This window comes from Paenibacillus baekrokdamisoli (assembly GCF_003945345.1).
GTDB classification, from domain to species: domain Bacteria; phylum Bacillota; class Bacilli; order Paenibacillales; family Paenibacillaceae; genus Paenibacillus_Z; species Paenibacillus_Z baekrokdamisoli.
Map to the genome: position 1 here is coordinate 6,656,714 of NZ_AP019308.1, position 57,671 is coordinate 6,714,384.

51 protein-coding genes and 2 pseudogenes (2 of these 53 running past the window's edge) are annotated in these 57,671 nt (G+C 46.6%); 42 read left to right on the forward strand and 11 right to left on the reverse strand.

The features are described from left to right. The 6 genes from EKN16_RS29325 to EKN16_RS29350 form a co-directional block, all read left to right on the forward strand. A protein-coding gene (locus tag EKN16_RS29325) for a response regulator (protein ID WP_125664857.1) crosses the window boundary here: on the forward strand, positions 1 to 685 show its end. The gene continues 953 nt to the left of window position 1, outside the view; the window shows 685 of its 1,638 coding nt (coding positions 954-1,638); the start codon falls outside the window, past its left edge; the stop codon is at positions 683 to 685. A gap of 94 nt (positions 686 to 779) precedes the next feature. Beyond that, positions 780 to 2,216 (forward strand): extracellular solute-binding protein, encoded by a 1,437-nt coding sequence (locus EKN16_RS29330; RefSeq protein ID WP_125664859.1) that lies wholly within the window; start codon positions 780 to 782, stop codon positions 2,214 to 2,216. A 244-nt stretch (positions 2,217 to 2,460) separates the two neighbouring features. Beyond that, the gene (locus tag EKN16_RS29335; RefSeq protein ID WP_232016072.1) at positions 2,461 to 3,225 is read left to right on the forward strand and encodes a carbohydrate ABC transporter permease; all 765 of its coding nucleotides are present in this window, start codon (positions 2,461 to 2,463) and stop codon (positions 3,223 to 3,225) included. A 23-nt stretch (positions 3,226 to 3,248) separates the two neighbouring features. Continuing rightward, a complete protein-coding gene (locus EKN16_RS29340) occupies positions 3,249 to 4,586 on the forward strand; it encodes a carbohydrate ABC transporter permease (RefSeq protein ID WP_125664863.1) in 1,338 nt (445 codons plus the stop codon). A gap of 19 nt (positions 4,587 to 4,605) precedes the next feature. Further along, positions 4,606 to 5,664, forward strand: coding sequence for a Gfo/Idh/MocA family protein (locus tag EKN16_RS29345; RefSeq protein WP_125664865.1), 1,059 nt, complete (start codon positions 4,606 to 4,608; stop codon positions 5,662 to 5,664). Positions 5,665 to 5,740: 76 nt separating this feature from the next. Next, positions 5,741 to 6,622: a sugar phosphate isomerase/epimerase family protein gene (locus tag EKN16_RS29350; RefSeq protein WP_125664867.1), complete on the forward strand. Its 882-nt coding sequence runs from the start codon at positions 5,741 to 5,743 to the stop codon at positions 6,620 to 6,622. A 112-nt stretch (positions 6,623 to 6,734) separates the two neighbouring features. Here the strand turns inward: EKN16_RS29350 and EKN16_RS29355 are convergent, their stop codons facing one another. Further along, the gene (locus EKN16_RS29355; protein WP_164523043.1) at positions 6,735 to 7,493 is read right to left on the reverse strand and encodes a stalk domain-containing protein; all 759 of its coding nucleotides are present in this window, start codon (positions 7,491 to 7,493) and stop codon (positions 6,735 to 6,737) included. A gap of 205 nt (positions 7,494 to 7,698) precedes the next feature. Here EKN16_RS29355 and EKN16_RS29360 point away from each other — a divergent pair, with 205 nt between their 5' ends. After that, positions 7,699 to 8,706 carry a sugar phosphate isomerase/epimerase family protein gene (locus tag EKN16_RS29360; RefSeq protein WP_232016073.1) on the forward strand — a complete coding sequence of 336 codons (1,008 nt, stop codon included), beginning with the start codon at positions 7,699 to 7,701 and terminating at the stop codon, positions 8,704 to 8,706. Positions 8,707 to 8,886: 180 nt separating this feature from the next. Here EKN16_RS29360 and EKN16_RS29365 read toward each other — a convergent pair whose 3' ends face one another. Beyond that, positions 8,887 to 9,066, reverse strand: a complete 180-nt coding sequence (locus EKN16_RS29365; RefSeq protein WP_232016074.1) for an NUDIX hydrolase — start codon at positions 9,064 to 9,066, stop codon at positions 8,887 to 8,889. Positions 9,067 to 9,380: 314 nt separating this feature from the next. Between EKN16_RS29365 and EKN16_RS32540 the strand changes: the two genes are divergently transcribed. The 3 genes from EKN16_RS32540 (at position 9,381) to EKN16_RS29375 (ending at position 10,996) form a co-directional block, all read left to right on the forward strand. Continuing rightward, positions 9,381 to 9,536: a hypothetical protein gene (locus EKN16_RS32540; RefSeq protein WP_164522603.1), complete on the forward strand. Its 156-nt coding sequence runs from the start codon at positions 9,381 to 9,383 to the stop codon at positions 9,534 to 9,536. A 143-nt stretch (positions 9,537 to 9,679) separates the two neighbouring features. Then, on the forward strand, positions 9,680 to 10,267 hold the full coding sequence (locus EKN16_RS29370; protein WP_125664871.1) for a TetR/AcrR family transcriptional regulator: 588 nt from the start codon (positions 9,680 to 9,682) through the stop codon (positions 10,265 to 10,267). Positions 10,268 to 10,354: 87 nt separating this feature from the next. After that, a complete protein-coding gene (locus EKN16_RS29375; protein WP_125664873.1) occupies positions 10,355 to 10,996 on the forward strand; it encodes a DUF2306 domain-containing protein in 642 nt (213 codons plus the stop codon). Between the two features lie 51 nt (positions 10,997 to 11,047). On the opposite strand, the gene EKN16_RS29380 is transcribed toward EKN16_RS29375, so the two are convergent. Next, entirely contained in the window at positions 11,048 to 11,359 is a 312-nt protein-coding gene (locus tag EKN16_RS29380; protein WP_125664875.1) for a hypothetical protein, read from the reverse strand. 247 nt (positions 11,360 to 11,606) lie between these two features. On the opposite strand from EKN16_RS29380, the gene EKN16_RS33595 reads away from it, so the two are divergent. Continuing rightward, on the forward strand, positions 11,607 to 11,732 hold the full coding sequence (locus EKN16_RS33595; protein ID WP_260182919.1) for a helix-turn-helix transcriptional regulator: 126 nt from the start codon (positions 11,607 to 11,609) through the stop codon (positions 11,730 to 11,732). 79 nt (positions 11,733 to 11,811) lie between these two features. Here the strand turns inward: EKN16_RS33595 and EKN16_RS29385 are convergent, their stop codons facing one another. Next, entirely contained in the window at positions 11,812 to 12,942 is a 1,131-nt protein-coding gene (locus EKN16_RS29385; protein ID WP_125664876.1) for a CobW family GTP-binding protein, read from the reverse strand. A 207-nt stretch (positions 12,943 to 13,149) separates the two neighbouring features. Here EKN16_RS29385 and EKN16_RS29390 point away from each other — a divergent pair, with 207 nt between their 5' ends. After that, positions 13,150 to 14,337, forward strand: a complete 1,188-nt coding sequence (locus EKN16_RS29390) for a CobW family GTP-binding protein (RefSeq protein ID WP_331852355.1) — start codon at positions 13,150 to 13,152, stop codon at positions 14,335 to 14,337. A gap of 180 nt (positions 14,338 to 14,517) precedes the next feature. Here the strand turns inward: EKN16_RS29390 and EKN16_RS29395 are convergent, their stop codons facing one another. Then, positions 14,518 to 14,943, reverse strand: a complete 426-nt coding sequence (locus EKN16_RS29395; RefSeq protein WP_125664878.1) for a VOC family protein — start codon at positions 14,941 to 14,943, stop codon at positions 14,518 to 14,520. A 179-nt stretch (positions 14,944 to 15,122) separates the two neighbouring features. On the opposite strand from EKN16_RS29395, the gene EKN16_RS29400 reads away from it, so the two are divergent. The 4 genes from EKN16_RS29400 to EKN16_RS29420 all read left to right on the forward strand — a co-directional run bounded on the left by EKN16_RS29400 (position 15,123) and on the right by EKN16_RS29420 (position 18,501). Then, positions 15,123 to 16,070, forward strand: a complete 948-nt coding sequence (locus tag EKN16_RS29400; protein ID WP_125664880.1) for a helix-turn-helix transcriptional regulator — start codon at positions 15,123 to 15,125, stop codon at positions 16,068 to 16,070. Between the two features lie 85 nt (positions 16,071 to 16,155). Further along, the gene (locus tag EKN16_RS29405; RefSeq protein WP_125664882.1) at positions 16,156 to 17,220 is read left to right on the forward strand and encodes a Gfo/Idh/MocA family protein; all 1,065 of its coding nucleotides are present in this window, start codon (positions 16,156 to 16,158) and stop codon (positions 17,218 to 17,220) included. A 525-nt stretch (positions 17,221 to 17,745) separates the two neighbouring features. Further along, positions 17,746 to 18,171, forward strand: a complete 426-nt coding sequence (locus tag EKN16_RS29415) for an SRPBCC family protein (RefSeq protein ID WP_125664884.1) — start codon at positions 17,746 to 17,748, stop codon at positions 18,169 to 18,171. After that, positions 18,172 to 18,501 carry an ArsR/SmtB family transcription factor gene (locus EKN16_RS29420; protein WP_125664886.1) on the forward strand — a complete coding sequence of 110 codons (330 nt, stop codon included), beginning with the start codon at positions 18,172 to 18,174 and terminating at the stop codon, positions 18,499 to 18,501. A gap of 149 nt (positions 18,502 to 18,650) precedes the next feature. Here the strand turns inward: EKN16_RS29420 and EKN16_RS29425 are convergent, their stop codons facing one another. The 3 genes from EKN16_RS29425 to EKN16_RS29435 form a co-directional block, all read right to left on the reverse strand. After that, on the reverse strand, positions 18,651 to 19,733 hold the full coding sequence (locus EKN16_RS29425) for an undecaprenyldiphospho-muramoylpentapeptide beta-N-acetylglucosaminyltransferase (RefSeq protein ID WP_125664888.1): 1,083 nt from the start codon (positions 19,731 to 19,733) through the stop codon (positions 18,651 to 18,653). 289 nt (positions 19,734 to 20,022) lie between these two features. Beyond that, entirely contained in the window at positions 20,023 to 20,703 is a 681-nt protein-coding gene (locus tag EKN16_RS29430) for a TIGR00266 family protein (protein WP_125664890.1), read from the reverse strand. 200 nt (positions 20,704 to 20,903) lie between these two features. Then, positions 20,904 to 22,421, reverse strand: coding sequence for an MDR family MFS transporter (locus tag EKN16_RS29435; protein ID WP_232016076.1), 1,518 nt, complete (start codon positions 22,419 to 22,421; stop codon positions 20,904 to 20,906). 349 nt (positions 22,422 to 22,770) lie between these two features. Here EKN16_RS29435 and EKN16_RS29440 point away from each other — a divergent pair, with 349 nt between their 5' ends. The 5 genes and pseudogenes from EKN16_RS29440 (at position 22,771) to EKN16_RS33315 (ending at position 26,854) form a co-directional block, all read left to right on the forward strand. Next, positions 22,771 to 24,051 carry an ABC transporter substrate-binding protein gene (locus tag EKN16_RS29440; RefSeq protein WP_125664892.1) on the forward strand — a complete coding sequence of 427 codons (1,281 nt, stop codon included), beginning with the start codon at positions 22,771 to 22,773 and terminating at the stop codon, positions 24,049 to 24,051. 4 nt (positions 24,052 to 24,055) lie between these two features. After that, positions 24,056 to 25,084: a FecCD family ABC transporter permease gene (locus tag EKN16_RS29445; RefSeq protein WP_125664894.1), complete on the forward strand. Its 1,029-nt coding sequence runs from the start codon at positions 24,056 to 24,058 to the stop codon at positions 25,082 to 25,084. Continuing rightward, entirely contained in the window at positions 25,081 to 25,890 is an 810-nt protein-coding gene (locus EKN16_RS29450; protein WP_125664896.1) for an ABC transporter ATP-binding protein, read from the forward strand. The genes EKN16_RS29445 and EKN16_RS29450 overlap by 4 nt, the downstream gene beginning before the upstream one ends. A gap of 82 nt (positions 25,891 to 25,972) precedes the next feature. Further along, positions 25,973 to 26,362, forward strand: a pseudogene (locus tag EKN16_RS33310) (ankyrin repeat domain-containing protein); the annotation flags it as partial. Between the two features lie 27 nt (positions 26,363 to 26,389). Further along, positions 26,390 to 26,854 carry an antibiotic biosynthesis monooxygenase gene (locus EKN16_RS33315; RefSeq protein WP_232016613.1) on the forward strand — a complete coding sequence of 155 codons (465 nt, stop codon included), beginning with the start codon at positions 26,390 to 26,392 and terminating at the stop codon, positions 26,852 to 26,854. Between the two features lie 191 nt (positions 26,855 to 27,045). Here EKN16_RS33315 and EKN16_RS29460 read toward each other — a convergent pair whose 3' ends face one another. Further along, positions 27,046 to 28,524 carry an esterase-like activity of phytase family protein gene (locus EKN16_RS29460; protein WP_125664898.1) on the reverse strand — a complete coding sequence of 493 codons (1,479 nt, stop codon included), beginning with the start codon at positions 28,522 to 28,524 and terminating at the stop codon, positions 27,046 to 27,048. A gap of 244 nt (positions 28,525 to 28,768) precedes the next feature. Here EKN16_RS29460 and EKN16_RS29465 point away from each other — a divergent pair, with 244 nt between their 5' ends. Further along, positions 28,769 to 30,106 (forward strand): LLM class flavin-dependent oxidoreductase, encoded by a 1,338-nt coding sequence (locus tag EKN16_RS29465; RefSeq protein ID WP_125664900.1) that lies wholly within the window; start codon positions 28,769 to 28,771, stop codon positions 30,104 to 30,106. A 303-nt stretch (positions 30,107 to 30,409) separates the two neighbouring features. On the opposite strand, the gene EKN16_RS29470 is transcribed toward EKN16_RS29465, so the two are convergent. Beyond that, positions 30,410 to 31,111, reverse strand: coding sequence for a response regulator transcription factor (locus EKN16_RS29470; RefSeq protein ID WP_125664902.1), 702 nt, complete (start codon positions 31,109 to 31,111; stop codon positions 30,410 to 30,412). A 476-nt stretch (positions 31,112 to 31,587) separates the two neighbouring features. Here EKN16_RS29470 and EKN16_RS29475 point away from each other — a divergent pair. The 6 genes and pseudogenes from EKN16_RS29475 to EKN16_RS29500 form a co-directional block, all read left to right on the forward strand. Then, a pseudogene (locus tag EKN16_RS29475) lies at positions 31,588 to 31,692 on the forward strand (two-component system response regulator); the annotation flags it as partial. A 180-nt stretch (positions 31,693 to 31,872) separates the two neighbouring features. Continuing rightward, positions 31,873 to 32,298 carry a chemotaxis protein CheW gene (locus EKN16_RS29480; protein WP_125664904.1) on the forward strand — a complete coding sequence of 142 codons (426 nt, stop codon included), beginning with the start codon at positions 31,873 to 31,875 and terminating at the stop codon, positions 32,296 to 32,298. Between the two features lies 1 nt (position 32,299). Continuing rightward, entirely contained in the window at positions 32,300 to 34,879 is a 2,580-nt protein-coding gene (locus EKN16_RS29485; RefSeq protein ID WP_125664906.1) for a chemotaxis protein CheW, read from the forward strand. An 8-nt stretch (positions 34,880 to 34,887) separates the two neighbouring features. Further along, positions 34,888 to 37,038 carry an EAL domain-containing protein gene (locus EKN16_RS29490; protein WP_164523045.1) on the forward strand — a complete coding sequence of 717 codons (2,151 nt, stop codon included), beginning with the start codon at positions 34,888 to 34,890 and terminating at the stop codon, positions 37,036 to 37,038. A gap of 43 nt (positions 37,039 to 37,081) precedes the next feature. After that, positions 37,082 to 38,689, forward strand: a complete 1,608-nt coding sequence (locus EKN16_RS29495) for a methyl-accepting chemotaxis protein (protein ID WP_232016078.1) — start codon at positions 37,082 to 37,084, stop codon at positions 38,687 to 38,689. Between the two features lie 431 nt (positions 38,690 to 39,120). Then, positions 39,121 to 42,084, forward strand: coding sequence for a response regulator (locus tag EKN16_RS29500; RefSeq protein WP_232016080.1), 2,964 nt, complete (start codon positions 39,121 to 39,123; stop codon positions 42,082 to 42,084). Between the two features lie 109 nt (positions 42,085 to 42,193). On the opposite strand, the gene EKN16_RS29505 is transcribed toward EKN16_RS29500, so the two are convergent. Then, positions 42,194 to 43,342, reverse strand: coding sequence for a Gfo/Idh/MocA family protein (locus tag EKN16_RS29505; RefSeq protein ID WP_164523046.1), 1,149 nt, complete (start codon positions 43,340 to 43,342; stop codon positions 42,194 to 42,196). 205 nt (positions 43,343 to 43,547) lie between these two features. On the opposite strand from EKN16_RS29505, the gene EKN16_RS29510 reads away from it, so the two are divergent. The 14 genes from EKN16_RS29510 to EKN16_RS29575 all read left to right on the forward strand — a co-directional run. Then, positions 43,548 to 44,567 (forward strand): zinc-dependent alcohol dehydrogenase, encoded by a 1,020-nt coding sequence (locus EKN16_RS29510; protein ID WP_125664914.1) that lies wholly within the window; start codon positions 43,548 to 43,550, stop codon positions 44,565 to 44,567. Positions 44,568 to 44,701: 134 nt separating this feature from the next. Continuing rightward, positions 44,702 to 45,373, forward strand: coding sequence for a GntR family transcriptional regulator (locus tag EKN16_RS29515; protein WP_232016082.1), 672 nt, complete (start codon positions 44,702 to 44,704; stop codon positions 45,371 to 45,373). An 11-nt stretch (positions 45,374 to 45,384) separates the two neighbouring features. Further along, entirely contained in the window at positions 45,385 to 46,551 is a 1,167-nt protein-coding gene (locus EKN16_RS29520) for a M20 family metallopeptidase (protein ID WP_125664918.1), read from the forward strand. Positions 46,552 to 46,568: 17 nt separating this feature from the next. Next, the gene (locus EKN16_RS29525) at positions 46,569 to 46,958 is read left to right on the forward strand and encodes a RidA family protein (RefSeq protein WP_125664920.1); all 390 of its coding nucleotides are present in this window, start codon (positions 46,569 to 46,571) and stop codon (positions 46,956 to 46,958) included. Next, the gene (locus EKN16_RS29530; RefSeq protein ID WP_164523048.1) at positions 46,955 to 47,698 is read left to right on the forward strand and encodes an MBL fold metallo-hydrolase; all 744 of its coding nucleotides are present in this window, start codon (positions 46,955 to 46,957) and stop codon (positions 47,696 to 47,698) included. Before EKN16_RS29525 ends, EKN16_RS29530 begins: the two co-directional genes overlap by 4 nt. Before the next feature lie 15 nt (positions 47,699 to 47,713). Then, complete coding sequence (locus EKN16_RS29535) at positions 47,714 to 48,727, forward strand: Gfo/Idh/MocA family protein (protein WP_125664924.1); 1,014 nt, start codon at positions 47,714 to 47,716, stop codon at positions 48,725 to 48,727. Between the two features lie 19 nt (positions 48,728 to 48,746). After that, positions 48,747 to 49,622 carry a fumarylacetoacetate hydrolase family protein gene (locus EKN16_RS29540; RefSeq protein ID WP_125664926.1) on the forward strand — a complete coding sequence of 292 codons (876 nt, stop codon included), beginning with the start codon at positions 48,747 to 48,749 and terminating at the stop codon, positions 49,620 to 49,622. Between the two features lie 13 nt (positions 49,623 to 49,635). Next, positions 49,636 to 52,293 carry a hypothetical protein gene (locus EKN16_RS29545; RefSeq protein ID WP_125664928.1) on the forward strand — a complete coding sequence of 886 codons (2,658 nt, stop codon included), beginning with the start codon at positions 49,636 to 49,638 and terminating at the stop codon, positions 52,291 to 52,293. 137 nt (positions 52,294 to 52,430) lie between these two features. After that, positions 52,431 to 52,823: a cytochrome P450 gene (locus tag EKN16_RS29550; RefSeq protein WP_125664929.1), complete on the forward strand. Its 393-nt coding sequence runs from the start codon at positions 52,431 to 52,433 to the stop codon at positions 52,821 to 52,823. Positions 52,824 to 52,938: 115 nt separating this feature from the next. Beyond that, on the forward strand, positions 52,939 to 53,973 hold the full coding sequence (locus EKN16_RS29555) for a LacI family DNA-binding transcriptional regulator (RefSeq protein ID WP_125664931.1): 1,035 nt from the start codon (positions 52,939 to 52,941) through the stop codon (positions 53,971 to 53,973). Between the two features lie 185 nt (positions 53,974 to 54,158). Continuing rightward, on the forward strand, positions 54,159 to 55,082 hold the full coding sequence (locus EKN16_RS29560) for a hypothetical protein (protein ID WP_125664933.1): 924 nt from the start codon (positions 54,159 to 54,161) through the stop codon (positions 55,080 to 55,082). Beyond that, the gene (locus EKN16_RS29565) at positions 55,072 to 55,251 is read left to right on the forward strand and encodes a hypothetical protein (RefSeq protein ID WP_125664935.1); all 180 of its coding nucleotides are present in this window, start codon (positions 55,072 to 55,074) and stop codon (positions 55,249 to 55,251) included. The genes EKN16_RS29560 and EKN16_RS29565 overlap by 11 nt, the downstream gene beginning before the upstream one ends. Further along, a complete protein-coding gene (locus EKN16_RS29570) occupies positions 55,248 to 57,476 on the forward strand; it encodes an alpha-amylase family glycosyl hydrolase (protein ID WP_125664937.1) in 2,229 nt (742 codons plus the stop codon). Before EKN16_RS29565 ends, EKN16_RS29570 begins: the two co-directional genes overlap by 4 nt. A gap of 71 nt (positions 57,477 to 57,547) precedes the next feature. Continuing rightward, positions 57,548 to 57,671 carry the start of a type 2 periplasmic-binding domain-containing protein gene (locus tag EKN16_RS29575; protein WP_125664939.1) on the forward strand. It continues 1,403 nt past the right edge of the window, so the window shows 124 of its 1,527 coding nt (coding positions 1-124); it begins with the start codon at positions 57,548 to 57,550; the stop codon falls past the right edge of the window.

Sequence of the window (57,671 nt, forward strand, 5' to 3'; positions counted from 1 at the left end):
AGAGCGAATCGGCGTAACGGCAATCATTACCGCGGATCAGGAAAGATTGATCTCCGCTTTTCTGCAAAGCAAAGACGAAGAGCAAATCTATCAATGGCTTGAGCAGCAGTATCAATACTTATGCAATTTGCCGCATGCGGGATATTTAGAATTTGAACAGCTCTCCCTGCAATTGTACGCATTGCTCAGGAAATGTTTAAGTGAATATATCGATCCGAGTGAAATCATTCTGAACGAAAAACAACATTTTCTGACCATGCTGTTGTCCTGTCGATCATGGCGAACTGGTGTGGATGCGCTCTTTCAAACGGCACGTACCGTCATGTTATCCATACCTGATGCAAAGGCGGCTACGAACGATGATGTGATTAATGAAGTGAAACATTACATCGATCATCATTATTATGAAAATATTACACTATCGTGGGTCGCGGACCATTATTTCATTCATCCTAACTATTTCTGCAAGCTATTTAAACTCCGATGTGGTGAAAATTTCAATAATTACATTACGAAAGTACGATTGAATCATGCGATCCGTCTGATGTCCAACGCCGATTTAAGACTGGCGCAAATTGCCGGCATTGTCGGTTATGACAGCCAGGCTTATTTTAGCAGCGTATTTCGAAAAATGTACGGTGTATCTCCCAAAAAATACCGCGAGGAAACAATCGGATCATGTTAATAAAACGAAAGTCGGTTGTTAAGATAACGTATTCTTTCTCCGGACAGAACCCTTTATGATCAACATGTAAACAAATACGAAGGAGGAAAAGGGGATGCACAAAAGATTGAGAACTAGTGGAAAATGGCTCAGCATCTTGATGGTCATTGCAATGCTGGTCATTACGGCAGCATGCGGTAAGGGGAATGATCCAAAAAGCAGTACGGAAGGCGAGTCGGGAACCCCGCAGAAAACAAACAATGCGGCAGGAAGTACGACGGAAGAGAACGTGGCCAACAATGAACCAGTAGAAATAACAGTTTGGGATAAAACGAAGCCGGACGATATATTAAAGCCGGTTTATGATGAAATCTTCGCTGAATTCGACGCGAAATATCCCAATATTAAAGTGAAACACGAGGTTCAGCCGACAGGGACGAACGACCGAGAAGTGTTCGTTACTTCGATGGCTGGTGGGAACGGACCGGATGCATACGCCGCAGCCTATTTCCCAATCATCGGCGACTGGGTCAAACAGGGCTTTGCCCTAGATCTGACATCGCAATGGCAGTCTTACGCCGATAAGGATCAGTATCTTCCTACGGCAATGGCAGCAGGTACGATTGACGGCAAAGTATACGGCATTCCGAACAATATGTATACGATGGGGCTCATGTACAACAAGAAATTGTTTAAAGCAGCGGGATTGGACCCTGATAAAGCACCTGCAAACTGGGATGAATTCGTCGATTACGCAAAAAAATTGACGGATCCAGGCAAAAACCAATACGGCTATGCATTACTTGGCATGGACTGGGCCGATTGGTGGTTCGAATATTATGTATGGCAAGCGGGTGGAGACCTGACAACTAAAAATGCAGACGGTACGGTAACATTGGACTTTAGTAAACAACCGACTGTAACCGCGCTGCAATTTTATAAAGATTTGAAGTGGAAATATAAAGCCGTACAGAAAAATATCGTTCAAGATATCGGGGATAACCAGAAAGACTTCTTCCTTGGACGCGTTGGAATGATTTTGTCTGCATCTGACTGGTTTATGGGTGCGGTACAAGGGGGAATGGACTTAAACGAGGTCGGTTTTTCACCGTTCCCAGTTGGTCCTTCAGGTAAAGCTCCTTCGCAAACCGGCGGATCATACTGGATTATTAATCCTACTGTGCCTAAGGAAAGACAGGATGCGGCTTTTACTTATGTAGCGTTCAGAAATTCTAAAGAGTCGACAGAAAAAATGTTGAAATTCCAATCTGACAATGGAGTATTGCCGAATTTGCTTTCCGTCCGCAAAGATGTGGATGCATCACAATTTTCGAAAAATGTCCCGGCTGATCTAGTGACCAGCGTTGTCAAAACAGCGGAAAACGTGCAGCTTGAATACTTCTTGAAAGAACGCCTTGGCAGCTATGTCGTGAAGGCGATACAAAAAGTATTGATTGATGAGAAAGCCGATCCGCTAACTGAATTGAAGGCGGCTGAGGTATTGGCACAAAGGGAAGTCGTCGATCCATACAACAAGGAAATTAAAAAATAAAGAGTAGTAGTCGAATAGGTTCCTCAGGATTTGCGACGGGCAGGCAACCCATGCTGTTTAAAGCAGTTCCTGAGGAATTTTAATAACGGAGGTCATCTATCTGGACATACCGATACAATCAAACGTACCGCTGCGGCCGACACCTCGTCGCCGAAAAATTCGCTGGATAGCTATTCTTTTTTTAACGCCTGCTGTTGTTTCGTTTCTGATATTTAAATACATTCCGCTGTTGCAAGCGGTGTACATGAGCTTTTTTGATTACAATCTGATGGATCCGCCCGGTCGTTTTGTTGGGCTCGGCAACTATTTATTATTGTATCAATCATCGGACTTCTGGACCGCGTTTGGAAATACCCTTATTTTCGGTGCGCTTTTTGTCGGATTAACGTTTTGGGTTCCGATCGTTCAAGCCCTTTTCCTGAATGAAATTCATCGAAGCAATGCAGTGTTCCGGTTTCTTTATTTGCTTCCTGCGGCCGTTCCGAGTGTGGCGGGTTTCGTGCTTTGGAAGTGGATGTACAACCCCGATTATGGACTGCTCAATGAGTGGCTGAACTGGATCGGTCTTGGTCCATATAACTGGTTAAGTGATCCGTCAATTGCCAAATTAGCAATTGTAATCCCGAGCATGCTGGGAGGCGGGATCAACGTGCTCATCTACTATTCTGCCATGCGGAGCATACCCGAAGAAGTTATTGAGGCAGCCAAAATTGATGGAGCGAATCCATGGCAGCGAATCCTCAAAATTATTTTCCCAGGGCTTCGATTTATTATCGGCATTCAGTTCATAGCGTTCTTAGCAGGGGTGTTCCTTACATTCGAACCGATGTACATTATGACGGGTGGCGGACCGGTGAACAGCACGCGTGTGCTTACGATGCTCGTTTATGAATATGCGTTCAAATCGTATCGATTTGGTTTGGCGGGTGCAATTTCGTTAATTATGTTTCTGCTCATTGCGGTGATCACGTTAGTTCAGCTTCGGTTATCGAAAGACCAGACCGAATAGAGGAGGAAAGGAGAAGCAGCAGCATGAAATCCAACCGAATTCGAGAAAAAGGCGCGGTCAGCTTAAAGGTAACAGCTTATATCATTACGATCGTATTTATAGCTGTAAGTTTGATTCCGCTAGCTTGGATGCTCAGTTCGTCTCTTAAAGATGGGAAGTCCATCTATTCACTTCCCCCGAAATGGATTCCTTCTATTCCACAAACCGTTTCCATTATGATCGACTACAGCGGTAATACTGCAGGCGATGATAAGTCGTTTTATGAGCTAGAAGCTGCCAAAGCGACTTGGTTTACATGGAGAAAGTTTCAAAATGAAGCGATCGGCGAAATGCACATTATCGGTACGAAGGATGGAAAGAAAATATTCGAGGCGACAACGCCTTCTTATCTGTTTACAGCCGGGAAGCCAAAGGTTGTACCTGCTCAGGTATTTACCGATGAGATGATGAAGTTGAAGCTTCAGACCATACGCGATAGCCGATATACCAAATACACCGAGTATGCAGGTGGTGTTTCCTTGGATAAGGCGGAAGAACAGATCGTACGGGAAGGTTCTGTATCCGAACTATCGACGGGAAATCAAATGACTCAAATTGCTGGATTCCTAAAGGAGTCCACATTTATGAAAGGTTCGCTCCAGGCGATCAAGCAAACGGACAACTGGGCGCGATTATTCGACAATTACAGAGTGATTTGGAAGACAAGGGGAGGCGACTCTGGAGTCGGTTTGCTTACTTATATCGGCAACAGCTTATTCGTTACAACCGCTACGATTTTGCTCCATATTATGATCGGCGGCATGGCCTCTTATGCTCTTTCCAGACTTGTTAGTAAGAAGTGGGGAATCGTTTTAACAATGTTTTTTGTTGCCACCATCATGATTCCCGAAATTGCTGTTTTGGTGCCGTTGTATTTGACGATTGTCAAGCTAGGGCTGGTGGATACGCTTTGGGGCATTATTTTACCGCATTCCGCATGGGGAATTATTATCTTTTTATTCAAAGGATTTTTCGATCAGCTGCCGGGGGAACTGCTGCAGGCTGCCCGTATTGATGGATCTTCGGAATATCGCATTTATTTTACGATGATTATTCCATTGTCATTGCCGATTTTCACCACCGTTAGCGTGATGTCGTTCATGGGTACATGGAATGAGTTTTTGTGGCCGCTTGTCGTGGCGCGCAAAGAAGAGGTTTGGACGCTTACAGTTGCACTAAACGATTTTACGAATAATCAGGCAATGGGTCCCCAGATCGTGATGTCGACATTGATGATCGCAACGATTCCGTTGCTTATCGTTTTCGCCAGCTGCCAGAAGCTTATCGAGCGTGGGGTAGCGTGGACAGGGGTTAAAGGCTAGATCGAAGGAGAGAGAACGAATGAAGAAGCTAAAGGTTGCGGTTATTGGAGCAGGGTCGATATCAGATGAACATTTAAAATCGTATCAAAATCATCCGGATGTTGAAATTTATGCGGTATGTGATCTAAACGAGGAACGCGCTAAACGCAAAGGTGCGCAATACGGAGCTTCTAAGATATATGTCAGTTATCAAGAGCTGCTGGCGGATAAGGAAATTGATGCAGTTAGTGTTTGTACATGGAATCTATCTCACGCTGAAATCAGCATAGCTGCGCTCGACGCTGGAAAGCATGTGCTTGTGGAAAAGCCTCTTTGCAAAACAGTTGAGCAAGCATTGCTTATGCAAGATGCAGTGAAGCGAAGCGGCAAATTGCTGCAGGTCGGTTTTGTCCGTCGGTATGATGCTAATGTGCAAATGCTGCGTTCCTTTAGTGAAAAGGGTGATTTTGGTGAGATCTATTATGCCAAGGCTTCCTCGATACGTCGATTAGGCAATCCAGGCGGATGGTTTGCGGATGTTGAACGCTCAGGTGGCGGACCTCTGATTGATATAGGTGTACACATGATTGACCTTTGTTGGTATATGATGGGCAGACCTAAGGTGAAATCGGTAAGCGGCAACACCTACCGCAAGCTTGGTAATCGTGCACATATTCAGAATCTTTCTTACTATAAGGCAGCAGATTGGGACCCCAACTTAAATACGGTTGAAGATCTGGCAAACGCATTGATTCGTTTTGAGAATGGTGCTTCCTTGTTTGTTGATGTTAGCTTCTCCCTACACATCAAAGAGGATGAAGGATCCGTGAAATTGTATGGGGATAAAGGCGGCTATGTCATTGATCCTTCGATTAGCATAACAACGGAAAACCATAACACGATTGTAAGTATAGTGCCTCAAGTCGATCATCAAGGCTTTCACGGCGATTCTGCCTTTCAGAATGAAATCAACCATTTTGTAAGCTGTGTCCAAACGGGACGACAGCCTTTAAGTCCAGTTGAAGATGGAGTGGAAATGATGAAAATCCTCTGTGGTATTTATGAGTCTGCTGCTATGGGTAAAGAGGTTTATTTATAAAAATTCGGCATTAGCGCATTAAGCTTGTCACGGGCATGAGAATATTGATACTTCCATTCAAAAGGAGGCATAGTTTATGATAATTGTTCCTAATAAGATTGGCGTGATTGTGGACAGCTTTCGAGTGGGTGTGCGAGAAGGCTTAGTAAAGGCAAAAGAAGTGGGTGCCGATGGGGTACAGATTTATGCGGGTTCAGGTGCATTTGGACCGGATAATCTTTCTCAAGCAGCTCGCAAAGAATGGAAATCATATATTGCATCTCTTGGGTTAGAGATTTCCGCATTAGTCGGCGATTTAGGTGGTCACGGCTTTCAGGATAAGCGAGCTAATGTAGAGAAAATCGCGAAGTCGAAGCAAATTTTAGATTTAGCCGTAGAGCTTGGTGTAAATGTAGTCACAACGCATATCGGTGTAGTGCCTGAGGATAAGAACGGTGAGATTTATGAAGCTATGCATACAGCTTGCGATGAGCTGAGTACTTATGCCAAAAGCATGAATGCCTATTTCGCCATTGAAACAGGACCAGAGACTGCTATTACCTTAAAAGGCTTCCTCGATGGACTCAGCTCAAAAGGCGTTTCTGTTAATTTCGATCCCGCCAACATGGTCATGGTTACGGGTGACGACCCTGCCCAAGGTGTGCATGCACTACGTGACTACATCGTTCATACACATGCTAAGGATGGGGTACGACTTCGTGAAGTTGATCCGCGTCAGGTATATGGTTCACTTGGCTACAAGCCCCTCGATCATGAGACAATGGCGGAGGCTGCTGAGTCAGGCGATTCCTTTCGTGAGGTTCCCCTCGGTGAAGGCAGCGTAGATTGGGACGCATACTTGCAGGCATTGGTTGATATTGGCTATAAGGGATATTTAACCATTGAGCGTGAGGTGGGAACAAATCCCGAAGTGGATATTACGAAAGCGGTACAATTCTTGAAAAAATATAGAGGTTAAAGTGATTCGTACGAGAGCTTCTAGAAGAGGTCTATCTCGGCTTAAATATTGAATGAAGCTCATCCCAAGTAATCGGGGATGAGCTTCATTCAGAAAAAGACCCCGAAGGGTCTCATTTAAAGCTAAAGATTAACTCTTTGTATTCTTCATACCCAGCCCATGCTACTTTTCTTTGTTTATCTATTATATCCCAAGCTAATGCGATCTCTGATGACTGTAATTTGTAATCAGCATCGTTTTTACTTTTGCTATATCTATCAATAGCAGCTAAAGCATTTTTGTAATGATCTAAGGCAAGCTTGTATTGGCTTGCTAATTGATCAAAATCAGAAGTGAGGTCATTTGAATCGAGATCTACATTAACATCTTTTGAATCAGAAACCAATGTGTTATAGAGATTTTGATCGGTTACTAGGTCGCCTTTTGCACCGGATAAAAGGGTGTTTTCTCCGGTTCCTGAAACAGCATAATCCATCGCACTAGATACTGTACGATGTAAATATTGAAGATCAGACCCAAACTCATCCCATTTAACATAGATATCTGAAGCGCTTGTATACAATTGCAACCAACTTACAGGAATTTCACGTATAGCAGCTTCATCTAGTGATTTAGAGGGTGCAATATCTACAGTTTTATTTTTACCATCCCAAGTTGCTGTAATTCCAGCTTGTGATAATAGATACAAAGGCACCATCGTTCTGCCATTATAACTAATAGCTGGAACGTCTGTCACTTTCGTTTGCTTACCCCCGACAGTTAATCGAATAATATCATTACCTTTGTATGTACCCCACAAACTCGCTGCACTTACCACGCCAGATAGAGCGACTAATCCAGCTATTGTTAAACCAATGACCTTCTTCTTCACTTTAAACACTCCCCAATAGTATTGAATGCCTACCTGCCAATTATTACATAAATAATACTTATCTATCAATGTAATTAAATTCTAGAATATGCTACTTTCTTAGTAGGGAGCATAGGGTCTACTAATCTATAAAATCCAGGTGTCGTCGGAGATCCTCTGCTGGACGCCTTTTTTAGTATGCAGCAGGATTATGAGAGTTTTTAGCATGATTGATCCTTCAAACCTTCTTCATGCGCCTCTATACTTTAAGGAGGATGAAGATCCAAATGATAATCAGGCGACAATGGAGGTTTTCGAGATCAATCAATCATGGCGAAGGATCCCTCAGGAGCAGCAGCAGAAATTTCAATCCGAAGGATATTCGGTTGTTAAAGATTCTCGTTTGGAGGTTCAGATTTCGTGGTGGACAATGACTGGCTTAGGTACGGAAGGCCGGGAATGGAGTTTGGAAGAGCGGTTCGAACAAATTAGCAAAGCCGGATTTGATGGCATTAATGGCTTTCTTCCAGCCCCAGAGGAAGCCGCACAGTGGAGGGAATTGCTGAAGCAATATCATTTATCGTTCAGTGTTAATGCGTATCCGACGAGCATCTCAGATATGGCACAGTTTCTCGAAAGGGTACAAACGTACGGGGATGTTCAATTCGTGAATGCTCAAGTTTTAACTCCTTTTCTTATCGACGGACCTGCAGAGCAGCTCATTCGGGGGATAACCAAATTGTCTTGGGAGACTGGGATTCCAATCTTCATCGAAACGCACCGAGGTACATTTACGCAGGATTTGTTAAGGACGGTAGCTTACGTTGAACATGTAGAGGATTTGCAGTTGACTATCGATTTCTCTCATTATGTTGTTGCTGGTGAAATGCATACGATAACGGATGAGGCAGAGCGTCTCTTGCAGAAGCTGCTAACCCGAACGTCATGCATTCATGCCCGGGTCTCTAACGGGGAACAAATCCAAGTGGATATAGGAGATGCAGGCCAACATCCCATATTCGAGCATTACAAGCGCTGGTGGCATAGTGGCATGCGGAACTGGATGAAATCGGCAAGCCGAGATGCCATTTTTCCATTTGTATGTGAATTGGGGCCACCTTCCTATGCCATCACGATGAATGAATTTGACGGTCGGCACCAAGAAATCAGTGATAGATGGAAACAGTCCTTGTTATTTGCAAAAGTGGCTCGTGAGTTATGGCAGCAGCTGTAGCGACATAAATAAGCCCTTATAATACGCGATGAGGCTCCCAGACGGAACGCCCATGACTTGCCTTCTGGTGAGATGTGGGCGTTCCGTTCAGGTATAGGGGACATCGTGAAAATTATGCTGATTCCTCCCGATATAGATTCAACATTGGGGTAGTAAAAGAATCGAATTTCTCATTGTCGTCTAAGTCAATCCATGCAATTTCAACGTTTCTTCTTTTACTTCTCTGAGACAAGCCTGTTCTGGGGTTTCGTTCTCTTCAATGCCACCACCTGGGAAATTCCAAACGATATCCCCTCGTTGGACAAACTGCTTGACCATTAAGACACTATTACCTTGAACGATTATTCCTTGAGCAATCATTGGTCGACCTCCCGTTGAAGCGGTAGCTTTCCCCGCGTATAGTCTCCCAGCCTATGGAATCCAATACCATGTAAGGTTTAGGATCAGTTACATGAAATCCGAAAGATGAAGGTGTAAGCATCGATAATCTCCTAGTCTATTTAGCCAGATCGTTAGATAAATAGAGGTTAACATCCGAAGGAGAGATACGCCAGCACATTCATTTCGAAATAAGAAAAGGTCAATAAAACACGAATGATATTCAATATGTTCCGATTGTAGACCATGGACCGTCAAGCATGTCCACTGCTTCTTTCTAATAAGGGGCGCTTTATTTGGTCTATGCAAAACCAGCCTTGGCGAACGGGATGCCTCCAGGTGTGATTATGATCGATGATAACTGGCATGAGCCTAACGGAACCTGGAATGTTAGATTCCCTATTAAAGAAGCTCTTTTACAGGAAATCAGCTTCTTTGATAGGGGCATTTGAGTCGGTTTGTCTATTGGACGGGGTGTGTTTATCCGATTTTCTGGCTCGGTTGATGAATTCCCAGGCTTGCTGCTCGTTGACAGAAATATACAGCGTATGCTATTGTTTAATTAAACACCGTTCAAAAAAGGAGGAACTTCCCCATGTCACCAAGGAAAGCTGTCGAGCATGAGTTGAGCAGAGAGAGGATTCTTGAAGCTGCAAGGGAGCAGTTCGTGCAGCACGGTTACCGCGATGTATCTATGCGCGGCATTGCGAAGGAGCTCGGCTATTCGCCAGGATCGCTCTATTACCACTTTCGGGAGAAGGCTGAGCTGTTCAGTGCAATGACGGCTGAGGATTTTCACCAGCTGGATGGCCTGCTTGAAGAAGCGGTAAGCATATCGACAAATCCCGGACGTGATCGGCTAGAGCTGATCTTTCTGTCTTTTATCCGATTCGGTCTTGAGAACAAACGATCATTCGAGCTGATGTTTCTGATTCAGGAACCTGGACTCGACTGTTACACGACGCAATCGAAGATGGGCAGTTATGAGAAATTCTCCACCACAGTGAACGAATCGCTGCAAGTGACCAACGCGGCCCGCGCAAACGACTTCGAATTGATCTGGGTACTGTTTCTGTCTCTTCATGGTTTCGTCAGCTTTTATATTCACAGCGCCCAATCATTTGAAGACATTGCCAAGCTTGCTAACTTGCATGTTCAATTGCTGCTGCGTGGACTGGAGTAATTTTTTTATTCTTTAATTGAACGGTGATCAATTAAATGTAGTAAGCGAAGATTATCATCAACAATACAGAGGAGAGTGGGATTTGTTATGGGAATAAAAATCATTCGAGCACTCGTTTTTATTTTTGCATTTTCGATTGCGGGATATGTCATTGTTCAGTACGGGGTATTTCGTGCTAGTGATGCTGGACTCGTCGCTTTCAAACTGCAAAAACCAGATTTTCACCTAGCACCATGGGTGTATGTGTTGTATGCGCATATTGTGACGGCCATGTTAGCTCTAATCATTGGACCATTCCAGATTTTCCTGAAGCAATCGAAGGCTAGGGTACGTCAGCACAGACTGCTAGGCTATGTCTATATTATCTCTATAACAGTGAGTGGAATTGTGAGTCTGTATTTATCCCTTTTTGCGACAGGCGGTTGGATCGCTGGACTTGGCTTCTTCGGGTTAGATGTATTGTGGGTAGCAACCACATGGATCGCCTTGCGTAAAATTATGGTCAAAGATATCCAAGCTCATAAAGCATGGATGCTTCGCAGTTATGCGCTAACCTTTGCAGCTGTAACGCTTAGAATCTGGTTAGCGCCCCTTGCTCTGCTTTTTGGCGATTTTGAGGCTGGATATCGGGTTGTAGCTTGGTTGTGCTGGGTTCCTAATCTGCTTATCATCGAAATAGTGATTCGTGCGAGGGCTTCTAAGAAGAAAGCTCCCTCAGCTTCGTTGTAAGTTTATAAGTAGTCAACCACTACTATTGTGTTACAAAGACATTTTTCCTTTTCATTCGATGTGATTGGATGGTTTATCTTTGGCAAGCTGCTGCTTAAGCGCCGCTGTTTTAGTAACGAACTGCTTGGATAGATCAGCCTGTACGCGATTGATCGTTTTAATTTCTTCGTTCAGCTTGTTTATTCGGCTCATTTTGCTGCTCAGATCACTAGGTGAGCTGCTTAATTTAATATCTCTTTGTAATTGATTTATTTTAGCAAGCGCTTTTTCTTTTTTATTCTTTTCATTCGTACTTTGACTTTGTATATCTGCTAACTCTCTGTTTAATCGACTGATAATAGATTTAGTAAAACTTATAGCCATGCGGACACCTCGTAATCGTATAGTGTAGCTGAGACCCTATTCTACTACAAATCCCTCATTCATGCGAGAAATGTAAGGACTCGTCTAAGATTATCGTCTCCATGCTGCGAATCTCAATTGGATGAATGAGTACCCATACTGTTGTATGAAGGAGAGAAAGCCGATGAAAGTAGCCGTCATTTATGAAGAAACCCGTGAGAACGGGAATACAGAGATACTAACGGAGCGAGTGACACAGGGATAGACGTTGATAACATATGACATCAGCGAACAGGTCGGCTTTGAGAACCCGAAGCAGTTCGTTAGGGTGTTCCGGGAGATGGAAGGGATCTCGGCAATGGAATACCGCATGAAGCAGGCGGCGTACCTGTAAAATGGATGATAGTAGGCCTCGACTTCGCATGTTTAGCGAAGTCGAGGCCATTGTCATAAACCGGTGGATGGTTCGCGGGCTATTTCTTCGTGAACCTTTGCCACTCCTGCTCAAGCTGTGCGGCGTTCAAGTCAATACCAATCATAACGAAGTAAGGCCTTCCCTCGTATGTACACGGGGACCATTCCACTCGCTTCCCCGCCAGCTGGAACAGCAGCAGCTGATTGTTCGGACCGAAGGGCAAATATCCTTTCGCTCGCAAGCAGTTATTGCCCCGACCGGTGATGAAGCTCTCGAACAGGCGACGTGATAAGGTAGTGGATTCCTCTGGATATATGGCAACTGTTCGAATGCGAGAGAAGGAGCTTCCAGGGATCACCTGAGTACTAGCATGTTTCGTCGTCTTGCTCTGTGCCAGCTGCTGCCTGCCAGGGGACGTGTTCAAAGCCTCTTGATGGGAGCTGTGTTGCATAACAATCGCTTCCTGCTGCGGCTTGCCGGCAACTTTCACGGAAAGCTTAAGTGATTGGCCGATCGAAGAGGCTCCATGCTGGCGGCTGAATTCAAGCTGTTTGGTTTGCCTGCGGACAACACCGGTGAATGCAAGCGCGGGGTCGATGTCGCAACGGATGGCAGGCACAAGCAGGCAGTCGGGATTACGGTCTCTTACCATCTGTTCGACCTTTGCTTTCGTTCGATCTGAGATTAGATCCGATTTGTTTGCAATAACGGCATCAGCAACTTCGATTTGCCTTCGGAGTGTTCGTACAAGCTCACGGTCGGATGAGAAAATGCTATTATAATCAAGTGCATTCTCCGCATCGAGCACGGTAATGATTCGATGGAGTACTATTTTGCCGATAAGGGTTGGTTCTGTCATCGCCTCGGCAATTTCCTCTGGATTGGCGACGCCGGTTAGTTCAATGACTATGACATCCGGTCTCTGCAGGGCCAGTCGTTCAAGGCATGAAGCTAGCTCACTCTTCTTGCTGCAGCATAAGCAGCCTTCTGTAACACTCTCAATCATTTGATTGGCTGTGCTGCTGCTCACTAGTACGCCGTCCACATCAACTTTTCCGACCTCATTCATCAGCACTGATGTGCGAAATCCACTGTCATTGGCGTGCTTAAGCAGCCGAAGCAGCAGGGTGGTTTTGCCGCTGCCTAGAAAACCGCTTAACACGATTACTGGAATTACGGATTGTTCCATTGTACACACCACGCTCCTCTAAAGAACAAAGTATGAGAGCGAGCCATTAAACATGATTACTAAATGTGAAGTTTAATAAAAGGATGGCTGGGGACTGATTGCTAGGATGGAGTGAGTGACAGCAGCTGTGCAGCAGTTGTTTCCTGCTCTGTTAACTTTGTAATAATTACGATATAATACAGGGAGAATAAACGGTTTAAGGGGACGATGAATACCATGACTGAATCTAATCCATCACAAGAAATGATCGATAATGAAGAACGGACCATACCCGTGCACCTCCTGTCTGGCTTTCTTGGGAGCGGCAAGACTACCTTACTTAACCATCTGATCGACTATTATAAAGCCTTGAACGTGAAGACAGCGGTTGTCATGAATGAACTGGGCGATGTGAATTTAGATGGTCAATTCATTGATAGTGATATACCGATGGCAGAGATGCTGAGCGGCTGTATCTGCTGTACCATACGAGGAGATCTAAGTATGGAGCTGAAGGAGCTAATTGAGGAGCATAATCCGGATGTTGTACTCATTGAATCAACAGGTGCAGCTAACCCGATGGAAATTATGGATGCCATAACCGAGACAGCGCTTCTAATCCGTGTAGATTTGCGAGTAATTGCTACCGTTGTGGATGGCCCTGAGCTGCTGGAGCGCAGTAAGAAGGGCGGACGTACGTTCAAGCTGATGCAGGATCAAATTCGCTGTGCGACGGATCTTATTGTCAACAAAGCGGATAAGCTGAACCCGGAGGATCTTATCAACGTCCAGCAGATTGTGCGGGAGTTGAATGCATTCGCTCCGCTGACGGTCACGGTACGATGCTTAACGGAACTAAGTGTATTCGATCTTGATCGTGACGCTGGAAGAGCGCGTTTGGTGGATAATGGACATAAGCATGAACCTGAGAAGCATAATGAACACGGAAATAAGGATGACAATAAGCAGTATGCTGATGATTCACATGACCACGCTCATGACCACGCTCATGACCACGCCCATGACCATGCCCATGACCATGCACATGATCATCATATTTGCGGAGCGAACTGCAATCATGATCATAACCGTGCTCATGATCATGATGACCATGAGCATAAAGACGGAGCCCCCTATGTATCGCATGAGCATGTTATGACGTTAACGCATTATTTGCCTGCAGCTATCGATAGTCATGAGTTTGAAGCACTGATTAGACGATTACCAAAGGAAGTATATCGGGCGAAAGGGATCGTTACGTTCACCGATACGAACAGCCGATTTTTATTTCAATACGCTTATGGCGAGGTGGAGTTTATTCGCATTACGCCACAAGCGAAGGTGAATGATGTAGCCGTGTTTATCGGCGAGCATTTTTCGAAGGAAGTCTTGCTGCAAGAGCTCAAACAATTATGAATAATTGATTCTTTTATCAAAGAAAGATGAACGGCTCTATTCGCAGATGATGCGAATAGAGCCGTTTTTTGGTGTTGTTCCACAGAAGCCAAATCGGCTTCCATGCAGATAATTGATCGAATATTAGAGTTGCTAATACGGCACGCAGGACCAAGAGCGAGCGGTAATACCCGACAAATACTAGTGCTGCCTATTAGTGAAAATATGGAAGCATACCCCGAACTTGTCCGTTACCATACCATAAGCAGGACTGAAATAAGTTTCTTGCAGTGGTGAATTTACCTGACCGCTTTGACTCAAAGCTTCATAAATTTGTTTTGCTTCTTCCTTTTCATTCGTCGTTATACAGATGGTTACTTGATTTCCCCTTTGATGGGGTTGGCCTGGGATAATATCGGAAACCATGATTTCCATATCGCCGACTTTTAACAAGGAGTGTGCTACAAGATCCTTCACATTTGCTGGAATAGGGGATTCAGGGGTTTCCGGACCCTCTCCGATTGTTTGCATAAAGAGGATTCTCGCATCTAGAGATTCTTCATAAAATTGAATAGCTTCCTTTGCGTTTCCGTTCATCATAATCAAGGGGGTCAATTGGTAAGTCATGATTCAACAGCTCCTTAGGTTCTCAAATTTTGATAAATCGTAATGGTAGAGACTATCACTCAAGTCGAGGTTGACTACCTTCTTTCTCGCTAAGCCTGTAATTCCTCGACTTACTTCTAATTGTAGTTGATAATAGTGACAAGTGCTGTCACAAATATAAATAATAATGGAGTAAAGCGATGTCCAAAGCGAAACGACTCATGGAATTAATGATGGCTGTTAATCGAAAAAAGAAGTTTACAGTCAAGGAGCTTGCACGCGAGTTTGACGTGTCAACGAGGACGATATTAAGGGACTTGCAGGAATTGAGTGAGCTCGGGGTTCCCTTGTATTCGGAAGTTGGACCTCATGGCGGTTACCAGGTGCTGAAGGAAAGAATTCTGCCTCCTATCGCCTTTACCGAGGAAGAAGCCGTCGCCATATTTTTTGCATGCCATGCCCTTCGGCACTATTCATTCCTTCCCTTTGAAACGGAATCTTCTTCCGCATTGAGCAAATTTTATTACTATATGTCTGGAGACGTAAGGGATCGTATCGATCAAATGAAGAATCGGGTTGATTTTGTTACGCCGAGAAGACAAGCGCAATTTCCTTATTTATCGATCTTGCTCGACGGGGCCATTTACCAAAAAATCATTCTCATCGATTATGAATCGCGAGAAGGGAAATCAAGTCGCCAAATACAACCGATTGGTCTCTATGCAAGCAGCGGCTTATGGTATTGTCCCGCCTATTGTTTTCAAAGAGAGGATTATCGGGTATTCCGATGTGACAGAATTCATTCAGCTACTTATGATCCTTCCACATCGAAACCGAGGGATCTTCGGCATATTCATCTTGGGAATAGGGAATCGGTAATCAAGCTAGAGCAAGAGCATGTCAGTCTTTATGTGGAATTGAGCCAAGAAGGGGTTCAGAAATGTGAGGCTGAATTATGGTCGGTGCCAAGTCTGCATATTCGCAATAATGGTACTGGTTGGCTTGAGGGCAATATTCCCAGCAGTGACCTTCCGTTTTTTGCAAAGTTTTTCATTGGCCTCGGAAATGAAGCGACGGTGAAACATCCACAAGAACTGGTGGAAGGTATGAAACGGATTCTTGCCGAGATTATGGCTAAATATGAGTAGTCAAAACGATAGAAGGAATAACGAGAAGAAAGTGCGAAGTTTAAAGGTATCCATTTTATTTAACTATTGAAAGTGAGGGTGTACGATGAGAGAAGTGAAAATTGGTATTATTGGACTCGGAGGCATGGCCCGCTACCATATTGAACAATTTGGGAAGGTGCAGGGCCTTCGAATTATTGCTTTATGTGATGTCAGTACGCAAGCACTTCAAGAAATAGGAGACCAGCTTGGCATTGATGAAGCGAGGCGATACCAATCATCTGAAGCCCTTATCGCGGATTCGGAAGTGGACGGAGTGGTCTCGGTCACGCCGAACAATGCTCATGCGGGAATCTTAAAAGCATGCATCGCAGCAGGTAAGCCCCTGTATGCGGAGAAGCCGCTTACACGAACCTATGAGGAAGCAGTTGAAGTACTGGAGCTATACCAACGTAATCCAATTCCGTGCATCATCAATTTCTCCTACCGGAACGGGGCAGCATTCCAATATGTGAAACAGCTTGTCCAAGGTGGGAAGGTAGGCCGTGTGAATCATATCTTCGTCCAATATTTACAAGAGTGGGGAGCCCCGCCATCACGTACCCCCTTCGTATGGCGTTTTGATGAAAGCATCACGGGCACGGGGACGTTAGGTGATCTAGGCTCGCATATGATTGACTTGTCGCAATATGTGCTTGGGGAGCGGATCAGTGAGCTGCAGGCGATGCTTACTACGATTATACCGGAGAGACCTGATCCGTTGACCGGCTTGCCTGTAAAGGTGAATGTCGATGATTTTGCTTGCTTCAATGCAAGATTCTCAAACGGCACGGTTGGTGTATTCCAGACGTCTCGTAATGCCATCGGCAGTGGTAATCAGCATGAGCTGACCATTTACGGTGATGCAGGGACGCTGCATGTCAGCACACTGAACGACAAACAGCTAATCTGGACATATGCGAAGGACGGTGAACCAGGTACTGTGACAGAGACAATCGAAGTGCCAAGTGAACATGCACTGAATCCTTGGCAATCCTTCACAGATCTCATTAGCGGCAAGGAGTCAGCTGAGTTCGCTTCGCTTGAGGATGGTTTTAACAATCAAGCGGTGCTCGAAGCCGTTCTTCGTGCTAGTAAGAGCGGTACGGTTGTGTCTGTTGCTTCTTTATAGATAATCGTTATGCAAAAAGGAAGGACCTGATCGCAGACTTTCAATCTGCTTCAGGTCCTTCTATATGTTCGTTATAGGGAGACTTTTACTCGCTCATTGCTTAAGAGTCAAAGGCAGATAAATGTGAATCATTGTGCGTAGAAGTCCGCTGCGCGGACGGATCATTCTTACGATCGCTGTTGTCTCCCTATTTCTTGATTCTATCCCTAAGGGGTAGAAATACGGAGACAAAGGCGAACGCTATCGCTTCTTCAGAACGATTCCGTCCGCTTCGCTAGGTACTTCGTGATGGCAAGCACTGATTATGGTTCAGAGCCTAAAAATTCAATTATTTTTTGCCACGTCTTACATCTATTATTGTTTGACATGAAACTAAAAGGTGTCATATAATAAAGCGAAACCAATAGGGTTCATATTTGACCTGTGAGCAATGTCGCGGTTGATGACAAATGGTCAGCACTGCGGTTTCGGCATCAAGATAAAATTAAAATGAAGTCCAACAAATAATGAGGAGGCAATTACATCATGGAAGAAACAACAGAACAATCATTGCCGGATATTCGGCATACCTTGGTACTGCAAGCACCGATAAGCAAAGTGTGGGAAGCCGTATCAACATCAGAGGGCATAGCGGCCTGGTTCATGCCTAATGATTTTCAGCCTATTGAGGGTCATGAGTTTGAGATTAATGCGGGCCCCTTTGGAATGTCGCCTTGTAAGGTCATCGAGATTACCCCCCAAACTAGGATGGCATTTGAATGGGGCAAGGATTGGAAGATTACCTGCGAATTAGTCGATCAGGATGGTAAAACAGAGTTTACGCTAATTCATTCCGGTTGGAATGCCGATACCATTACTGAATTCGGACAACCCCATACGATTGTTCGCGGCTTCATGGATCAAGGCTGGAATGGTATTATCAATGCGCTTCGCACCTATGTCGAGGCCTAAATGGCGGAGCCTTTAGTCAAGCATGATGTCTTCCAAGCTATCGCAGATCCGACAAGACGACAAGTATTGAAGCTGCTCGTCGATCATGAAATGCCGGTCAATGTGATCAGCAGCCACTTTCCGATGAGTCGAACTGCAGTTTCCAAGCATTTGCGCATACTGGCTGCTGCTGGACTTGTTAAAGAACGCAAGGTCGGACGCGAGACGCGCTATCGGCTGGAGCCGGAGCCGCTTCAGGATCTACAGCGGTGGCTCGATTTCTATTCTCGCTTTTGGGAGAATAAGCTGACTGCGCTTCAACGTTATGTGGAGCTAGGTGAGGAGAGCTAACCTCCTCATATAGATCCAATCCCTAATAACATGTATGAAAACAATTTAAAGCCTCTCTATGCTGTGTAACAATCCAGCATGGGGAGGCTTTAAATCGATAACAGACATGAACTGATGATAGACGCTGTATTGGATAATCGCACCTATCTTCATTGCTTAGAAGTATTATGTATCAGAGCGATCAATTTGTTCATCGCATCTCCACTTTCGGCGCGCTTCATTTTCTCTTTTATTTGGCCTCTTTGGGAGAAAACCGTATGCAAAGCTTGTAAGAAATTGTCGTCGTTCATCTCTTCCTCAAGCAAAACCTCGCAATAACCAGCCTGCTGGAATATCTGAGCATTCAGAATTTGATCGCCGCGGCTAGATGCCTTCGAGAGCGGAATGAGCAGCATCGGCTTATGCAGCGCAAGAAATTCGAAGATCGAATTGGAGCCAGCCCTCGAAATGACAAGATCTGTACAAGCCAACACATCGGCCAGCTCATCATGAATGTATTCGAATTGGATGTATCCAGGGATATGAATGGAGCCATCCAGCTGACCTTTGCCGCAAATGTGGATGATTTGATACGTATCGGCTAACTTGGAAGCATGGCGGCGAACCATCTGATTGATTGTACTCGCCCCCAAGCTTCCACCCATAATGAGCAGGACTGGCTTGCCAGGTGTGAATTTGCACCTGTTCAATCCGCGTGAAGCACGGCCCTGTCGAAGCTCATTTCTTAGAATAGGCCCAATGTGGACAGCCTTGTCGCCTTTAATTGTTTGGGCGGTTTGTTCGAAGGTTACACAGACCGCTTGAGCGAACGGAATGGCAATTCGATTCGCCAGTCCCGGTGTCAAATCCGATTCATGAATGAGAATGGGGATGCTATTCATCCAAGCGGCCAGCACGACAGGAACGGAAACAAAGCCGCCCTTGGAGAAGAGGACGTCAGGCTTCAGCTTGCGAAGTATCCGATAGGCTTGATAGACACCCTTCATGACGCGGAATGGATCTTTCAAATTCTCCAGACTCTTATAACGTCTTAGCTTCCCAGTCGCGATGCCATAATAATCTACGCCTTCCATTCTGTCTACCAGCTGCGATTCAATGCCGCTCACAGAGCCGATGTAAGCTACCTTCCAGCCGTCACGAATGAACGATGGGATGATGGCTGCGTTCACCGTAACATGACCAGCGGACCCTCCGCCAGTGAACAAAATCCGCTTAGAACGATTGTCTTTCATAAATAACGATCCCCCTAAACAGTTACGAATCCCATGAATCTTATAACAATAGGTTAGCATAGACTGGGGCAAACTGATGCGGAATGCTGCAAAATATTTAACGACAAACTGCATCAAAGTTATTCTGAAGTCTTAAGGTCAGTCGAATATCCAGAGTAAACGTTAATTTTGTAGGGGATTCTTGATTACGAAAGAAAGGTTCACTCATCATCTGCATCAATAGAAGAAGCCATCGCCATAAGAGCAGCGATGGCTTCTTTCACTCGTGAGCCAACCACAGAATCAGCCTCTAGCCTCCGGTAGGAAGAAAGGATTTGATCCAGCTGCCGAAGCCCTTAGGATTGCGGCTTTGAATAAGAACGACTCCTTCTCCACGGAATCGGCATACGATTCCTTCTCCGCTCGTTAAGCTGGAGATCCAGCCAGAGGCTGCTTTCTCAATCTTGTAATCCATATAGTCTGGCCATGCAACCAGATGCCCGTTATCGATGACCATTTCTTCACCCGGTGCGAGATTGATCGCATGGATGGCGCCGAAGGAGGAGAGGAATACGGTACCGCTGCCGCTAATTTCGACGATGAAAAAGCCTTCACCAGATAGAAAACCTTTTGCTAGATTCTGCATCTTTGTATTAACCTGGATACCCTGCGTACCCGCGAGGAAGCCATCCTTTTGTACATACAGCTTGTACGATCCGTCAAGCTCGATCGCCTGGATATCGCCAACAGAGCCGGGAGCTAGCAGAACTTCTCCTTGTCCTCCGCCTGCAGTCAGTTCCTGAAAGAAAAATTTCTCTCCGCTGAGCATTCTTCCAAGTCCGCGAAGAATACCTCCATCAACAGAACCTCTAAGATTAATATTCGGCGTCATGGAAACCATTGCGCCACTCTCTGCTTTCACGCTTTCGCCTGAGCCCAGATTTACTTTGAGCATGGCAAAAGCCCCAGAGTATAGAATCTCGTATTTCATTGCGTCATCCTCCAAATTCCCTTCAAAGTAAGAAAGCGAGACTTCCTATAAGTATAGTATAGAGGGTGAGCAATCAAAATTATATATTTTTATGTATAACAGCTATTATTCGGAAAAAGGCACTAGAGCATCAAAAAGGTGACTTCTTAATGATCAGAAGTCACCTTTTCTAATGCCACTTGCGCGGAGGTTTCAAACATTTAATGGAGCGATGCGGCAGCTTGATCTGGCTCCGCTTTTTTAGTGAGCACTTCTTTTTTCAAAAACCAAGTGACGAAGAAGGCGGCGATAACGAAGAAAAGCGAGATGACGAATATGTTCTGGAACGCCTCTGCGAATACCGTTTGAATTTTAACAAGGAGATCAGGGGCAAGACCGGAAGGAATCCCTCCCGTTGCAATATTCTCAGCCTTGCCAGCGGGTAATTGATCAGCTAAATCAGCAACGCCGCTCTTGATTTGACGAGCGAGTAAGCTGCCGAAGATGCTGAGTCCGATCGTAGCGCCAAGCGCCTGGAATAATTGAACGGTACCGAGCGCAACACCGCTATGCTCTTTATCCACAGATTCTTGAACGATCAGGTTATCACCGCCGAACAACGCTCCAATACCAAGACCTAGAATGAAGAACGTTACGACGATGTAGAGAACGGTAGTGCCGATTCCAATCTGCGTGAGCAAGATGAAGCCGATTACCGGAAGAATGAAGCAGATGATAAAGAGGTTGCGGTAGGGAACTCTCGTGATGAGGAAGCCGTTTAATATACTCGATGGAATAGCTCCTGCCATGAAGGCCAGCGTCAGATACCCGGCAGCTGTTGGTGTCAGACCCATGACATTCTGAGCGAAGAAGGGGAAGGTGGCAATGCCGCCCATCAAGCCAAGCATTAAGATGAGTACAAGGATAGACAGCACAACGACATTACGATTACGGAACAAATGGAGTGGGATAATCGGTTCCTGAACCTTGGATTCAATCCATACGAACAAGGCAGTAAACAAGGCAGAGAGAACAAGCATGCCAATGATGATAGGCGAAGACCAGGATAATCCATTGTTATCAATCAATACAGGTGCAAGTAAAAGAGAGAGAAGCGCGAGTATAAGGGTGAGTGCCCCGATCCAGTCAATCTTTCGTTTCTCGCTGCTTCTGGACTCTCGCATGCCAATGGATAGTACCGAAGCGGCAATGATACCAATTGGAATATTAATAAGGAATACCCAGTGCCAATTCACATGTCCAACCAAATAACCGCCGACCGTGGGTCCCAGAAGCTGGGGAAGGATCATCATCGGACCGAATAAACTCTGAATCTTTGCTCGCTGCTCGAGTGGATACGTATCCCCGATAATGACCAGCGCAAGCGGCATAAGCCCCCCTGCACCAATGCCTTGTATACCCCGTCCGACTAACAGCATCGTCATAGAAGAAGCCATACCACTTACAATGGAGCCAACTATAAACAAGGCCATACAGCTTAGATAGACGCGTTTGCGTCCGTAGAGGTCTGCGAGCTTGCCTAAGATTGGCATGAACATCGTCACCGCAAGCATATAAATGCCCGCTACCCATCCATAGAGCGACAACCCGTGAAGCTCACGGATAATCGTCGGCATCGCTGTCGAGACAACCGTTTCGTCCAGCTCGGCGAAAATAAGACCGATCAGCAAACCGGTTAGAACGAGCTTCTTGTTGTTTTCTTTTTGCAAAATCATCATTTAACCTTCTCTCCTGTTCCATTTATAGATTCTGAAGTAAGCGTAATCGCCAATTATGAACTAATTATGAACGGGGGGAAGTGTTCATCGTTCATGTTTCTTTACTGATTATAAGGGAATGAATCTCCCATTCCCTCATTCCTTAGACTGAATTCTAGGACCGACGGGAGGAGGATTTCACTGATTTGTATTCGATAATCGGTATCAGCCCAGCTCGAAAGAAACGGTGCCTGTACCAGAAAAAAAGGAATCTATTTCTAAATTATATATTGACAACGATAATCATTATCAATACAATGAAGAAGGTTAATTGATATTGATTATCATTATTAATAGAGGAGATGGGAAAATGTTTCGCAAGGCATTAACTGGTTTATTAGCTGCATCGGTGCTGCTGGCGCCTGTAACAACAACAGGAAAAGGTAACTTCGCAAGCGCTGCAAGTGCTGCAAGTGCAGCAATTAAAGTGACCTTGGATGGGAAAGCCGTTTCATTAGATGCTGTGCCGCAGGTTGTAAATGGAAGAACGTTGGTGCCTTACAGCAGTATTGTAAACGCGCTAGGGGGCAAAGCTTCTTGGGATTCCAAAAGCAAAACCATTTCGGCAAATCAAGGCGGGAACAATGTTAAGCTCACTGTCGGCTCCAGTTCCGCATACATAAATGGCGTTCGTACAACGCTAGACGCAGCTCCAGTCTTTGTGAATGGGAAGACCTTCGTACCTCTCCGTCTTATCTCTGAAGCCTTTGGCAAATGGGTAACTTACCACAAGAACATAAGTACGGTAGCTCTGAGCAGCAAGCTGACTGTGCAAACAAGCACCGGCTCCTTTACGTTGAATAAGAAACCAAGACGGATCGTTACACTGGCTTCTTCAGATACAGAAATTATCTATTCACTAGGTGGTTCAGTCGTTGGACGTCCTACTGCAATCGGCGCAGTGTATCCTGCTGAAGCAGCCGCTGTTCCAGAGGTAGGCAGTTCACATGGCATTCTATTCGAGAAGCTTGCAACACTGAAGCCGGATCTAGTTATTGCTAGTCCATCATTGAAAACCCAGCAGGCAACTATTGAGAAGCTGGGTGCTCAGGTGATGTTTAATTCACATAATACTTACGATGAGATTCAGGCCTCTGTGCGCTTATATGGCCGAATTCTCAGCCAAGAGACCAAAGCGGAGCAGCTTATTAAAGGAATGGACAAAAAAGTCGATTCGCTCACCAAACCGAAGGTGAAGCCAAAGACGCTTATTGTTTATGGTTCTGCGAGCAGCTTCGTCATTGCACTTCCAACAAGCTACCCAGGTAACTTCCTTGAGCTTTCTGGCGGGAAGAATGTAGCTTCTGATTTCCCGAAAATGGACACCATGCCGCAATATGCTGAGCTTAGTCTGGAACGTATTATCGCCTCCAATCCTGACCTTATTCTATTCATTACGCATGGTGACGCTGCAGAGGTGAAAGCAAGCTTTAAGAAACAGTTCGAGACGAATGCAGCTTGGAAGAGCCTAAGCGCTGTAAAAAATGATCAATTTGAAGTGCTGCCATCGGATCTCTTTGCTGCTAATCCTGGCCTGAGAGCGCCACAAGCCATTGAAACAATCAATAAGCTGCTGCTTCAGGTGAAATAGTACGATGGCTACCGTTTTATCCAGGGCGACAGCTCAAGAAGCACGCAATCCCAAATTTGTTCGTAATGCCACGATTCTAATCATAAGTATTGTCCTCCTGCTGCTTGCAGGGCTCGTTGGTCTAATGTCAGGCTCTATCTCTATCCCGGCTCGTGAAGTATGGACATCATTGTTCCATGCTTCCGATTCGGAAGCTCGCCAGATTGTATGGAACTTAAGACTTCCACGCATATTGACAGGCCTGCTGGCAGGGATTTGCCTTGCCGTTGCAGGTGCTTTTTTACAGGGAGTATTCCGCAATCCATTAGCTGATCCCGGTATTATCGGCGTTTCATCAGGCGGCGGGCTTGCAGCTGTTATCATTATGATTTTGTTTCCGGAGCAAATCGCTTACCTGCCCATCTCTGCATTCTTAGGTGCATTGGCTGCGGCAGTAACCGTCTACGCTCTCTCTTGGAAGGGAGGAGCTTCCCCCTTACGGCTCATACTGGCAGGAGTTTCGGTTAATTCCTTGCTTGGTGCGGCAATGACAGCTCTGATGATTCTCAATAGCGAGAAGGTTCAGGCTGTACTGCCATGGATGTCGGGAAGCTTGAACGGACGCAGCTGGATTCACTTTGAGACACTGCTTCCGTACACGGTAATCGGTATAATTGCCTCTATTTTCCTAGTGAAGCAGGCCAATCTTCTTGTATTAGGAGATGATGCTGCCAAGCTGCTTGGCAGTCGAGTGGAGATGGGCAGACTTCTGATCATTCTGCTGTCTACTTTTCTGGCGGGTGCTGCAATTAGTATTGTCGGGATGGTCGGTTTCGTTGGCTTGGTTGTTCCTCATATCGTGCGTTTATTAGTGGGGAATGATTATCGGATCTTTTTACCGCTATCTGCAATAGGTGGTGGGACTCTTATTATAGCGGCAGACACGGCGGCACGCAGCTGGTTTGACCCGATTGAATTTCCTGTAGGTATATTACTCGCGCTTCTGGGTGCGCCTTTCTTTCTCTATTTGCTTAGAAGGGGGTTTAAAGGATGACTCAAGCGTTAACGGCATCCGATCTGAAATATGGCTACCGCCCGTCAGAGTCCATTGTAGATGGCTTCAATTTAGGGGTTTCTACTGGTGAATGGCTCGGAATAGTTGGACCTAACGGATCTGGTAAGTCCACTGTCTTACGCATGCTGGCGAGGCTGGTTTCTCCGCAGCGAGGAACCGTATCCATGGGTGATCAGAATATGGCGGGCATGAATAGTAAGTCGATTGCTAGACAGATGACCATGCTGACGCAGACGCAGGAGGCTGCTTTGGACATTACTGTCCGTGATCTTGTGCGCAGAGGACGTAATCCTCATCTGAGATGGTACGAGGAATGTAGAGGCAAACATGAGGAAGTAGTCGATTGGGCTTTGCAAGTGACAAGCATGGGCGGACTGCAGCATCGTTCTCTTCTGGAATTATCAGGAGGAGAGCGGCAGCGTGCATGGCTTGCGATGTGTATGGCACAGACCCCTAATACCCTGCTGCTTGATGAACCGACGACCTATCTTGATATTGCGCATCAGTTGGAATTAATGGAGCTCATTCGTTTATTAAACCGTGAACAAGGGATTACAGTCATTATGGTTCTCCATGATCTTAATCAGGCTGCCCGCTATTGCGACCGAATTGTAGCGATGAAGCAAGGGGCTGTTGTACGGGAAGGGAAGCCCTCCGACGTGTTCCAGGTCGATTTCTTTCGCGATGTATTCGGAATCGAGGCAAAGGTGCACAACGATGATGGAGTGCCGGTTTTTCTTCCGTGCGGCGTAGTCAGACAACAAGCACATGAAGAAATTGCTTAGTCAATGAATCATTTGGTTTGGGTATTTAATAGACTATTATATAATTCGTCTATTGTGTGACGAATTAAAAAGGAGAGTTCATGTGGCAAAGGTAGCCCTTGATAACGAGCTGGTAAGAGAATTTGTTGGAGCAGCGCATGCTGATCTACGTAAAGTTCAAGCATTGCTGGAGCAAGAACCTGGTTTATTGCATGCATCGATGAATTGGGGCGGAGATGATTGGGAGACCGCTCTCGGAGCAGCTTCTCACGTCGGACGACGTGATATTGCGCAGTGGCTGTTAGCCAAAGGAGCTCGTTTGGATCTATTCGCTGCAGCCATGCTGGGAGATCTTGATCTTGTACAGACCACGCTTAATAACTATCCGCAAATGGTCCATGCAGCTGGTCCGCATGGTATTCCTTTGATGCAGCATGCGTTAATGGGCGGCGAGCAGGCTAAAGGAGTTGTGGAGTTTTTGAGATCACTAACTGACACGGAGGAAAGGGGTAATAAAGGAATGATACTCGTTGAGAATCGGATTGAAGTGCGCGCTGGGTTTGGAGAGGCTGTTCTGGAGCGATTCCGTACACCAAAGACTGTACACACATTCCCAGGCTTTGTTCGAATGGATGTACTGCACACGACGAATGGGGAAGGAAACGAAGAAATTCGCGTATGTACAACATGGGAGAAAGAAGCAGACTTCCATGCATGGGCGAACAGTGATTCGTTCCGTCATGCGCATGCTCGCCGTGCGGAAGCAGCAGCTTCAGCAGAACAGGCAGAAGCGCAACCCTCGTCGACTCCTGCAGCTCACAGCCACGGTGCGCCAGAAACAGGTGCTGCAAGCGACGCGCAAAATAATCATCCATCTGGCGAAGCGGCAGCAGCGAATGGGCCAATCGTTGGGAACAAGGTGACCATTTACCAAGTTGTCGTTTCACATTTGCCGGAGCCAGCGGCTGCAGCACCTGCTCACTAAAAAGAATCTACAAATGAACGCCAGAACCGTCCGTAATATTAGGGCGGTTTTTTCGCAGTTTTAGGTGTGAAAAGGACTGTTTCTCAGCTCTGTAATGAATTTGAAAAGGGACAAGCCAGAAGCAGTTATTCGCTGCCTCTGGCTTGTCCCCTGTTGTACCATAAAGAATTACCTCAGAACTTATCACAGAATTACCACAAATCTTTTACTTCAATCACCCAAACCTGTGTTTGTTTATCATTAATCTTCAGGACGCCATTCGCATCATACTCGCCGACTCCGAAATCATTGTCGTTTGTAATAGCGATCGTGTTCTTATTCACAACAGTCAAGCCTTCAAACTTCTCGAATGGATAGTCAAGCTTCGTCAAATCAAGAACTAGCGATTTGGCTGCTGTGATGATTTTCTTTTCTTTTAATTGATCCAGAGAAGTTCCTTCAAGATTGCTGCTTAGATCTTGGTTAAGAATATTCGTTGCATGTGAAAGATCGATCTTGTACACGCGTTTGATTTGTGCTGCACTGCCTTCATTTTTATCGCGCTCGTCAACTAGCAATACATCCGTGGACAAGGCTTGAAGATCGGAGATAACGACATCTTTTTGAGCAACGTTAACGAATGTTTTAGCATCTTCGGCGGCGTATACATATTCGCCAACGATTTGTTTTGTGGCAAGATCCATTTTTAAAATACGCAGGTTGCGAGACGCTTCGCCCGTCGCTTTATCTGGCACCGCCATTGGGCTTTGGATCGATGCATAGAGGAATTTACCGTCTGGGCTAATCGTTACGCCTTCAAAACCACGATTCGCAATACGTTTAGAATAGATCGCTGGGAGCGTATCAAAGATAGGCGTTTGTGCACCTTTAAGCTTCTCTTTGTCACCAGTAGGAACATAACGGCCGATCAGCGTGCCATCACGCTTAATTTGGATAAGTGAAGGACGGTACTCATCGGACATCCAGAACGTATCATCGGATGGACTGTACGTAATTCCTTCTAGATCAAGGCCATCAGGATCTAGAGGAAGCAGCGTTTTACCTGTATTGTCGTAGGACTTCTCATCCGTGCTTACATTGCTGAGGCCGGTCGTGTTGCGGTTTTTGGAAACCACACCTGCTGCACCTACTGGTAGCAATATTTTATTCGTTTCGAGAACTTTGATTTGATCGCCATCCAGTTGGATTTTGTAAAAGCGAGGAACATAATCTTGTACCGGGAAGGTACGGTTTACTGATTTATCGATGGTAATTTGTCCGTTAGGGCCACGGTCTGCAAGGGAATAGAATACGTTATCAGGATCGCCTGGTACGTGCACGAGTCCAGAGAAGCCGCCCTCTTTAAGGCCCGAGCCTAGATCAGGTGCAGTCGTCCATGTGTATTTGTTAGCAACGAATGGGTATTCCTTTATAGTGAGTGTTTTGCTGCTGTTATCCCATGTCACCTTTTGGCCAAGCGCATCGCCGATTGCTTTAACGGGAACATATAAGCTGCCATTAATCGTGACAGGATCTTTGTCTAGTTTCACTTCATTCGTGCCTGCAACGAGCTTCGCCTTTATAGCGAACGCTTTTAAAGCTACCTCTGCTGCTTGTGCAATCTGAGTGCTGAATGCAACTACGGATACAACACCAAGGGCTGCAACCCACTTCTTGGAAACCAACTTCATTATCATCTCTCCTCGATCACTATGTACAATCTTTGTCTTTTCATAGAATAGAAGAAGATTGTTAAGCGGAAATGATTAAATTATGAAAAATTTGTAAAATGGATTAGCTCGTGCTCTCGTATAGAAAAAAGCTATACCTGCATTGAACACTTTTATTAGACGCGTATGAATGAGAATGTTAAAATACGACCATAAAACACATTTAATCACTTGGAATTATCGGAAATAAGAGAGGGATGATAAAATGACGACTCCACGAAAAATCAGACTAGGGGCTATACTTAACGGTGCTGGAGGGAATATGGCGGCTTGGAGACACCCAGATGCTCCCGCCGATGCCAGTGTGAATTTTCCTTATTATAAGCACTTGGCGTTGAAAGCAGAGGAAGGCAAATTTGATTTTCTATTTGTTGCAGATGGTTTGTTTATCAATGAGAAGTCGATTCCTCACTTTCTGAATCGTTTTGAGCCGATTACTGTTCTGTCTGCGCTTGCAGCAGTCACTTCTAATATAGGGCTTGTAGGTACCTTGTCTACCTCCTATAGCGAGCCCTTCACAGTAGCCCGTCAATTCGGTTCAATTGATCAAATTAGCGGCGGCCGATCAGGCTGGAACGTAGTCACTTCGCCACTTGAGGGGACAGCCCTTAACTTTAGCAAAGCAGAGCATCCAGCACATCCCGTGCGTTATCGAATCGCTGATGAGTATTTGGACGTAGCCAAGGGCTTATGGGACTCATGGGAGGAAGATGCCTTCACGCGCAACAAAGAGACCGGTGAATATTTTGATCCTCAGAAGATGCATCGTTTGGATCATCAAGGGGAGTTCTTCTCTGTTCAAGGCCCGCTGAACGTCGGAAGATCCAAGCAGGGGCAGCCGGTTATTTTCCAAGCGGGAGCCTCGGAGGATGGTAAGAACTTTGCAGCCAAGGTAGCAGATGCGATCTTCGCAAATGCTCCGACTCTAGAAGAAGCGAAGCTGTATTACGCGGATGTCAAGAGACGGGTTAAAGAGCAAGGCCGCTCGCCGGAGGAGGTTCTCATCTTCCCTGGTATAGGTGCCTATATCGGAAGCACGGAAGAAGAGGCGGAGCGCATATATACGGAATCAACACAGCTGGTCAGCATTTCGGATGCACTTAACTATTTGGGACGCTTTTTTGAGCATCATGATTTCTCGCAATATCCACTGGATGAGCCATTCCCAGAGATTGGAGAACTCGGCAAAAACAGCTTCCGCAGCATGACGGACCGAATCAAGGAGGAAGCAAAGGAAAAAGGCTTCACTCTGCGTGAGGTAGCCCTGCGGGTTACAACACCGCGAAGTCCATTCACCGGTACACCTGAGAAAGTGGCTGATCTTCTCCAGCAATGGTTCGAGGAAGGCGGAGCGGACGGCTTTATCGTCGGAGGTGGGGTGCCTGGCGGATTCGAGACCTTCGTCGAGCAGGTCGTGCCGATTCTGCAGAAGCGTGGTCTGTATCGTGAAGAGTATGAGTCGGATACGCTGCGCGGCAACCTAGGTGTTCGGGTTCCGGAGAATAGATACGCCAAGGAGCGGGAAGCGGAGAAGATTGGTTAAATAATTGCTTGTATAGAAATTAGCAGCATTCACGCTATGCTATGCTGTATCATCTGAGCTGCACCCCTTAGCGTAGACATTGGTAAAACCCCCAGGGTAAACCGATGTCTACGCTAAGGGGTGAATTTTTATGGGGAGGAAAGTTCAACTGTTTAACCGTTATCCCGATACGCTGAAGCGGGAGGCGACACTAGAGCATGATGCTCTGGGAAGGGGTTCTTGAATATATCCATTCGGTGTACTGGCTAGAACTACGACAGGGGATTTTGGGGAGGGCATGGAAGATAAGCTTATTAATAATATTTACAAAACGAATTTATAACCGACGCCCCTTACTGTTTTGATATGTCTTGGCTCTTTGGGGTTCTTCTCGATTTTTCTTCGCAAATTTGTTATATGCACGTCAATAGAACGATCATTTACGAAATAATCAAATCCCCGCAATCCATTAATTAGATCTTCTCTCCGAAAAACTTTTTCTGGATTTCCGAATAATAACTTGATTAGTTCAAATTCCGAGAACGTAATCTCAGTCGCTTCCCCTTGAACGAATAAAATTCTTTTCTCTATATTAACGTCTATGACACTTTTGGGAGCTTCACTATGATTCAATGCATGAACAGTTTTCATAGCAGGAGGAGCTTGCTTTAATCGGCGTAGTACGGCTAATATTCTGGCTTTCATCTCATGCATACTGAATGGTTTGCATAAATAATCGTCAGCGCCAACGGTGAAAGCTTTGATTTTTTCGCTAACCTTTGAGTTTGCTGAAATGATAATGATCGGCACCGTGGTGATTTTGCGGAGAGTATTGCACAAGTCTGTTCCTTCAAAATCGGGAAGCTTCAAGTCAAGTAATATGAGCTCCGGTTCAAATTCGTTAAGAACAAGCACGCCCTCCTGTCCGTTGTGGGCCCGCAGAACTAGGAAGTTCTCCTCAGTAAGATACATGCGAATCATTTCACCGATAATATCGTCGTCCTCAATTAATAAAACCTTGTGCATGAGTAATCCCCCAAATTATCTTTTCTGAACTGTTTTTTTGAAGTTCTAATGTAAGAAGGTATATTTGCATACTGCTCATTAATTGTATTATATTGTGTCGAAATTTGGAAAGGAATCTTTAAAACGCACTAACTTTCCATTGAGCTGCTAGACCTAATAATTTTAAGCGAAAATTAGTTATGTATTAATTTGATTGTTAAAAAACTAATAAATTCTCTGGAACAACACTAACATTTGTACAGTATGATTTCAGTAATAGGTAAAAAGTAATAGAAATATTACATTTTTTTATGTTTGTACATTTCTAAAGGAGGGAATATTTTCATTGCTAACATCTAATGAAAAAGTATGCGAACTATTGGAATGTACAATTGATTCTGTTAAACAAGTGATGCATATACCAGTCACGATAGATGGGCGCTTGGAGTCGTTTGGTAGGCTAGGAGAGACCCTGTATGAAAAAGGCGGCATAGTAGATGGCAAATATTTTGGTTGTTGATGACGCAGCTTTTATGAGAATGATGTTAAAGGATATCCTTTCTAAAGGCGGTCATCATATTATTGGCGAAGCAGCCAGTGGTGATTAGGGCGAGTGACTCAGTGACTCTATGAAATTTTGTTTTCGTTAATAATGCTAACAATAATATTAGCGGCTTATTAGTGTGAATGTTGAAAGCCTTTTCAAAATATGCTGTACCTAGTATTTCGCTCCCATGTATATAGGGAAACCTAAGTAGAAACAAAAAAGGAGTCTAGTAAGCATGGATGCACAGCAGTTTATAGAAGTAGGTTTGCATCACGAACGGTTTGCTGTTCCCATCCTGGGGATACAGGAAATTATCAGAATGCAGGCTATCGCCGAAATTCCCAACAGCCATTCTGATCTAGAAGGAGTCATCAATCTTAGGGGGAAAATGGTTCCCGTCGTCAGTTTGTGCAAGACATTAGGCAAGCCATACACCGGACATAGCTCTTCCACGCGCATTGTGATTGTATGTCACGGAGAAGTCGCTGTGGGATTAGTAGTCGACAGGGTTTATCATGTTACAACCTTCTCGCGTATTCAGAATACGCCAGTCGGCAGTGACCGTGTGGATCAGAACCTGATAGCAGGTATAGGACATGCGGATGATCGGCTAGTCAGCATATTGACGATCGAAGCTGTGCTCGAACAGAGGGGGCTGTAACATGGATAACATCACTTCGGCATACATGAGCATATACCTGGATGAATTAGAGGAACAACTGCAAATTTTGGATCAAATGCTGCTTGAATTGGAACGGGTCAGCGAGCAAAATGCTCTGCCTGTGCTGCAAACTATTTTCAGAGCGGCACATACGCTTAAAGGCTCGTCTGCTGTAATGGGCTTCGAGCAAATTAAGGATTTGACCCATAAGGTGGAAAGCGTTTTTGATTTGCTTCGTAACAATCGTTTAGCGTTGGATGTTAATTTGGTCAATGTGCTGTTTCGCTGCGTTGATTATTTGAAAGTGCAAAGAGAGCTGTTTCTGCAGGGAGTGCATGTCGAGAAACCGATATATGAGCTGCTGGAGCTGCTTGAACCCTACATGAGCCCTTCGGAAAACGTTGCGATGAAGAGCAAAGAGAACGAAACGGGCATGAATGCCCCGCTGCAAGCTGGCGATTTGCTGATCGAGCTCTTCGAGGATCAAGACATTCCTTCGTTTCTTACTGGCCTTAAAGAGAATGAGAAGCTCAGTATCGTGAATTTTTCCATGAAGGCAGATATCGAGATGCCCGCGGCAAGAGCATTGCTGCTTGTTGAACAATTAAAGATGAAGGGGAATTTCCATGATTTCCGTCCTTCAATTAGTGAAATGTTATCTGAGCAATGGCAGCCTTGCCCTATATATGGCTTGTTCTCAACAAGTGAAAACATGGAGAGCTATATTCAGGAATTGAAGGTAAGTTCCTACTTAAACCACATCTCGATTGTGCCTGTTAAACCTGAGTCCCTCACGGAGTCCAAGAAATTGATTCTACCGGAAGTATTTGTACCGGCTACTGAAAATAACGAAGCAGCCGAAATTTCCGGTAAGGAAAACAAAGGGAATATCAGCCAAACTGTACGTGTCGATGTCAGTCGTCTGGAGCATCTGATCAATCTCGTGGGGGAATTAATTATCGATCAGACGCGTCTGCATGAAGTGGGGAGACAACTCAGAAGCCGTTTTAAGGGCGAGAATGAAATCGGCTCGTTAGAGGATATCACCAACCATTTGGGTCGGGTGATCGGCGAGCTGCAGGAAGGTATGATGAAAACTCGGATGCTTCCAATCGAACAGTTGTTCAATCGCTTCCCTCGCCTGATCCGCGATTTGGCGCAGCAGGCAGGCAAAGAAATTGAATTAACGATCGAGGGGAAAGAAACGGAGCTGGACCGCACTCTGATCGAAGAAATCAGCGATCCGCTGATCCATATGCTGCGCAATGCTGCCGACCACGGGTTGGAGCCGCCGGAAGAAAGGGCGCGGATCGGGAAGCCAACCAAAGGTCAGATCGTGCTGAAAGCCACGCATCAAGAGAATGCAATCGTACTAACGATTGCAGATGACGGTCGTGGGATCGACCCTGAGAGAAACAAGCGGAAGGCAATCGAGAAGGGCTTCCTGACTGAAGAGGAAGCAAATCGTCTATCACGCAAAGAGCTTATCTCGCTTATATTCCGTTCCGGGATGTCCACAGCCGAGCGGGTAACTGATTTGTCCGGTCGAGGAGTCGGCATGGATATTGTACGTGCGCATATCGAAAAGCTGAACGGGATTATTGATATTGATACCACATTAGGTCAAGGAACGATATTTACCATCAAGCTTCCATTAACGCTTGCCATCATTCGTTCCTTGTTGGTTGAAGTCGATAGCCGCACATACGCTTTACCGCTCGTCAATGTGATCGAAATTTCCAGACTGCATGAGGAGGATATTAAGACGCTCCAAGGGCGCGAGGTATGTATGGTTAGAGGTGACATCGTCCCATTGGTCCGATTGAACCATATTCTTCGTGTCTCCAGTCAAGAACCGAGAGAGAGTCACGAAAAGAGCCGAATGTTCATCGTAATCGTCGGTATGGCGGAGAAACGGGTCTGTCTTTTGGTCGATCATCCGATTGGTAATCAAGAAATCGTTATTAAAACACTGGGGAATTATGTGGGGCACGTACCCTTTATTGCCGGCTCGACCATCCTGGGGGATGGGGGTATTGCCCTTATTCTGGATGTTGGATCCATTATCCGAAATAGCGGGAGCGCCCGGACTTTGGGTGATGGGAAGCAGCCCGGTTCTAAGGTTGTTAAGGATTTGAAGTTGGTGACCTTTGCGCTGGACTCGGAAACTTACGCACTGGATATCCATAAGGTCAAGGAGATCATTACGCCGACTCAGCTGACCCAAATGGTTTCTAGCGATCCCTTCTTATTGGGAATTATCAATCTTCGAGGCGCCTTGCTGCCTGTTTACGATCTCAGGCTCAGCCTTGGCATGGCGATGCAAGCGCAATCTCCGGAAAACCGTATCATGATTATCGAAGTCGGTAACAAGGATGTTGGGTTTTGGGTGGATCGGGTGACTCAAGTGCTGACAATCGGCGAAGATGCGATTGAACCCGTTCCGGAAGGAATGGAAGGCCGGCTGCGTCAAGCTGTCAATGGGATTTGCAAAGCGAATAATCAATTAATCACATTATTGGATGTGGAACGCTTGCTGCCGCAAGAAAGCGAGAATCAAGAGCAAAAGGCTGGCTTCTGATGAATACAATGGACAGATACGGAGTTCTGATTGTTGATGATTCCAGCTTGATGAGGCAAATGGCGATGGCATTGTTTGAGCAGGATTCACAATTTTTTATTGCAGGAACAGCGAAGAATGGACTGGATGCACTCGATTGTATCGTGGAATTCAGGCCGGATTTGGTTGTCATCGATGTGGAAATGCCTGAAATGGATGGTCTTACTGCGCTTCATTTTATTATGAATCATTGTCCTGTCCCTGTGGTCATGCTCAGCAGTTATACGTCCGAAGGCTCGATGCAGACGATTCAAGCCATGCGTATGGGTGCTGCGGATTATTTTCATAAAGATATCCTGTTTCAAAAGCCAGTTAACGATTTGATGACCGAAGAGTTTCTGCAACGGTGTAAAATTGCGATTAAAAATGGGGTTCACGGCTTCTTTGGAACGGTCGCCTCGTCGAAGGAAATGGCTGTAAAGGTACTATTGGAGTGGATAAATTATAGCGTAAAAATGGAAGAAGACTTACGAATTGCACAGCAGGAATTTCGCAAAACGCTTTCGCAGCAGAATGGAATGGTGTTCAAATTTATCGAAGAGCAGGGACGTTTCCTTCATACGAGCTGCGAAGGTGAGCTGTTGTTTCGAATGGGCTTGAAGCCGGAACAGATCGTCGATAAGGAATTGCATGACTTTTACCCTGCGCAGATTGCAGAGCACCATTGGATTCATTATTCTAAGTCCTGGTCTCAACAAAGGGTCATCCGGTACCAGACAGAATGGAAGAGCTTGTCCTACTTGACTGTGTTAAGGCCAGTTGTTCGGGACGGTAAGGTCATTGAGGTCATGTCTCTAAGTGTTGACATTACGGAGCAAAGAAGAACAGAAGAGCATATGAATTATTTAGCCAATCACGATCAGCTTACAGGTCTGCCTAACCGGAAGTTTTTTTCGGAGTTCCTTAGACAAACACTGGATCAAGCGCAATCGGCATCGAATAGTTTTGCCGTGCTTTATGTGGGACTTGATCATTTTAAGTTGATTAATGATACGCTCGGGCACGATACAGGAGACTGGCTTTTACAAATTATATCCCGCAGATTGGAACGAAGCATCCAGGGAAGACGAAGAGTTGCGCGAGTGGGAGGGGATACGTACTTATTGATGCTGCCCTTGAACAGTCCGGAGGGTATTGCAACGACCGCTGAGCAGATATTGAGCATTGTCAAAGCGCCTATTCTGCTGAACGGACAAGAGATCCATACGAGTGTAAGCATGGGGATCAGCCGATTCCCACATGATGCAACCGAAGTTGAAAGTTTGATAGCAGCAGCGGAAATGGCCATGTACAACGCCAAAGAACAAGCAAGCAGCAGCTATCAGTTTTACAGCAGGAAAATGAATGAACGGTTTCATAAACGCATGGAGCTAGAGAACCACTTGCGCAAAGCGATTGAGAATGAGGAATTGCGTCTTCTTTATCAGCCGGTGGTTGATTCTTACACAGGTCAAATTGTAGGTCTGGAGAGTCTTCTCCGATGGCATAATCCTCATCTTGGGCACGTACCGCCCTCCGACTTTATTCCGGTTGCCGAGGAAACCGGACTTATTCTTGAGATTGGGGAGTGGGTTTTAAAAGAAGCCTGTAAGCAAAACAAGATATGGCAGGTCGCTGGCTTGCCAAAAATGTTTATTTCAGTCAACCTGTCCAGCCGTCAGTTTAATGATTCACGATTGAGCAGGACGATTCAACAAATATTGGAGGAGACGGAGCTGCTGCCTCAATATTTGGAGCTGGAAATAACCGAGAGCATGACCATGGATGTCAGAGTAGCATTGGATACGCTGTATGAGCTCAAGAAGCTGGGTGTCCAGATAGCTATGGACGATTTTGGGACAGGATACAGCTCGCTTGGTTATCTGAAGGACTACCCGATTGATAAAATGAAAATCGATCAATCCTTTATAAAGGGGCTGCAGCATAATCAGGTAAACGCGGCGATTGTTAATACGATGATTGCGATGGCTCATAATCTGGGTCTTCAGGTCGTGGCCGAAGGTGTGGAGACAGAAGAGGAATTGCATTTGCTCAAGGATTATGGCTGTGGACTGCTTCAAGGCTATTATTTCAGCCCACCCACTGACGTCGAACGGATCGTGGAACTCATTACCCCGTAGGTGAAATGAAGAGCAAATGTATGTACAGATGAAATAACAAATTATGAAACAGAGGGTGAACCAAATGAAGATCATCATGAATTTGAAAACTTCGGTTAAATTAATTTCCGCATTCGTTATCATTGCCATTATTGTAGCTGCAGTTGGTATTTATAGCATTTCAAATTTACGCCTGATGGATAACTATCTCAAAACGATGTACAGCAACAACCTCATTTCCGTGCAAAACTTGTCTGAAGCACAGTACAGTACGCAAGAAATGCGAGTTGCTATCCGTGACATAGGCACCGCTGCGACGAAAGCGGATAAAGATAAGTTAGTTACTAATGCTCAGGTTAGCCTGAAAGATATTCAGGAAAGGATCGATACTTACCGGAATACTCCGCTTACCCAGCCTGAGAAAGACGAACTAAAGAACTTTGATTTACTTTATCCGGCTTATTCGAAGGCTTTCGAAACTGCGACTCAGCTTGCGTATAAGGATGACATCACAGAATTCAATAATTTTAAGACGACGGAATTAAGAACTGCGGCAACCAATTTACGTGAGAGCTTGGTTAAATTGATGGACATCAATGTCAAATTGGCTAAAGAAGTTAATGAGACAGCGAATAAAGAGTATAGGACTGCCCGGACTATCACCATTGTTGTTGTTATCATCGCTTTCCTCGTTAGCATTATCTTGGGATATATAATCGCACAAATGATTGCTCGGCCATTGAATAAAATGGTGTCCTTGGTCGCTAAAGTAGCAAGCGGTGATTTGCGAGAGAAGCTTGATATGGATACCAAAGACGAGGTAGGCCAGCTCTCGGTTTCTATTAATCAGATGATCGCTAGCTATCAGCAGCTGATCGGGGGCATCTTGCAATCCTCGCAAAGTGTGGCAGCCGCTTCTGAAGAAATATCTGCAGGTACGGAAGAAATCGCCAGCAGCAGCACGAATCAAGCTAATTCGGCCCAATCCATCTCGGAACTGTTTGAAGAATTGACAATTGTTATTAATTCCGTAGCTCTAAATGCCGAGCATGCAGCAGAGCTGTCGAAACAAACCGTGGTTACCGCCAGTGAAGGCGAGAAGGTCGTACAAGCGTCTTTAAGGGGCATGCAGCAGGTTAACCAAACGATGGCTCGTCTAGAAGATGATTCTTTGACAATCGGTTCCATTATCGAGGTCATCGATGATATTGCCGATCAAACCAATCTGCTTGCGCTTAATGCCGCCATTGAAGCGGCTCGGGCAGGAGAACAAGGTAAAGGGTTTGCTGTCGTTGCCGACGAGGTTCGTAAACTCGCGGAGCGCAGCAGCCAAGCGACTAAAGAGATCTCAGCTATTATTAAAGTGATGCAAGATAACACCAAAAAAAGTGTGGAGGCTGTGCTGGAAAGTGTGGCACAGTCCTCCCAAACAGGAGAAGCGTTCCAAACGATTATTCGAATGGTCGATGATTCCTCGCAAAAAGTCCATGAAATCGCGGCTGCCTGCGAAGAAGAAGCAGCCCAAGCTACCGAAGTTATGCTGTCCGTCCAGTCGATTGCCGCTGCCAGTGAGGAATCCGCAGCCGCATCGGAAGAAACGGCTGCTACTTGCCAATCGCTGGCGGAGCTTGCCGAAGACCTTCATACTTCCGTATCTGTTTTTAAAATTTAATCCTTAAAATAAGGCTCATCTTTCGAGACTGCTGTAGAAACTACAGCAGTCTGCTTTTTGAGGGAGAGATCTCCTCCTCGCTGTTCCCCTACTTCTATTCGTATTTCCTTAAAGCTCAAATTCAAAAAGCTCATAAAATCGGATAAAAAACAAAAATGCACCGAAGTGCAATTGGAAGATGGAAGACACCCACCACCATTAACCAATTGTGCGAGGTGTATTTTCTTGAATTGCGATATACCAATACGGATGAATTACCATGATTTGGAGTCTATGCAGACAACAAAAAAGTAGGGTATCCTCGGGATTATCGTAATCACCAAGGAGGAATGCTGTCGCGTGGCTGGAGTTGAGCGCTCGCTGAACATATTTAGTGGGAATAAATAGTATAGGGGGAAATTATGTTTCGTGATTTTGCGCTATGTTTTTCGGTGTTGACGTTTATCCTGTTTTATTTCGGGGTGGTCACGAAATCTGGATTTATGGATTATACCGCTATTCCCCGTGTTCTTGTAGCCGGAGTCAGCTTTTGTATCATGGGCCATTTCATTCTTAAGTATATCGCTGGTTATTGGAAACGATGGTTTTTGCTGCTTCTAGGCACCGTTGTTGGGCAGATGACCCTGTATCTCTTTTTTCATGTGCCGATAAATCCGCTTTATCTGACGATGATTGTTGTCGGTGGATTGTATACAGCTGCAATTCTGGATTATTTAATTCGCTCTAACAAGCTGCAGCAACAGCTGGAAGATGTGCAAAAAGGAGTGCTGGACATGCTTCGTTTTCAGCCAGGGGTGACGTTCAAGTTTGTGAAAGACAAGGAAAATTCCTATATTCATACCATGTTGGAAGGACAGCTTTTACATAAATTAATTGAAGGATATTCATCCACATTTGGAACACCATTCAATCTAGAGAACCTTCCCCCCATTGTTTTGGAAAGTTACGACAAAGCTTGGCGCGGCGAGGCGAACGCCTACGAAATGGAGTATAACGGGCTGGTTATTATTACATCTTTATTCCCGGTTAAAGATGCTGCCGGAGAGGTCAAAGAAGTGATTGGCACGGTTTTGGATATGACCGATCACATTCTGGCCCAAAATCGGATTAAGGAGAGCGAGCAGCTGTATCGTGCACTCGTCGAGAATTCACAGGATTTTATTATTGGGTTCCAGTCTGATGGCAAATTGGTTTCTGCAAATCAGAAGTTTTGTAAAGCTTTTCAGTGTGATTCAGAACAACTGTTGGGCAAATTGCTGACGGAATTGGTAAAAATAGATTCGGAGCGCGAATGGCTGGAACGCTTAAGGATGGCTGTGGTAAGTAGGAAAACACAGAAATTTGAAGCAGACATTGAAATGCCTTGCGGTGAAAAATATGAATGTATCCTAACGCTGACGCCTTATTTTGATGCTGCGGGGCACGAGATGAAGGGGATTATTGGAAACATTCACGACATTACCGACTATAAAAGAAGAAGGGAATCGGAAGCGGCTAATCAGGCAAAGAGCCAGTTTTTGGCCAGAATGAGCCATGAAATACGAACTCCATTGAATGGAATCATTGGCTTATCATTGCTCATGCAGCGAACGGAGCTTTTGGATATCCAAAAAGAGTATATGGACAAAATTCAGTCTTCATCGAATGCCCTGCTTGGAACGATAAACGATATATTGGATTTTTCTAAAATTGAAGCGGGTCAAATTACGCTTGAGAAAGTAGATTTCTCTTTGGATGAGTTGTTTCAGAGACTGGCTGATGTATCCAGTGTAACACTTGGAATGAAGCAAATAGAGATGATTATCGATACCTCAGCCGATCTACCTGTCGTAGTCAACGGGGATCCTTTCCGATTGGAACAAGTGTTAATCAATTTGACCAATAATGCGATCAAGTTCACGGAAAATGGCCATGTTTTGATCAAAGTAAGATTAGAGGAGTACGTTGATGATCATCTCCTTGTATCTTTTTCTATTGAGGATACCGGAATTGGTATTTCTGAGGAGCAGCTATCCAAACTATTTATGCCCTTTGCACAAGCGGATATTTCAACAAGTCGAATATATGGCGGTTCAGGACTAGGTTTGGTTATTTGTCAGCATCTCGTCGAGTCTATGGGGGGAATGCTGGAGGTAGAGAGTATCCTCGGGAAAGGCAGCACATTCTTCTTTAGCGTGATGTTTGAAAGAAATCGGCAAGAAATAAATCCTGCTCCTGAACTTGTTGAAGGCAACCTGCGTGTGATTATAGCTGAAGATTACCCGCTTGCCCGTGATTATTTATCTGAAATTTCGAGTTCATTTCAATTACGGGTCGGGACTGTTTCGTCAACTTCAGAGTTATTCCAAACGTTAAATAAAGACGCTTCTGTTGATTATTCTCATCAGATTGATTTCATTGTAGTGGATATGGAAATGGATCATATGAACGCCCTCCAAATTTGGAAACGTTTCTTGGACTCTTTAAATCGAGAGAAGACAAGGGTTATTGCTATTACAACTGTTTTCGGTAGAGAGGAACTGTTACAGCTTCCTTACGAGCTAAGAGCTGATGCTACATTAATAAAGCCAATCAGCAGATTTAGTTTATTTCAAACCTTTCAAGCACTGACACAGAATCAGGATAGGGATGAATCTTATCACAGCCTAAACCATAATAAGTTCATAGGTAAAGTAGTTGAAACCAAAGGCTGCATTCTAGTTGCGGAAGACAATGAAATTAATCAGTTGGTCATTTCAGAGCTTCTCAAACAATTGGGTTATTCTGTTGAGATTGCTATAAATGGTTTCGAGGTACTGGAAAAGGCGAACCTTTTAAATTGGAATCTCATTCTCATGGACCTTCATATGCCGGAAATGGATGGCTACGAAACAACAAAGAAGCTTAGGCAAAACAAATTGTACAATCGAATGCCAATTATCGCCCTGACGGCAAATGTGATGAAGCAAGATCATGAAAATTGTTTGAAAATCGGAATGAACGACATTTTGATAAAACCTGTGGATGTAAAGCGGTTGGAAGAAATCATCGACAAATGGCAGAATCTTGACTGGCTTCATCATCTGAAGGGCATTCATGCGGAGCGGCTGCTGGAACAATTGGATGGAAAAATTCACATTGTCCAATATGTAATTAAGAAATTTAACGAGGAGTATCACAATTTCGCACAAGATGTTGAGGAGGCCTTGGTTAGAAAGCAGCTTTCGAAGATTCGCAGAGTGGTTCATACTTTAAGAGGTGTTGCAGGAAATCTGTGTGCGGACTCCTTGTTATCAGCTGTTATTGAGTTGGACTTAATGTTGGAAAGCGGCTTTAGTGAGGAAAATTGGAAAGTGAATATCAATAAGGTCCAAATGGAAATAAATTTAATCGTAGATTCGATACATGATCTATGACTTGACACATCCTCTCTTTTATTTGACAAGCAACAATGGGTGAGAGTGATATCACACCCATTGTTCCTCAAAAAGCCATAGAAGAAAATCGCATAACATTTAGCTTCTCTCAGGATAAGTTGATAATTTGATCCTTAAATGAACTGCTGGTTCGGAAATTCGGCATAGGAATTGCCTTGCCGCCGTTCATTGCAGACAACTCGGAAAGAAAGGCGACGGCAGTCCATTCGCAGGCATCATAGACATTGATTGAGGGCTGTACGTTCTTAGTAATTGCGTCGATAAAATCCTGAATGATGAAATAATCACCACCCCAATGACCTGATTCTCTTTGCTCTTCTGTCGCATTCAAATAACGTTCGGGAAGTAAATGATAGAAATCTTTTAACGGCTGCCATTGAAGATTGTCTTTATCATTTTGTCCTGCCGTTAAACAGATTTTGTGCTGATCTCCGAGTCCTCTTGGGGCTTCATAGCATCCTTTGGTGCCTTGCAGGGAGTAATAAGACATATTGTGCGGACGATTGGAAATACAGTCGATGCGGATTTTGATTAATTTTCCGCTAGCCAGTCTACATAATGTAATCGAAGTATCCTCCTGTTTATGCTCGGGAGAGGTATGCCAGCCCGTGCCGAAACAGGAGACACTTTCGATTCGATCACCTTTGAACCATTTCATGACCGGTCCCAGACTGTGAGTCGGATAGAAAGCCCCTCGTTTGCCGGTCTGCCAATACTTTCTCCAGGAAGTCTTCTGATTGTTCGAAGATGGACGGTTATATCCTACTGTAAGGCTTTTGAGGTCGTGTATATACTCCCCTTCCCCGAAATACACCTCACCGAACAAACCCTGCTCGACCATATTATTGATCAGCTGATTCTCAGGGATATAACAATAGTTTTCTGCCATCATATAAACCTGGTTATGTTTTTCAACATTTTCTTTAAGCCACCATAGCTCATCCATCGTGACTCCAGCAGTAACTTCACTCAGGACATGTTTTCCTGCTTCAAGAGCGGCCAGCGTCTGCGGCGTGTGTAATTGCATGGGTGTCGCAATGACGACCGCATCAATATCTGATTCCAGCATATCTTCGAATATCCGGTACGTTCTGGGGATATTAAACTGCTTTGAAGCTTCCGCCAACAAGGATTCGTCTAAATCACATATAGCTACGACTTCCGCTTCAGGACTTGATTGAAAGCCTCGAATTGTACTTAAGCCTCGGGCACCAACAATTCCTACTTTTATTGTCAATTCTAAACCCTCCCTAGTAATAAATATAATATTTAATATATAATCCCACACGTAAATCTTAATATAAATTTCTATTATGTCAATACGCGGTAAGGGCTTTCAACCGGTGTGAAAAAATGGATTGACAAAGCAAAAACCATAGGGTAACTTATACATTATGTATTATATATAATAAATAGACACCGTATAAGGATGGAGGTACGCAATGAAAGCTTTAGTTTGGAGTGCAGCGGAAAGAATGGATTGGGAAGAGCGGGAGCGTCCCGTTCCTCAAGATAATGAAGTCCTTGTGCGTATAGAGGTTGTGGGGATATGCGGTTCGGAAATCGAAGGGTATTTGGGGCATAACAGTCTTCGCAAGCCTCCTTTAATTATGGGACATGAGTTTTGTGGCGTTGTAGAGCAGGTTGGCAATCAAGAGAACGGAGCTCTAATAGGCAAAAAAATCGTTGTTAATCCGTTACTCTTCTGCGGAAATTGCGGTCAGTGTCTTAAGGGGCTGACCCAATTGTGCGAGAGTAGAAAAATTATTGGCATTCATCAACCCGGTGCATTCGCAGAGTGGGCGATCGTCCCTGTTGAGGCCGTAATCGAAGTGCCTGAATCGATGAGTTCATTTCGTGCTGCGCTTGCGGAACCGCTTGCTTGTTCGCTTCGGGCGACTCGGAGAGCGATGGAACGACATCCTTTTTCCAATGTTGTTGTTTTCGGCGCCGGCGGCATCGGCTTGCTCTGCGCCATGACAGCTTCGCTGCTTGGAGCATCGAAGGTGATGATTGTGGATACCAATCAGGCAAGATTGACGATGAGTCGGAGTGTGGGGATTGAAGAGACCGCTAATGCACGCGAGGATAAGTTGGAAGAGAGGGCGGAGCAAGTATTTGGTTCGAAAGGGATAGATGTTGTGATTGATGCCGCAGGCTTCCAACCGACCAGAGAGGCGGCTATAAAGCTGCTTAATCCCGGCGGAACCTTCATGAACATTGGACTGGGCATCGACGAAACGGTATTACCTATTAACCATGTGATACGAAATGAAATTGAGATATTGGGCTCGTTCTGCTACACGCGCCAGGATTTTCAGGATGCTGTAGATTTGTTGATCGCCGGGAAAATAACGGAGACGGGTTGGACTGAAATTCGTCCGCTTTCAGAAGGTTTTCAGGCGTTTGCACAATTGGTCGACGGTAAAGTAACCAGTGGAAAAATTTTGCTCAAACCTTGATTCGATTGTCCTTTACATCGTGTGAGTTTTCTATACTATCTTTTATATTTAAGGTATTATATAAGATATGGAAAATAATTATGATGGAAAGTTGGTAATAATCGATGAAGGAACCTATAACCCGACAAACATTTTTGGAAAAGCAAAGCATGAGCGTGGATTTGGCCGAGTTTATCAAGCAGCAAATTCTCGACGGGCATCTCAGTCCCGGCGATCGGATCGTGGAGACGAAGGTTGCCAAAGATCTCGGCATCAGTCAAACGCCGGTCCGGGAGGCGATTCGGCAGCTGTCTGGCGAAGGCATCATTACGATTGTGCCGAACAAAGGGCCGATGGTGCGTACGTTCGAGATGAAGGATATTTTTGAGGTCTATTCTCTGCGGTCCATGCTTGAAGGTCTTGCGATTCGTTTGGCTGTCCAGTTTGCAACCGACGAAGATATCGAGGAACTGGTGCAATTCTTCGAAGAGATGAAGAGAAAGATGGCAGACGATTCGGTAGATTCGCTGCTCCAAGATTCTGTATATCTTCATCAAAGCATTATCCGGTTATCCAATCATTCCCGGTTAAGCGCAAGCTATGATTCCATCACGTTCCACATATCACTTGCAGCACGAATTCTGGGGCGAGTATCGACGAAGCATAAGGAAGTCGAGCAGCATGCTGAACTGATCGACGCGCTTGTACGCCGCGATCCTGATCATGCAGAGAAAGTGATGCGCAAACATATTCTACGTTCGTTTAACGAATTCAGGGAACTGCCCGAGGCTGAGAATTGGGCCTATGACGATATCAACTGGCTGTAGGAGTGAGAAGAATGGAATCATTGGCGATTGATGGCGCGATTCACCCCGCTGTACAGATATTGGACGATCTGCTCCGTATTCAAAGCGTCAATCCGCATTATGGGGAGGACGCCCGGGGAGAGCGGGACGTTGCCGATTATATCGAAATGCGTATGCGCAAGGCGGGGCTGCAGGTTACCCGCCAGCCCGTTGCCGAAGGCCGTGACAATATTATTGCCGAATTGCGGGTAGGCAAACCAGAGTCCGCCTTACTATTCGAGGCGCATATGGATACCGTATCGATCGGGAGCATGGATAATGCGCTCATTCCACTCTATCGTGATGGCAGGCTTTATGGAAGAGGAGCATGCGACACGAAGGGCGCGTTGGCGGGAATGATCCATATGATGGAGCGCTGCGCGTTGCATTCGGAGCTTCTGAACGCAGACCTTGTCTTCTGCGCTTCAGTCGATGAGGAGTACGCTTTTCAGGGACTTACGGCTTTCATGTCGCTGCATATTCCGTTATCGGGTGCCGTTGTCGGCGAACCAACGGAGCTCGGCATCGTAGTCGAGCATAAGGGCTGCGCTCGCTTCTCTGTGCAAACGCACGGCAAAGCCGCTCACAGCTCCGTTCCGCACAAGGGAGACAACGCTATCTATGTGATGATGGATGTCGTTCGCCATGTGAGGGAGCGGGTTGAGCCTCAGTTGGCGCAATTTGGGAGCGAGCTGTGTGGACAGCCGACAATCGTCGTCAGCACCGTTAACGGAGGCAGTCAGATTAATATTGTTCCGGAAAATTGCGAAATCCGCGTGGATCGGCGTATCGTTCCCGGAGAAACACCGGAACAAGTATTGTCCGTGTTCGAGCGCCAGTTGAAGGAAGCACTCCCTGACGCGAAAATTTCAGTGGAGCCGCTGTTGTTGGACCCAGCGTTAAACACGCCTCATGGCGCCGCGGTTGTCCAGGCGGCGCAGCGCGTCGCAGGCTCACTCGGCTTGAACCCGTCGCTGCGCGGCGTATCTTATGGAAGCAATGCAAGCAAGCTGCAGGCATGGGAAGGGATTCCGTCTATCGTGTACGGTCCGGGTTCGATCGATCAGGCGCACTCCGCCGAAGAGTGGGTTCCGGTCGCGGAAGTTGTACAGGCGGCTGAGTTTTATTATCAATTGGCTTGTAACTACAAGGGCAATTAAGAGGAGAGAGGCCGACTGTGAAAAAGGAAATCATAACTACGGATAAAGCGCCGAAACCGAGCGGCTCATATTCCCAGGCCGTGAAGCTTGGTGATATGGTTTACGTGGCGGGAACATGTCCTTTCGATATCGCTACGGGAGAAGTACTGTGCCCGGACGATATGGCGCGGCAAACGCGTGTCGTTCTTGAATATATGCAGGAAATCTTAAAGGCTGCCGGCACCTCACTGGAGCATGTTGTGAAAGTGACTTCCTTCATCGATGAATTGGATGACTTCCGGACGTACGACAGCGTGTATGGCACTTTCTTCAAAGAGGAGCCGCCCGTCCGCAGCACGGTCGAAATCGGCAAATTTCCTCCCGGCATGCGCGTGGAAATCGAATGCATCGCCTATATCCCTTCATGATCAAGGTCGATGAAGGCATATTTATGGTCGGCAGCGGCAAGTATGGCATCCAACTGAGCGATCCGATGGATTGCAACGTTTACGTGCTGGACGGAGGAGGCGGGGAATACGCCTTAATCGATTCCGGCGGGGGATTGGAGCCGGAGCGCATCGTGGCGAATATCGAATGCATCGGAATTTCTCCGACGCAAATTCGGTATTTGCTCCTTACCCATGGACATGGCGATCATGCGGCCGGTGCCGCTTATTTTCACCGTCAATACGGGGTACAGGTCATTACTTCAAAGGAGATCTTGCCCTGGATTGAACGGGGAGACCGGGATAAGGTAAGCATTACCGCGGCGGTAAGAGCGGGTGTGTATCCGGCGGATTACGAATTTCCGCCTTGCCCGGTCGCACGGGGCGTGCAGGAGAACGATGAGATTGTCATCGGGAACACCGTGCTGAAAGTGGTCGATACGCCAGGCCACGCGCGGGGTCACATCGCTTTTATGCTCGAGAGGGATAGAAGAAAGCTGTTGTTCAGCGGGGATTCGGTTTTTGCCGGAGGGAAGGTAGTCATTCAGAATGTCTGGGATTGCATTATACCCGAATACGCCGATACGGTAGCTAAGCTGCACAGGCTCGGCATCGATAGTTTGTTTCCTGGGCACGGCGCGTTCCTGTTGACCGAAGCCTGGAAGCATATCGAAAAAGCGCATGCTTGCTTCGAACGGTTGGATATTCCACCGAATTTATAGAGGGGGAGATAACGAATGAACAAAGTGAGAGTGGGAATTCTCGGCTTGGGCAGATGGGGCATGTGCCATCTAGAAGCTTATAGCTCGCTTGGGCAAGCGGAAGTCGTGGCCATATGCGACAGCTCGCCAGAACGGCTGGAACGTGCGGGGTTAGAATACGGCATCGTAAACCTTTATTTAAATGCAGATGACCTGCTGCAGCGGAACGATATCGATTTGATCAGTGTGGTGACCTTCGAAAGCCAGCATCTGGAGCCGACTTTGAAAGCGCTTCGATCCGGCAAACACGTCCTAGTGGAAAAGCCAGTAACGACCCGGCCTGACGAGGCAAGGGCAATGCAGGCTGCCGCTGCCGACAGCGGCCGCTTGCTGCTGCCAGGGCATTTGCTCCGGTTCGACCCCCGCTATGCCGCGATTAAAGAAGCGGTTCAGTCGAACCGGGTCGGTACACCGGTCAGCATGTACATGAAACGTTCACGGGAGCATTATTTATTCGATACCTTTCAACGCGTACATACGGTATTCGAACTGATGATTCATGATATCGATTTGGCTATCTGGTATGCCGGATGTCGTGTCAGAAGCGTGAAAGCTTATGGGAAATCCGTTTCCGGCGCTGCCTCTCCGGAAGTACTGTGGGCGAACCTCGAATTCGAGAATGGCGCTTTGGCCGTATTGCACAGCAATTGGATGACGCCGGACGAAGCGGGAGTCGAAATCGCAGATGCGATCGAAGTGATTGGGCAGAGCGGCACCGCCCACTTTGAAACTAGCAACTCGGGTTTGCAAATATGGAATAGCGGAGGCAGACTGACGCCTGATATGAACATTCATACGAAGCTGCATGGACAATCGGTAGGATGTTTGCGGGAGCAGCTGACCTATATTTGCCGCTGTATTTCACGGGGAGAAGATCCGACCGTCATCTCGTTCGCCGATGCCGTTCATGGCGTTGAAGTGGCCGATGCGATTGCGGCTTCCTGTGCGACGGGACGTGAGATCGTGCTTGAAGAGACGGTAACGAAATGAACATGATGGGGTGTAAGGAATGAAACTGCTTACATTTGCAACGGAAGAAGGCTTACGACTGGGCGTCAAGACTGAATCCGGAGTCGTGAAAATTCCCGCGGCGGACGGATGGCCGCAAACGATGGAAGCTTTGATCGCCGGGGGCGACCCAGTGATCAAGCAGCTGAAGGAGCACGTGCGGAGTGCTGTGGAAGCCGGCAATCTGCTGCCCGAGGAAGATCTGACATTAGGCCCGTGCGTTCCTAGTCCGGGGAAAATCATTTGTGTTGGTTTAAATTATCGCGAGCATGCCGCGGAATCCAACATGAGCATTCCGGAATTCCCCGTTCTTTTCAATAAATTCAACAATTCCATCGCCGCTCACGGGCAGACGATTCCACTGCCTCCTTCCGTAAAGGAAGCAGATTACGAAGTGGAGCTTGTGATCGTGATCGGCCAGACGACGAGCAGAGTTTCCAAAGACGAGGCGCTGGAGCATGTATTCGGTTATTGCATCGCCAATGACCTGTCATCCAGGGATTTGCAGTTCAGAACGAATCAATGGATGCTCGGCAAAAGCCTGGATCACTTCTGTCCGATCGGCCCGTACCTGGTGACGGCAGACGAAGTCGGGGATCCGAACCGTCTGGAGCTCGGCTGCCGCTTGAACGGAGAAGTTCGGCAGCAATCCCATACATCGGATATGATTTTTTATTGCGACGAATTGGTCAGTTATATCAGCGAATATATGACTTTGAGCCCAGGAGACATCATCCTCACCGGAACGCCGCAAGGCGTTATTTTCGGCTATCCGCCGGAGAAGCGCGTTTGGCTGAAGGACGGGGACGAGATCGTCGTGGAGATCAGCAAGCTGGGCAGATTGGCAAATCGAATCGGTACGCCTATATCGGCATGAAAGGGGATTCGCAATGATTCTCGAGCTGCAAACGGATTCAGAAAAGAGGGCGCTGGCTTTGCCGCATTTCCCTACACACATGCAGGCGGTCATTTGGCGCAATTGGGGCATGGTATCGACTGGTAGGCTCGGTGAGGTGCTGGGCGCCACCGAAGCGCAAATCATAGAAGCCGCAACAGAACTGGGGCTTGATAAATCGACGGCTGGGAACGAAGCGAGATGGCTCGAAAGAGGTTACATTACGATCATCCGCGCCAACTGGCATCTGCTCCCCTTCGAGCAGCTTCTTCAACTGCTGGGATGGACGGAGGAGCGACTTGCTTTCACTTTGAAAGAGGATGATTTCCTATGGATCAAGCTGGGCAGCATGAAGCCTTGGACGGAGCCGGTCCGTTATCGGCCTTTGAATGCGATGGAACGAGATCAGACGCGGCATATCCGAGAAACGATCGTAACCCATTTCGGTAAACGGACAGGATCTTTAACTCATGGAGAAAGGTTCGAACAACCTTTCGATTTTCTAGACCAATATCGAGAGCCATCTGTACGAGACCGAGTTCCGGCGAGGAAACCTGATCCGGGGGAGCTCAGGCTAGACATTCCCTGGACAATCGAAGCGCCGCGAGGGAATTCCATTCTGGATTCATCGTTAGAACGATTCGTAAGGAAACATGAACAGATTTGGGGAACGAAGTGGATCATCCAAAATAGTTCTGCTTTATCGGCAACTGTTGAACATAGGCCGGTCATGCGAATTGAAATCGTGCCGGATCTGTCTCAGCCTGCGGAGAGCCATACGATTTCCGTGGGCGTGGATACCATAACGATCAGGGCTTCAGCCGAGACAGGAATTATGCGGGGGCTGCAATGGCTTGCCGGGCAAATGCGGAAACGCAGGGTACCCTATGTTATCGCAGGTGAGTACCGGAGGACCTCGAAATTTGATTTACGCATTATTTACTCCTACAGCGCGGTATACGGGGATCCCCTTCTGTCACCCGAGTTGGACCCGTACCCGGACGAATTGCTAGAAAGGCTTTCCGATGCAGGAGTCAACGGGATCTGGCTGCAAAGCGTTCTGTACAGCTTGGTACCGTGGGATGCAGCGCCGGAATTATCCGTCGATTGGGAGAAGCGAATCGTTGGACTGCGCAGGCTGGCGGCAAGAGCTAGGCAATACGGAATCGGCGTTTATTTGTACTGCAACGAGCCCCGGTCCATGCCTGTTCCTTTTTTTGCCGACAAGCCGGATTGGCAGGGACATACGGAGGACGGCCAAGCGATGATGTGCACATCCCATCCGGAAGTTCAGAAGCTCTTACGCGGAGCGATTGCTCGGCTGTTTCGCGAGGTTCCTGATTTGGCAGGTCTGTTTACCATTACGATGTCGGAAAATTGGACGCATTGCTATTCCCGTGCGGCTGGCGGTCTGACGAATTGTCCACGCTGCAGCAAGAGAAAGCCAAGCGAAGTGGTAGCGGAAGTGAACGGACTCATCGCGGAAGGCGCGTTCAGTGAACAACCCAACGCGCGCATTCTTTGCTGGACGTGGGGATGGTCCGCGGATTGGGGATGGACGGAGAGCGATATAGCAAACGCGATCGAAAGACTTCCAGACAATGTTATCGTCATGTCCACCAGCGAGGAAGCGATAGCCACGAACATTGTGGGAGTACCGGGACAGGTCATCGACTATTCCATGTCCGTAGTCGGGCCGGGAGAGAAGTCGCTGCAAAGCTGGCGGACTGCGAATGAGCGGGGGCTGCGGACGGCGGCGAAGGTGCAGTTCAATAACACGTGGGAATGCTCCGCGGTACCGTTCTTGCCCGTCTTCCAACTGCTCGAGGAGCATTTGAATCGTTTGAATGATTCGGGAGTCAGCGGTCTGCTGTTGAGTTGGACGCTGGGCGGGTACCCTTCGCTTAATCTAGAGCTGGCTGCCGAATACTACTGGGAGAGCGAAACCGGGGAAAAGACCGGGATCAATGAGCTGCTTCGGGACAAATTCGGAAGCGCTGCGGGACAAGGGATAGCGAATGCTTCAGCCGCTTTCAGCCGAGCATTCCAGGAATTTCCGTTTGATCTGAACGTGCTGTATTGCGCCCCGCAAAATTTCGGGCCCGTCAATCTGCTGCATCTGCAGCCGACGGGATTTCAGGCGACGATGATTGGTTTTCCGTATGACGATCTTCTGTCTTGGAGAGGGATTTATTCGGAATCCGTTTTTGCCAGTCAGTTCAAGAAGCTGTCGGACGGTTGGAGGAAGGGGCTGCAGCTGCTGGAGAAAGCGCGGAAGCTCGTGCTTCCTGATGCCAAACACGAGTTCGACAGCTTGATGACGGCGGCTTCCACAGCTCATCTTCATTTTCATAGCACGTATTTACAGACCGAATTCGTGATAACCCGAAACCGGTACCTGGCCGCGAATCGTGAACAAACCCGGCTTAAGGCGTGCCGCAAACTAATGGATATTGTCCGTAAGGAAGCGGACAATGCCCGGCAGCTATACGATATTGTCATCAGGGATTCCCGGATCGGATTTGAAGCGAGCAATCATTATTACTATACGGTTCAGGATTTGAAGGAAAAGGAGCTGAATAGCCGTTTCATTCTTGAGCAGCTGCAGCAGGCGGAAGAACGAGCGGCGGCTGGGCTCCCTAATCTTCATTGAAAGTGATACAATAAGAAACGGCTAACGCGGTCCTTGGCGGGGGAAGCAAATGAGGATGGGGTGCCCATTCCCATGCATGAGGTAATGATGTAGTTAACGCTTGGCATTATTGCACGCAGTTTGTTCAAGACCTTGATGTGGACAAAGCGGAGCTGGCAGCCGCGTTAGATATTACGATCCGCCAAACGGCCGGTACGATATTCTCGCCGATTAGCGCATTTCGTCCGGAGAGGTTCGACGGCGAAGTTTCTCAATGGGCGAGATTTGCTTATTTTCCGTTCGGGGGAGGCTCCAGAGGTTGTATTGGCCCGCAGTTTGCATTATTGGAGGCGGGTATCATAATGGGATCGCTAGCTGAAAAACTTCAATTTGCGTCCACCTCGGGACAAGGCGAAGCGGAACCTGAGCCGCTCGTGTCGATGCGAGTGAAGAACGGTCGGTGGATGGTTCCAGAACGCCGAAAGATATTATTCCTAACAAAGTTAAGGACAATGGTAGTGAGGTTTGCAGGATGGCGTGATTCTGATTAAACACTCTCGGTTCTCGTCCCGGTCCTCGAATTCGCTAGATTTGACACATAATAGAAATCAAATTATCATTATAAATGATAACGCAATCATTATTGATTTCAGGACGGAGAGCCTTATGATTACCATGAAAGATGTCGCAAAACTTGCAGGAGTCTCTCCCATTACCGTATCTCGGGTAATTAGTTCCCCGGAGCAAGTGAAACCCTCCACTCGGGCAAAGGTAACGAGAGCGATTGATGAATTGAATTTCAAACCGAACAGTATAGCCAGAAGTTTGGTCACAAACAGAACCGATACGATTGGATTGCTGTTGTCTAACATCGCCAATCCGTACTACCCGGAGTTTATTCTTGGTCTCGAGACCATGGCCCGCTCGCTAGGCAAAAATGTCATTATATGCAACGCAAAGGATTATGAAACGGCTACCCAGAATCTGGAGCTCCTACTGGAGAAGCGCGTGGACGGGATTGTCATCACATCGATCGAATTCGATTCCTTAAAGCTTCAGGAGAAGTTCCATGCCAATCTGGAGGAACTGGCTAACTTAAAGCAAAAAAGCATTCCCATTGTCCTCATGGATCCCAACCCGCGTTCGACGATTTTGTCGTGCATAGAAGTGGACAATTATTTGGCGGGAAGAATCGCCATGGATCACCTATATGCGTTAGGACACACGAGGATTGCGCACATATCGGTGGAACGGGATGCCAACGTGTGGATCGATCGTCTTCGTGCTTATAAGGATGCCCACCTCAAATTCGGTTTGGGTTTCGACACTTCGCTAGTCGAATTGATCCCTGTAGAAGATGTGAAAGTCGCGGAAGAAGCGGCTCATCGTCTATTGCAGCGGGTTTCTCGGCCTACGGCGATCTTCGCCGGAAACGACCTTCTTGCGGTGGGAGCTATCCATGCGGCCCATCGCTTAGGCATTAGAATCCCTGAAGAGCTGTCTATTATCGGCATTGATGGAATCATTGTCGGCGATCAAATTTTCCCGCGGTTAACAACGGTTGCCCACCCTCAGAATAAAGTCGGAGAGGTGGCAGCTCAATTGCTTGTGAAGAAAATATACGGTCACGACGATAATAGCAACATCACTTTAAAACCGGCTCTGCTTATTAGGGAGAGCACGGCGAAAGCGCACAAATAAATTCAGTACCGCATGAGCCGGATTTTCTATTGACAAAGACAAGACGGCTCGATATGATGAACCTAAATGATTGCGCAATCATTAATAATGATCTACTGAATACAGGAATAAAGAGATGTCGAAGAGGGCTATCGTTCATTTTGTTGTTATATTTATGGTTGCGATATCATTTGAGGAGAGATGGTATGCTCGAAGACGCGCAGTCCAAGTCCAACGACAATGATACGATCGAGGAGAAACAGGTAAGTAGAAAAAAATTTCTTGCTTCGATCGGAGTAACAGGGGCTGCATTGTTAGCAGGCAGCCTTCTACCCGCCGGATTCGCGGTGGCCGCGGATCAAGGGACAACGAACTTTACCGGAACCGTGCAAGTCAACGCGCCCGCTGCCTCAACGACATCATCCATGAATATTTCCAGGGACGCCAATTATTCGGGTGGAAGTCCTGGTTATGTGAACAGCGCTTTATATGTTGTTGATACGGTGCGGAACGGAGTAACCGCTTTTGAATGGGGCATTACAAGCGTACTTAACAATTTCGCTAGCGCGGGAGAGAACGTAGCTCTTTACGGGCAAGGCAACCGGCATGGAACGGGGCCGACTTGGGCTGGTGTTTTCGAAGCTCGCGACCACACGCAGACCGCGGGTACGACCGGCCTTCTAGGATTGGAAGTAGATGTGTTCGCCAACGGTCAAGATACGAACCAGATCCGCTTCGGAATCGATATCGTAGTCGGAAAAGGAGTCGCTGCAGGATCGACATGCCAAGCTTATGCGGGAATACGGCTTGGCCCGGTTAACGGCGATTCTAACCAAGGCTCTTTTAAAAAGGGGCTGCTCTTGACCGGGAACGTAACGACCGGCGTTGACGTACAGTCGAACGGTACATATGCTTTTCGGTCGTCGGGCACGAACAATGTCGGCCTGGACCTATCGACCGGTACGCATTCCGATTCGGCCATCCGAATCAAGGCGAACGATAGTATTGCGCTTGAAGCGTCCAACATGATTAAGATGAAGTATAACGCCTCAACGCAGAAGATCGAGTTTTATAACGGTTCCAATCGAATCGGTTATATCGATACGAATGGTGCTGATCATGCACTATGAATTGTATCTGGAAAACCTTGAGCTCAAAAAACGCCTGATCGAAGCCCAATTACAACTGCTTCATATGCAGTATGCTGCCGTTCTGCAGGAAATGGAACGGTTCAGCACGGAATACGGACCGCCCGTTCATACGGAAGCTGTCCCGGGAAGTAGGGAAGATAACAGTTGATCAACTATGTCGAACATCACCCGATTCGAATTGGCTACGATGCGTTGACGGGACAGCCATTATCCATCTCGATGGATGGCCACGAGGAGTTTGCGTTCTCCCATTCGCTCGTTCGGTTTGATGTGGATGGCGAAAGCGGTCCTAACAACGAAGGGCAGATGATACATGTTCAGCGAACGAATCGTATCGGAGGAGACGGGGTACTGGAATCTGTCGATTTCAGGCCGGGTGAAGCCAAGGAAGAAGCGTTTCTGAAGTTGAACCTCTTATTGGGGACGGATTGGAGAATGGTCCTCGCATTTCGAATAAGTCGAACCGACGTGGCGCTGCAAGTCTCCCTTACGAACCTTGGCGCGGAAAAGCGAGTGATCCGCTCGTTGAAATGGATCGTCGAAGGATTAGGTCGGAATAAACTCGGCGATTGCGAGATTTTGATGCCGGGATACGCGCCGGAACTGGATTTACCTTATCAGCTTCGCCGGAAAGTCGATCAATATCCGAATCCCATGCAGTTTGCTTCGGAAAGTCCTACACCGTACGGATCGGATGAACCGGGTAATCGTTCCGGGATTATGGGCGTGTATGACGCTCGGGAAAAAGTCGCGGCGTTGACCTGGTGGGCGAGCGATGCATATCCGATGAAATCTAGGCTTCTTCGCATCGATGACCAGGTTATACGGGAAAGCACGGTATACTGCCCGTGCCTCCTATCCCCGGGAGAGACGCTTGAGGTCGGAACGTTTTATTTCGGCCGATTTTCCGGTGATAGAGTCGAGGCGGTATGGCAGGCCGCCAGAAGCTTCGGTCCGTATCGTTACGCCGGGGAGGAAATGTCCGACCGCCGGGAGTTGAGAATCTGCGAAATTCAAATTGGCGAAAAGATGGGCAGAACCGTATTCTCGAGCTATGACGATGTGATCCGTCAGCTGGCTTATATCCGCGAGTTGGGATTCAACGCCTTGGAGGTGATGCCGAGGTTTCCGTTCCCGTCTTATTCGGTTTATGATTTCTTCGATGTCGATACGACTTTCGGGGATCGGATGGGATTAAGAAACCTCGTAAAGGCAGCCCACAATGTCGGAATCAAGGTGATCATCGACATCGTGTTCCACGGGCCGCTCGAGGAAGAACCGAAGGACTGGTGCATGCCGGACGGGAATTATCGCTTCGATTCGCCTTATCTTGACGGGCATCCGGAATGGTTTTCGCGTCATGAGAACGGAGAGTTCGCCCGCACGTATACACGATCGTTCGATTTATCGAATCCCGATCTGCAGAATCACATCGCCGATGCGATGATCTATCTGATCCGGGAGCTCGACATCGACGGCTTCAGGTTGGATGCACAAACGTGGAATTTCTTTCCGAATTGGGACCCGCTTATCGATCGGCCGGCTTACGAGGCATTATACGCTGGTTATCGCATGATGGAAGGAATCGGAGCGAAGGTTGCCGCGGCTTACCCGGGCAAAATCATGTACACCGAAGGCTGCGGACCGTTGGTTGCCCGGTATCATCCGTATCGCTACAACTATGACTATCACTGGATCTATCCGGCGATGGCCAACGTTATCGATCCGCGAGGCATGTCCGACAAGTTCTGGAGGAAAGCTTCGGAGAACACGTTGTGCTGGAGAGACCTGGCGGAATGGCTGGAAGAAGCGGAAGCCGCGATGCCCGAAGGGATAAGCGTCGTCCATCAGACCGATTCTCACGATTCGCATGAATGGGCCGGCTTCCACCAAGGACAATTCAATCGAGAAGCCTTCGGCGTCGAAGCCCACCGCGTAATGGTCGGTACCGCGATGTTCATGAACGGCGGGTTCATGTCCTTCTACGGGGCAGAGCAAGGAAACGAGGACTTTTACCGATCCATGATGTCAATCCGGGAACATAACGAAGTGATGGCAGCGGGGAAATGCAGCTATCGCGGTATATTCGTTAGCGACCCAAGGATTATCGCAATCCTATGGACGAATGGTCAACGTTGGCTGCTGTATGTCGCCAATCCGGATAACGAAACGAAACGCGTTGAATTGGGTATCGGGGAAATCAAAGTTGAAAGCTTTATCAACGCGGATTCCGTTCGATGGGAAGTATGCGATCTTATGAAGCCAGCTGAAGGCTCTTTCGAGTTGAACGGCTCCGATATGGCTTTGGGCTGGCCGATGAAGCTCGACGGCTATGGCGTGCATGTGCTGGAAGGAACTCCTCTTGGCCATTAATGTATGGTAAAGAGGAAGTCTACAACAAAATGGTTGCGTTACCATTATCTCAAAAATATGGGGGTCATGAAATGATTCGATCTAATAAATGGTATAAAACATTGGCTGTCGCCATGATTGCGATGCTGATTCTGTCGGCTTGCAGTTCCGGCTCCGGCGGAAATAAAGAGCAGGCATCCGGCAACAATCAGCCGA

Coding starts and splice junctions, on each gene's coding strand:
- EKN16_RS29435 (WP_232016076.1), bottom strand. CDS start 22,421: ATGATGATTTTGCAAAAAGAAAACAACAAGAAGCTCGTTCTAACCGGT.
- EKN16_RS29350 (WP_125664867.1), top strand. CDS start 5,741: ATGATAATTGTTCCTAATAAGATTGGCGTGATTGTGGACAGCTTTCGA.
- EKN16_RS29535 (WP_125664924.1), top strand. CDS start 47,714: ATGAACAAAGTGAGAGTGGGAATTCTCGGCTTGGGCAGATGGGGCATG.
- EKN16_RS29375 (WP_125664873.1), top strand. CDS start 10,355: ATGGGAATAAAAATCATTCGAGCACTCGTTTTTATTTTTGCATTTTCG.
- EKN16_RS29330 (WP_125664859.1), top strand. CDS start 780: ATGCACAAAAGATTGAGAACTAGTGGAAAATGGCTCAGCATCTTGATG.
- EKN16_RS29560 (WP_125664933.1), top strand. CDS start 54,159: ATGCTCGAAGACGCGCAGTCCAAGTCCAACGACAATGATACGATCGAG.
- EKN16_RS29395 (WP_125664878.1), bottom strand. CDS start 14,943: ATGACTTACCAATTGACCCCCTTGATTATGATGAACGGAAACGCAAAG.
- EKN16_RS29495 (WP_232016078.1), top strand. CDS start 37,082: ATGAAACAGAGGGTGAACCAAATGAAGATCATCATGAATTTGAAAACT.
- EKN16_RS29545 (WP_125664928.1), top strand. CDS start 49,636: ATGATTCTCGAGCTGCAAACGGATTCAGAAAAGAGGGCGCTGGCTTTG.
- EKN16_RS29430 (WP_125664890.1), bottom strand. CDS start 20,703: ATGAAATACGAGATTCTATACTCTGGGGCTTTTGCCATGCTCAAAGTA.
- EKN16_RS29480 (WP_125664904.1), top strand. CDS start 31,873: ATGGATGCACAGCAGTTTATAGAAGTAGGTTTGCATCACGAACGGTTT.
- EKN16_RS29370 (WP_125664871.1), top strand. CDS start 9,680: ATGTCACCAAGGAAAGCTGTCGAGCATGAGTTGAGCAGAGAGAGGATT.
- EKN16_RS29520 (WP_125664918.1), top strand. CDS start 45,385: ATGGAATCATTGGCGATTGATGGCGCGATTCACCCCGCTGTACAGATA.
- EKN16_RS29385 (WP_125664876.1), bottom strand. CDS start 12,942: ATGGAACAATCCGTAATTCCAGTAATCGTGTTAAGCGGTTTTCTAGGC.
- EKN16_RS29470 (WP_125664902.1), bottom strand. CDS start 31,111: ATGCACAAGGTTTTATTAATTGAGGACGACGATATTATCGGTGAAATG.
- EKN16_RS29340 (WP_125664863.1), top strand. CDS start 3,249: ATGAAATCCAACCGAATTCGAGAAAAAGGCGCGGTCAGCTTAAAGGTA.
- EKN16_RS29450 (WP_125664896.1), top strand. CDS start 25,081: ATGACTCAAGCGTTAACGGCATCCGATCTGAAATATGGCTACCGCCCG.
- EKN16_RS29420 (WP_125664886.1), top strand. CDS start 18,172: ATGGCGGAGCCTTTAGTCAAGCATGATGTCTTCCAAGCTATCGCAGAT.
- EKN16_RS29345 (WP_125664865.1), top strand. CDS start 4,606: ATGAAGAAGCTAAAGGTTGCGGTTATTGGAGCAGGGTCGATATCAGAT.
- EKN16_RS29400 (WP_125664880.1), top strand. CDS start 15,123: ATGTCCAAAGCGAAACGACTCATGGAATTAATGATGGCTGTTAATCGA.
- EKN16_RS29440 (WP_125664892.1), top strand. CDS start 22,771: ATGTTTCGCAAGGCATTAACTGGTTTATTAGCTGCATCGGTGCTGCTG.
- EKN16_RS29380 (WP_125664875.1), bottom strand. CDS start 11,359: ATGGCTATAAGTTTTACTAAATCTATTATCAGTCGATTAAACAGAGAG.
- EKN16_RS29540 (WP_125664926.1), top strand. CDS start 48,747: ATGAAACTGCTTACATTTGCAACGGAAGAAGGCTTACGACTGGGCGTC.
- EKN16_RS29460 (WP_125664898.1), bottom strand. CDS start 28,524: ATGAAGTTGGTTTCCAAGAAGTGGGTTGCAGCCCTTGGTGTTGTATCC.
- EKN16_RS29405 (WP_125664882.1), top strand. CDS start 16,156: ATGAGAGAAGTGAAAATTGGTATTATTGGACTCGGAGGCATGGCCCGC.
- EKN16_RS29565 (WP_125664935.1), top strand. CDS start 55,072: ATGCACTATGAATTGTATCTGGAAAACCTTGAGCTCAAAAAACGCCTG.
- EKN16_RS33315 (WP_232016613.1), top strand. CDS start 26,390: ATGATACTCGTTGAGAATCGGATTGAAGTGCGCGCTGGGTTTGGAGAG.
- EKN16_RS29485 (WP_125664906.1), top strand. CDS start 32,300: ATGGATAACATCACTTCGGCATACATGAGCATATACCTGGATGAATTA.
- EKN16_RS29360 (WP_232016073.1), top strand. CDS start 7,699: ATGATTGATCCTTCAAACCTTCTTCATGCGCCTCTATACTTTAAGGAG.
- EKN16_RS29425 (WP_125664888.1), bottom strand. CDS start 19,733: ATGAAAGACAATCGTTCTAAGCGGATTTTGTTCACTGGCGGAGGGTCC.
- EKN16_RS29365 (WP_232016074.1), bottom strand. CDS start 9,066: ATGATTGCTCAAGGAATAATCGTTCAAGGTAATAGTGTCTTAATGGTC.
- EKN16_RS29335 (WP_232016072.1), top strand. CDS start 2,461: ATGAGCTTTTTTGATTACAATCTGATGGATCCGCCCGGTCGTTTTGTT.
- EKN16_RS29530 (WP_164523048.1), top strand. CDS start 46,955: ATGATCAAGGTCGATGAAGGCATATTTATGGTCGGCAGCGGCAAGTAT.
- EKN16_RS29415 (WP_125664884.1), top strand. CDS start 17,746: ATGGAAGAAACAACAGAACAATCATTGCCGGATATTCGGCATACCTTG.
- EKN16_RS29490 (WP_164523045.1), top strand. CDS start 34,888: ATGGACAGATACGGAGTTCTGATTGTTGATGATTCCAGCTTGATGAGG.
- EKN16_RS29510 (WP_125664914.1), top strand. CDS start 43,548: ATGAAAGCTTTAGTTTGGAGTGCAGCGGAAAGAATGGATTGGGAAGAG.
- EKN16_RS29555 (WP_125664931.1), top strand. CDS start 52,939: ATGATTACCATGAAAGATGTCGCAAAACTTGCAGGAGTCTCTCCCATT.
- EKN16_RS29390 (WP_331852355.1), top strand. CDS start 13,150: ATGAATACCATGACTGAATCTAATCCATCACAAGAAATGATCGATAAT.
- EKN16_RS29445 (WP_125664894.1), top strand. CDS start 24,056: ATGGCTACCGTTTTATCCAGGGCGACAGCTCAAGAAGCACGCAATCCC.
- EKN16_RS29465 (WP_125664900.1), top strand. CDS start 28,769: ATGACGACTCCACGAAAAATCAGACTAGGGGCTATACTTAACGGTGCT.